The following is a 55,443-nucleotide window of genomic DNA, read 5'->3' as shown; positions in this document are numbered from 1 at the left end:
CCGAGTACCAGCGCCGTGGCCCCGGACCCCGTGTTCGGCGCGCTGCGGCACGACCGCCACGCGGCGGGCCGCTCGGCCCGGGTCTGATCCGACCCGGCCCTGCCCGGAGCCCGCCGCGACGGCGCTCCGCAACAGGCAGGGCCGGGGGCCTCGCAACAGGCAGGGCCTCCCCCTGATACGAATCCACGCGGCGCGGCTGCATGCGCCGCTGCGTGCCGCTGCACGCCAACAGGGAGGAGTCGCCATGTTCGACAAGCCGCGCACCGCCGCCACGGACACCCGCCACGCCACCGATGAGGCCATCGCCCGCGCCCGCCGCCTGGCGCAGCAGCCCATCCGCGAGGCCGCCCGCGAGGCGCAGCACACCCCGCTGCACGCCTTCGCCCGGGTCGCCCGCCACCTGCCGCGCGATGTCTACCGCGATCTGGAGCGCCGCCTCCCCGAGGAGCGTCGCCAGGCCCTGCGCCATCTGCTGACGCTGCCGAGCGCCTGCGTCGGGGCCTGCCAGAGCGACGACTTCGTCCCCGTCAACGACGCCGTGCCTGCCGCGGCCGCCGCGCGCATGCTCGACGCCCACGGTGGCCGCGAGGCGTACGTTGTCCAGGGGGATGGGCGTTACCGTGGGGTGGTGGCCCGCGGCGTCCTGCAGGACGCCGGCGACACCCCAGTGGGCCGCCTGGCCGCATCGCGCCCCTCGCTCGAGGAGCTGGACGACGCCCCGCACGCAGTGCGCACCATGGACCGCGCCGGGACCGACGAACTGCCGGTGGTCGATCGCTACGGGCGGCTGACCGGGGTGCTCCGGCGAGCGGCCGTCCAGGCGAGCGCTCCGGAACGCCGGGGCTGGCTGCCGCGCCTCGGCCTGGGTGGCCGGTTCCGCCGTGGCGGCGCGCGCGGGCAGGGCGGCTGACGCCGCCCCGAGGTAAGCCCAACCAAGAAGACGCACGACAAGGAGCCAAGCATGGCCTACGAAGAGCTGCTCGACGAGATCCGACAGCTCCTCGATGGGAGGCGCTGGAAAGACGTTCGCGCTCGCATCGAGGAGCTGCCGGATCAGGACATCGCCGAACTGATCCTCAGCCTGGAGAAGTCGCAGCGTATCTTCCTGTTCAAGCTGCTGCCGCGGCCGCGGGCCTCGGAGGTCTTCTCGTACCTCTCCGGGGACAATCAGGACGCGCTGCTCCAGGATATGACCGACCACGAGACGCGGGAGATCGTCGCCGCGCTCACACCGGACGATCGCACCGCGCTGTTCCAGGAGCTGCCCGCCGAAGCCACCCAGCGGCTGCTTGAGCTGCTGCCCCCGGGGGCGCAGCGCGAGGCCCGCGAGCTGCTCGGCTATCCGGCGGAGAGTGTGGGCCGGCTGATGACGCCGGACTACATCGCCGTACGTGCCGACTGGACCGTGGAGCGCAGCCTGCAGCATATCCGCGGCCAGCGCGAGAAGGCCGAGACGGTGAACGTGATCTACGTCACCGACCGTGACGGACGCCTGCTCGACGCGCTGACCATCCGCCGTTTCATCGTCGCCTCGCCGGAGACGAAGGTCGAAGAGCTGATGGACTATCACTTCATCAGTGTCTCGGCGTTCGAGGATCGCGAGAAGGCGGTGGAGACGGTGCAGCGCTACGACCTGACGGCGCTGCCCGTGGTCGATACCGAGGGGGTGCTGCTCGGCACCGTGACCCCGGACGACGTCATGGACGTGGCCGAGGCCGAGGCCACCGAGGACTTCCAGAAGGTCGGTGGTGTCGGCGTGCTCAACTTCAGTATGCGCGACGCCAGCATGAAGCTGCTCTACCAGCGGCGGGTCGGCTGGCTGGTGCTGCTGGTGTTCATCAACATGTTCGGCGGCGAGATCATCGCCTCCTTCGAGGAGACCATCGAGGCGGTCATCGTCCTGGTCACCTTCCTGCCGCTGGTCGTCGACACCGGGGGCAACGCCGGCACCCAGTCGGCCACGTTGATGGTGCGCGCGCTCGCCACCGGGGATGTCAAGGCACGGGACTGGTTACGGCTCTGGGGCAAGGAGGCCGGCGTGGCCATCGCCCTGGGTCTGACCGTGGGCCTGGCGGTCTGGGCGCTGGGGCTCTACCGCGGCGGCCTGGACATCGCCTGGGTGGTCGCCTTCGCCATGGTCGCGGTGGTCTTCATGGGCAGCATGATCGGCATGCTGCTGCCCTTCGGCCTGGCCCGGCTGAACCTGGACCCGGCCACGGCCAGCGCGCCGCTGATCACCTCCATCGCCGACATCGCCGGCATCCTGATCTACTTCACCATCGCCACGGCGATGCTCGGGCATATGCTCTAGGCGGTTTGTGAGGGGGGGATTACTGAGCTAGGCTAACGTCGATCAAGGCTTCGAGGAGATGCCTGCATGCGGACAACGCTGGATATTGACCCGGATATCCTGGAGGCCGCGAAGGAGTTGGCGCGGCGCCGGAACTGCTCCACGGATCAGGTGGTCTCGGAGGCTATCCGGCAGGCGCTGGAGCGGGACCGGAACCCGGAGCGTCGGCCAGTGGCAGGTGTTCGCGTCGGGGGGTTTCGCCCCTTCCCGGCGCGTTCTCGGCCTGTGACCAATGCGGATGTCGAAGCCTTACGAGACGAAGAAGGGGAGTAGGTGAGGGCGCTTTTAGACGTCAATGTCCTGATTGCGTTGCTTGATGGGGGACATGAGTTCAACCGGTTAGCGACAGACTGGCTTGAAGCGCACTTGGATCGGGGCTGGGCATCCTGTCCGCTGACTGAAAATGGTTGTATTCGCGTCATGTCGCAGCCCCGATACCCCGGCGCGCTTCCCTCGTCTGAAGTTGCTGAGCGCCTCTCGGAGGCGACCCGCGATCCTTCCCATGAGTTCTGGGCGGCCGATACCAGTCTGCTTGAATCCGGACGGGTGGACTGGGGGCGGCTGTCTGGCCATCGGCAAATTACGGACGCCTATTTGTTGAGTCTCGCGGTGGTTCACAGCGGAGCGCTGGTCACTTTCGACCGGCGTATTGGGCGGGAAGTTGTCCCGGCCGCGGGGCCGGAGCATTTGGTCATCATCCCTCATCACTAGGGGGCTGCTAGGCGGTGTCAGTTGGCGGTCGGCCTGCGGTTTGGATGATTTTCGGGAGCGTGTATGACGATCAAATCGGACCGGTGGATCCGGCACATGGCGCAGGAGTACGGCATGATCGAGCCGTTCGAGCCGGGTCAGGTGCGCGATAAGCCAGAGGGAAAGCGCGTCATCTCCTACGGGACTTCGAGCTACGGCTACGACGTCCGCTGCGGCAAGGACTTCAAGATCTTTACCGACATCAACTCCGCGGTGGTGGACCCGAAGGACTTCGATGCCGCGAGCTTCGTGGACGTCCACGGCGACGTCTGCATCATCCCGCCGAACTCCTTCGCGCTGGCCTACACGCTGGAGTACTTCCGCATCCCGCGGAACGTGCTGACCATCTGCCTGGGCAAGTCGACCTATGCCCGCTGCGGGATCATCGTCAACGTTACGCCCCTGGAGCCGGAGTGGGAGGGGCGGGTGACGCTGGAGTTCTCCAACACCACCCCGCTGCCGGCGAAGATCCACGCCAATGAGGGCGTGGCGCAGATGCTCTTCTTTGAGTCTGACGAGCCGTGCGACATCTCCTACGCCGATCGGGGCGGCAAGTACATGGGCCAGGACGGGGTCACGCTGCCGCGCTCCTGACCGCCGGTGTCAGTTGTCGCGGATTGGTCCGCTGACGTCGGTCAGCTCCATGACGAAGGTGCGTCCGCTGTCGGCGTGCTCAATCTTCACCGGCAGGTTGTGCATGCGCCGGTAGACCCACGCGTTGGACTCACGGGAACTGTCGCCGTCGCGCACGCGCTGGATGCGCTCGGCCCGGTAGGAACCGGCGGCGACCGAGACGCGCTCGCGGCCCTTGCGCTCGAAGCTGTAGTCCGAGATCTCCCCGTCGTCGGCGATCCGGTAGGTCAGCACCCGGTCGAAGGTGGCCGAGAGATCGCGCATGATCAGAAGCTGCGGCAGCAGCCGGTCCACCGCGCCTTCCTCTAGGTCGATGCGCTCGCCGTCTTCGAAGGTCACTTGCCCGGCGTCGTGGTCGAAGGTGATCTCCTCGTGGCGCTCGTCGCGGCCCTCGCGCTTATGGATGAAGCGCTCCGGCCGCAGGGTGCCGTCCTCCAGGACACGCCCTTCGCTGATATCGGTCAGGTCCGTGCCCAGCACCGCCCGGGCGAGCCCGCGGGGACGGACGAACATCTCGTAGCGGTAACGGTCATCGCCCAGATACTCCAGCTCCAGCCGACTGGTGCCCAGGGTCAGACGCCCGTACTTCACCTCATACTCCGCCCGGAACTCGGGGATGCGCTCCGCCTCGGCCAGCGCGGCGGGGGCGGCCAGAGAGGCTGCCGCAACCAAAAGACCGGCGGCGAGCCAGACGGACAGCGAGCGGTGCTTGGGCGCAGGGTGTGTTCGGTGGCTCATCATCTCTCCTTCCGGGCGGGTGCGGTCCTTCTGCCACCTTGGGCAGCCGGGAGGGCGGGAGGTTCGCGGTGCCTGCGCGGCCTCCCCGCTAGTCGATCTCTTTGAGGGCGGCTAGGCACCGTCCGGGTGGGCCCCCTGGGTCGAGCCTTCAGGGCGCGCCGAGCAGCGCAGCCCCGGCGGGGGATCCGCGCGAACCAGTCGTGGTTCGCGCGGATCAGCGAGGTTTTGTCCGAGCGGCGCGTCAGCGCCGCGAGTTAAGCGAGCGGCCCCGCCGGGGTGAGCAGCACAGGGGACCCCGTAGGGGCGCGTCCTGCGCTCGACCCAGGGGGCCCACCCGGACAGTGCTCGCCCCCCTAGAGTGAATCGACCGCATCCTCCGCCCGGACGCGCACCGGCCCCGAAAGCACCCGCCCGTCCAGCTCGACCCCGGCCTCCGTCAGCGCCAGCCGCCCCTGCGCCAACCAGCGCACCGCCAGCGGATAGACCCGGTGCTCCTGCACCTGCACCCGCTGCGCCAGCGCCTCGGGCGAATCCCCGGCATGGACCGGCACCACCCCCTGCACGATGGCCGGGCCGGCGTCGAGCTCCGGCGTGACGAAATGCACCGTGCAGCCGTGCTCCTCGACCCCCGCCTCCAGGGCCCGCTCATGGGTGTGCAGACCGCGGAAATCCGGCAGCAACGACGGATGGATGTTCAGCAGCCGCCCCTCGAAACGCTGGACGAAGACCGGCGTGAGGATGCGCATGAAACCGGCGAGCACCACCAGATCCACGCCCACCGCCTCCAACTGCTCAACCAGGGCGCCGTCGAAGGCCTCCCGGTCGGCGTAGAGGCGATGGTCGACCACCGCCGTGGGCACGCCGGCGGCCTCGGCCCGCTGCAGCCCGTAGGCGTCGGCCCGGTTGCTGAGTACGCAGGCGAAGGTTCCGGGCAGCTGCCCGGCGGCGTGCTGGTCGAGCAGGGCCTGCAGGTTGCTGCCGCTGCCCGAGAGCAGGACGGCGATCCGCGGGCCCTGGCTCACGGTGCGGCTCCATCGATGGTCAGCCGCGGCGCGCCGTCGTCGGCGGCGACCACCTCGCCCAGCCGCCAGGCGGACTCGCCCTGATCCTCGAGCACGGCCAGGGCACGCTCGGCGTCGGCGGCGTCGACGCAGGCCACGAAGCCGACGCCGCAGTTGAAGGTGCGCAGCATCTCACCGCGCTCGACGTTGCCGGCGCGTGCCAGCCAGTCGAAGACCGCCGGCCACGGCCAGCGCTCCAGCGCCGCCGCGCAGTGCTCGGGCAGGACCCGGGGCAAGTTCTCCGGCAGGCCGCCGCCGGTGACGTGGCAGAAGGCCTTGACCGGCACCGACTCGGCCAGCCGCAGCGCCGGGGTGACATAGATGCGCGTCGGCCGCATCAGGTGATCGGCCAGCGGCTCGCCCTCCAGCGACTCGTCCAGCGCCCCGGGGTGGCGCTCAAGGATCTTGCGGATCAGCGAGTAGCCGTTGGAGTGCGGACCGGAGGCGGGCAGGGCGATGAGCACGTCGCCGGGGGTGACGGTGGTGCCCTCGATTAGCCGCTCGCGCTCGACCACGCCGACGCAGAAGCCGGCCAGGTCGTAGTCGCTGTCGGCGTACATGCCGGGCATCTCGGCGGTCTCGCCGCCGAGCAGCGCGGCGCCGGCGTCGCGGCAGCCAGCGGCGATGCCCTGCACCACGGCGGCGGCGGTATCCACGTCGAGGTGGCTGGTGGCGTAGTAGTCGAGGAAGAACAGCGGTTCCGCGCCCTGGACCACCACGTCGTTGACGCACATGGCCACCAGATCCGTGCCCACCCCCTGGTGGCGGCCGGTCTCGATGGCCAGGCGCAGCTTGGTGCCGACCCCGTCGGTGCCGGCGACCAGCACCGGGCGGCGGTAGCCGTCGGGCAGCTCGACGAGGCCGCCGAAGCCGCCGATGCCGCCGAGCACCTCTGGGCGGCGGGTGGACTCGACGGCCGGGCGGATACGGCTGACAAGGTCGTTGCCGGCGTCGATATCGACCCCGGCGTCGCGATAGGTCAGCGGGCGTTGCTCTTCCAAGGCGGTTCTCCTGGGGTGTACCGGTGGGCAGGGCTCGAAAGCCAATGCCGCGTAGTATGACGCCCGGCCCCCGGCGGCGCCAAGCGCCCGGCTGAACGCGGGCGGCCGGGGTTGCAGGGCGCCGCTGATGCCACGGCGTCGGTGCAGCCTGTCGGGCCCCGGCGACGTGGATCGCGGCTCCATGGGGCCCCGTGGCTCGTGGTATGTTGGACAACAGGCGTGCGCTCTGCACCCTCAGTGATCCACCCTGAACCCTGACCCCTACGGATGACCGACAGCCCGCCCATGAGCACGGCCGCACCCTCCGCCCCCGACCGTCTTCACCCCCGTCGCCGCGCCCTGCCGGTCGTGGTCCTGGCCGCCTGCGCCCTGCTCGGGGTGGGTACGGCGGCGGCGAGTGATCTCTACACCGCCGAGGTCCGTGTGGACAGCCGTCAGGACGCCGAGCGCGAGGCGGCCGTCGAGGCCGGCCTGGAACGGGTCATCGGGCGCATGGTGGGGGTCTACCACGGCTTGGAGGACCACCCGGCGGGGGAGCTCCTCGACGACGCGGAGCGCTATCTGGAGAGCTACCGCTACCTGCGCCTGGACGATGAGCTGGCCGTGGAGCTGCGCTACGAGGGCGGGGTTTTGCGCCGCCACCTGGGCGAGCGCGACGTGGCCGTCTGGGGTGAGCACCGGGCGCCGATCCTGCTCTGGGTGGCCACGGAGATCGACGGTCGGCGTGATCTGCTCGGCTTCGCCGCGGCGGGGACCGAGGGCGAGGTGCTCGAAACGCTCCACGACGGGGCCGAGCAGCGCGCCCTGCCGCTGATGTACCCGACACTGGATCTGCGCGATCGGCAGGCCGTGGGCTTCGTGGACATCTGGGGCGGATTCGACGAGTCGCTGCGCGAGGCCTCGCAGCGCTACGGCAGCGCCGCGGTGGTGGCGGTGGGCCTGCGCAAGGCGGGTACCGGCGCCTGGCGGGCGCGCTGGACGGTGCTCACCGGCGAGGACGCCCTGCAGCATCACACCGGCCCGGGTGAGCTGGAGCGCGTGGTGACGGAGGGGCTCGATGAGGTCGGTGGCGCCCTGACCCGCCGCTTCGCCGTGGTCCCCGGTGAGCACGACGGCCAGCAGCTGGAGATCGCCCTGACCGGCATCGACGCCGTGGAGGATTACCTCGGTGCGGTGCGCTATCTGGAGGAGGTCACCGGCGTCGAGCAGGTGGATGTGCAGCGCATTGCCGGCGATCGGGTGACCCTGCGTCTGCTCCTGGCGCGCAGCCCCGAGCGGGTGGCCGAGGATCTGGACGACGCCGAGATGCTCTGGCCGGAGGCCCTGCCCGCCGCCGAGGTCGGCCCCGGCGGCGGGCAGCTGACCCGCAGCTACCGCTGGCAGCCGTAGCCGCTGCGTGCGCGGCTCACCAGTCGTAGGTCAGGTTGACCAGGGTGGTGGCGTCGTAGCGGGAGTCGGCCTCGGTGTTGTTGTCGTAGTCGTAATTGAGCTGCAGGCTGGCGCTGAGGTTCTCCATCAGCGGCATGCGCAGCCCGGTGCGCGAGGTGACGAACCACTCGTCGGAGTCGCTCAGCTCGCTGATCAGCTCGTGGCGGTGGAAAAAGCGCAGGGCCCCCTCCATGAAGTACTGCCGGTAGTCCAGCGCCCAGCGCGCGGCGGCCTCGCGGTTGCGATCGCCGGAGTCCAGCTTCTCCTCGCTGATGTAGGTGGGGCCGGCCTCGGCGGAGAGGCGGATGCGGTCGTCGTCGAAGAACTGGTAGCCGGCACCGATACCGGCGACGTAGCGCTGGCGCAGGTCGGCCTTGCGGTCCTGGCGCCAGGAGAGATTGGAGTTGGCGTACCAGGGGCCGTGGAAGAACCAGTCGTAGCCGGCGCCGATGCGGGAGTTGTTGACGTCCTCATCGCCGTCGCCGTCCTTGCCGCGGTTGAGCTCCAGGTTGGCGGTGAAGCGGTGGGCGTTGGTGCGCTCCAGGTAGTCGGCGTTGAGGTTGTAGCGCTCGGACTCGGTGTTGCCCTGGTTGATGGCGATACCGAGGCTGGCCGAGGCCTCGCGGCCATCGGCGGCTGCGCTGCCGCCGGCGGTGGCCAGTGCCACGGCCGCGGCCAGGTGGATGGAACGTCTGCGCATGGTGAGCGGCTCCTCGATCCGTGTGGGTGTCGGGTCGGCGGCCCGCGGCGACCGCGGGCCGGGTTCCGTGCGCGGGAGATTAACAGGCCTGCGCCGCTGGACAAGGCGGCGCTTGACAGGGCGGCGACGGCGCCCTGGAATGAGCCCACCCGCAATGCCCACCGGGGGGATCGGTGCAACTGCCACTGAACATCCGCTGGAACGCCGCCGCCGAGCTCGACCGCTTCGTGCCCGGCGAGAACGATACGGCCCTGCGCCTGGTCACGGACCTGGCCGACGGCGTGCTCGAGGCGCCGGCGCTCTACCTGCACGGCCCCCACGGGGTCGGTAAGAGCCACCTGCTCCAGGGGGCCTGCCGCCGCGTGACCAGCGCCGGCGGGGTGGCGGTCTACCTGCCGCTGGATCAGCTGCTCGGCCACGGCGCGGCGGTGCTCGACGGCTGGGAGCAGGCGCAGCTGATCGCCCTCGACGATCTCGATGCGCTGCACGGGCGCGACGAGTGGCAGGGTGCGGTCTTCCATCTCTACAACCGGGTGGTGGAGCGCGGCGGGCGGCTGCTCTTCGCCGGGCAACGGCCGCCGGCGGAGCTGCCGCTGGAGCTGCCGGATCTGCGCTCGCGCCTGGGCTGGGGACCGGTGGTCGCGGTGCGCGAGCCGGATGAGGCCACCTGCCTGGCCATCCTCCGCCAGCGCGCGGCACAGCGCGGGCTGGAGCTGCCGGACGCCACCGCGCGCTACCTGATCCGCCGCCTGCCGCGGGAGTTGCCCGGGCTGCTGGCCTTCTTCGAGACCCTGGATCGGGCCTCGCTGGCCGCCGGGCGTCGGCTTACGGTGCCGTTTGTCCGCGAGATCCTTGCCGAGCGCTCCCGGCTTGACGCAGATACATCAGGGCGGCGGTGAAGTAGACCACCGCCAGGGCGATCTCGAGGACGCCGAGCCAGCGCTCCGGGCCGGGCACCGCGGCGTAGGTAACGCCGTGGATGAAGTAGATCAACACGAAGATCGCGCTCCAGGCCACGGTGTAGCGGCGGCCGTAGAGGACCCCGCGGGCGGTGAGCGCCAGCGGGCCGAGCAGCGTGATCAGGGCGATGGGCATCAGCGCATCCGCGGGCGGATGCAGCCACAGCAGCCAGCTGGTCATCAGCACGACCAGGCCGATGAAGGCGGTGATGGCGATCCGGTGCAGGGCCTTGGCCGACATCATGCCTCGGGTCCGTAGAGCTGGACGGCCAACCGCGCCACGCGGCGGCCGAGGGCGTTGCACAGCTTGCGCTCCTCGTCGGTGATCGGCCGGTTACCCGCCGTCCCGGCGGTGTGGCTGGGGCCGTAGGGCGTGCCGCCGCTGGTGGTCTTGGCCAGGGTCGGCTCGGTGTACGGCAGGCCGACCAGGTACATGCCGTGGTGGAGCAGCGGCAGCATCATGCTCAACAGGGTGGACTCCTGCCCGCCGTGGAGGCTGCCGGTGGAGGTGAAAACCGCCCCGGGCTTGCCGGCCAGCGTCCCGGAGAGCCAGGCGCCGCTGGTGGTGTCCAGGAAGTACTTCAGCGGGGCGGCCATGTTGCCGAAGCGCGTGGGACTGCCCAGGATCAGCCCGTGGCAGTGCTCCAGTTCCTCGACGATGGCGTAGGGCGCCCCCTCGTCGGGGACCGCCGGGGCTACGCTCTCCCAGTCCGGCGAGACTGGCGGGACTGTGCGCACCACGGCGCAGGCGCCGTTGACGGCCTCCACGCCCCGGGCCACGTGGCGGGCCATATCGGCGGTGGCGCCGCTTCGGCTATAGTAGAGCACCAGGATCCTGGCCACGGCGGTATCTCCGTTGGTTGCGGTACCCGGCATTCTAACGCCTGCACGGAGAGGCTCCACCATGACGGAACTGCGCGGCCGCCTCCGCGCCGCCGCCGACAGGCTCCGGGCGTTGCCCGCCCACCCGCTGGTCAGCCAGGCGTGGGGGTTCAGCGAGTACCTAGTCCAGCGCATCCAGGCCGATCAGTGCGCCAAGAGCGCCGGCATGCTCGCCTACGTCACCCTGCTGGCCATCGTGCCGTTGATGACCATCGGCTTCTCGGTGCTGGCGGCCTTCCCGGTCTTTGAGGGGGTCACCGACCGCCTGCGCGAAGCCATGGTCGATTACCTGGTGCCGGCGGCGAGCGACGCCATCGACGAGCACCTGGAGAACTTCATGGGACGCGCCGCCGAGCTCACGGCAGTGGGCATCGCCGGTCTGACGGTGACCGCACTGTTGCTGCTCAACACCATCGAGCGGGTGCTCAACGAGATCTGGCGGGTGGAGCGGCCGCGGCCGACCCTTCAGCGGTTCATGGTCTACTGGACGGTGCTGACCATGGGCCCGCTGCTGCTTGGCGTGAGCGTGGCCTCCACCTCGTACATGGGCACGGTGAGCCTCGGCCCGCTGGAGCCGCCGTCGGATCTCATCGCCCAGCTGCTCAACCTGGCGCCGTTCGTGGTGCAGGCCGTTGTCTTTACGCTGCTCTACAGTCTGGTGCCGCACCGCAGCGTGCCGGTGCACCACGCCGTGATCGGGGGCGTGGTGGCCTCGGGGCTGTTCGAGTTGGCCAAGGGCGGCTTCGCGGCGTTCATCGCCCGCGCGCCGACCTACGAGGTCATCTACGGGGCCTTGGCGGCGCTGCCCATCTTCCTGGTCTGGCTGTACATCTCCTGGCTGGTGATCCTCATCGGTGCGGAGGTCACCCAGGCCCTGCGTGGCTACCGCTGGCGCACCGGCGGCCACCTGGCCCGCGACCGGTGGGCACTGGTGCTGGCGGTGCATATCCTGGGGCACCTCTATCAGGCGCAGCGCCGGGGCGAGGGGGTCACCTTCGCCGAGCTGCTCGAGCAGGAGCCGGAGGCCGGCGAGCCCGGCCTGGCCGAGGCCCTCGAGGCCCTGCGCCGGCACCACGTCATCGAGCGCAGCGCCGACGGCGCCTGGCTCCTGGCGCGGGATCCTTCGACCTTCAAGCTGGCCGAACTCCACCGCATGCTCGCCTACCCGCTGCCCCCGGCGGCGGGCTTGGAGTCGGGCGTGGCGTGGGATCGCCGGCTGGCCGAGCGGCTGCGCCGGGTGGAGGAACGTTGGGAGCAGAGCTTTGATCTGCCGCTGAGCGCCCTGCTTGAGCCCACCGCCGAGGAGGCGGCCGACGCAGGGCGCCCGGCGGCGCGTGCGGAGGTAGCATGACGACGACCGACGAGAAGACACGCTGTACCATCAGCGGCCGGGTGCAGGGGGTCTGCTTCCGGGCCGCCACCCAGGAGCAGGCGGTGCGCCTGGGCGTGACCGGCTACGCCCGCAACCTGCGCGACGGACGCGTGGAGGTGCTCGCCTGCGGGCCGCCGGAGGCGGTCGCGCAGCTGCGCGAGTGGCTGCATCAGGGGCCGCCGGCGGCCAGCGTCACCGCGGTCCACTGCGAGCCGGCCGACGACCCGGCCCCGGCGGATTTCACCGTCCGCTGACGGGCCATTGGCGGCTGTGGCTGCCGCACACCGGCCGCGTGCGCCGGCGCGCTACGCCCCGCCGCCGATCAGTGCGGCATACCCCTCCCGGAACGTCGGGTAGCGGAAGCGGTAGCCGCTGGCCTTGAGCTTGCGGTTCGAGCCGCGCTTGCTGCCCACCCCGCGCATGCCGCCGCTGCCCGGTTCGCCGCGCGGGGGTTGCGGTACGCCGAGCAGCTCGGCGATGCCGTCCATCACCTCGCACTGGGTCGAGGGGGCGTCATCCACCCCGAGGTAGACCCCGCCGGGGACATCGTCGCGGCCGAGGTGGGCGAGGCTGCCGACCACGTCCTCGCTGTGGATGCGGTTGGTGTACTGCCCCTCCTGGCACGGCTCGCCGGCCTCGACCTTGCGGATGAGGAAGTCGCGGCCGCTGCCGTAGATGCCGCCGTAGCGGGCGGCCACCCCGGTCCACGGGCCGGCGAGGGCGATGGCCTCGGCCTCGAGCAGGCGCTGCCCGGAGAAGCGCCCGGGCTCGGTGGGGCTGTCCTCGTCGATCCACTCGTCGGCCTGCTGGCCGTAGACGGCGGTGCTGGAGACGAAGACCAGCCGCCGCGGCGCGGCCGGGTGGCGACGCAGCACGCCGGCGAGGTTCTGCAGGCCGTCGACGAAGGCGCGGCGGTAGCCGTCGTCGTCGTAGCTCCCTGGGGTGACGATGTAGTAGACGGTATCGAGCCCGGTGGGCACCGCCTCGGCCAGGGTCGCCGGGTCCTCGAGGTCGGCGGCGATCGGGGTGATCCCCTCGGGCAGGCCCTCGGGCTGGCGGCGCAGGCCGAAGACCTCGGCCCCGCCGGCGGCCAGGCGGCTGCCCAGGGCCTGGCCGATGCGGCCGCAGCCGGCGATGAGGACGCGGCCGCGGGGGCCTAGGTCAGACGGTTCTTCAGCCATGTCACGATCTCCGTGCGGGGGACGCTGGTGGGGTTGTCGTCCTGGCGACCCTTGTATTCCACGCTGCTGTCCTGGATCGCCCGGGGGCTGACCACCACCCGGTGGGGGATGCCGATCAGCTCCATGTCGGCGAACTTCACCCCGGGGCGGGCGTCGCGGTCGTCGAAGAGGACATCGATGCCGCTGGCGGTCAGCTCACCGTAGAGCGCCTCGGCGGCCTCGGCCACCGCCGGATCCTCGGCCTTGATGGCCACCAGGGCGACCTGGAACGGAGCGATGGGCGCCGGCCAGCAGATGCCCTGATCGTCGTGGTTCTGCTCGATGGCCGCGGCCACCACCCGCGAGACACCGATGCCGTAGCAGCCCATGGTCACCGTGCGCTCTTGGCCCTGCTCATCGAGTACGCTGGCGCCCATGGCCGCGCTGTAAGTGGTGCCGAGCTGGAAGATGTGCCCCACCTCGATACCGCGGCGCAGGGTCAGAGTACCCTCGCCGTCGGGGCTCGGGTCGCCCGCTTCGACCTCGCGCAGGTCGGCGGTCTCCGGCTCGGGCAGGTCGCGGCCCCAGTTGACGCCGGTCAGATGATAACCCTCGCGGTTGGCGCCGCAGGCAAAATCGGCCATCGCGGCGGCGGCGTGGTCGGCGATCAAGGGGATCCCCGTCAGCCCCACCGGCCCCAGCGATCCGAACGGGCAGCCCAGCTCGCGCTCGACGCGCTCGGCCTCGGCGAAGGTCAGCGGCGCCTTGACCGCCGGGTGCTTCTCGGCCTTGAGCGCGTTGAGCTCGTGGTCGCCGCGCAGCAGCAGCGCCACCAGTCCGCCCTCGGCGCCCTCGACCACCAGGGTCTTGAGGTTGCGCGACTCGGGCAGGCCGAGGTAGTCGGCTACCTCGGCGATGGTCCGCTGCTCCGGCGTGGCCACCTCCTCCATGTTCGCGCCGGGCGCCGGGCGCGGCTCCTGCGGCGGCAGTGCCGGGGCCAGCTCGACGTTGGCGGCGTAGCCGCTGGGCTCGCACACGGCGATGGCGTCCTCGCCGGAGTCGGCGAGGACCATGAACTCGTGGGAGACACTGCCGCCGATCGCCCCGGTGTCGGCCTCCACCGGCCGGAAGGCCAGTCCGGTGCGCTGGAAGATCCGGCAGTACGCCTCGTGCATGCGCTGGTACTCGGCGCGCAGGTCGTCCTCATCGAGGTGGAAGGAGTAGGCGTCCTTCATCAGGAACTCACGGGCGCGCATGACGCCGAAGCGCGGGCGGATCTCGTCGCGGAACTTGGTCTGGATCTGGTAGTAGTTCACCGGCAGCTGGCGGTAGCTGCGGATCTCCCGGCGGAAGAGGTCGGTGATCACCTCCTCGTGGGTGGGGCCGAAGCAGCAGTCGCGGTCGTGGCGGTCCTTGATGCGTAGCAGCTCCGGGCCGTACTTCTCCCACCGCCCGGACTCCTGCCACAGCTCCGCCGGCTGCACGGCGGGCATGAGCACCTCCAGCGCCCCGGCGCGGTTCATCTCCTCGCGCACGATCCGCTCCACCTTCTGCAGCACGCGCAGCCCCAGGGGCAGCCAGGTGTAAAGCCCCGAGGAGAGGCGGCGGATCATGCCGGCGCGCAGCATCAGCTGGTGGCTGACGATCTCGGCGTCGGCCGGGGTCTCGCGGGTGGTGGATAGCGGAAAACGGGTGACGCGCATCGATTCGCTCCCTGTCTGGATCCGGTCTTCGGCGACGGCTGGGCCGCGGAACCGGACTAGGGTAGCGCAGCAGGAGCGCGGGGGCGAAGGGAGCAGCGGGTCAGGACGCCGCGGTCAGCCGCCCGGCGATCGCCTCCGCGGGCGCGGGGTGGCCGAAGTGGTAGCCCTGCGCCTCGTTGAACCCCATTTGCTGCAGCAGCTCCGCCTCCTGGCCGGTTTCCACCCCCTCGGCGGCCAGCCCCATACCGAAGCGCTGGGCGAGCCCGGCGATGCTGGTCACTAGCGCCTGTTGGTCCGGGTCCGTGGGTAGGTGCCGGATCAGCGTCTGGTCCACCTTGAGCCGCCCGGCGGGGAGATCGCGCAGGGAGACGAGCGACGCGTAGCCGGTGCCGAAGTCGTCGATGGTCACCCCCAGGGCGTGCCGGCGGGCGTGGGCCAGGCCCTCATGGCCGGCGCCGCCGGTCTCCAGCAGCTGGCGCTCGGAGAGCTCGATGTCCACGGTGTGCGCCGGCAGGCCCAGCCGCTCCAGACGCTTGCTGAGCACCGCCGGATCCAGCGCGCCGGTGCCCAGGGTGCGCCCGGCGGTATTGACGCTCACCCGCGGGACGCGGCGCCCCTGGGCGTGCCAGTCGGCGAGGTCGGCCAGCACCTGTTCCACCACCCAGCGGTCCAGATCGCCGAGCAGGCCGGCCTGCTCGGCGGCGTCGATGACCTCCTCGATGCCGGGCTGGGGGGTGGGGTCCTCGGGCCAGCGCAGCAGGGCCTCTAGGGCGGTCAGCTTACCGCTGGCCAGATCGAAGACCGGCTGGTAATGGACGCAGAGGGTGTGCCGATCCAGCGCCCGGCGCAGGTCGCGGATCAGGGACACGCGCCGGGCGACGCGATCGCCCAGGTCTGGCTCGACGATCTGCCCGGGTTGGTGGTCCGCAGCGGTGTGCGTGGTCGCCGAGCGCGCCTGCTCGAGCAGTGTGGCGGCGTGGCGGCTGTGCTCGGGGAACAGGGCGATGCCGATGCGCGGCTGCAGCCGGCAGGTGCAGGTGCCGGTCTCCACCGGCTGTTCGAGGGCCTGGCCGATGCGCTGCGCGACCTGCAGGGCGCCGCTGCGCGAGCCGGTCTCCGGCAGGATGGCGGCGAACTGGCCGCGTCCCAGGTGGCCGAGCAGATCGGCGTGGCGCAACTGCCCGCCCATACGCTCGGCGACGCCGTGCACCACCCGATCGGCGATCTCCGCACCCAGCCCGGCCTCGGTGCGCTCGAAGCCGTCGAGCTGGACTACCAGTACGGCCAGCTCGGTGTCCCGGGCCTCGGCGCGCTGCATGGTCCAGCGCAGCAGCGCCTCGGTGGAGTCCCGGTCCGGGAGACCGGTAAGCGGTTCCCGATCGACGGGGTGTGGCGGCCCCTCGGCTGTGGCCCCGGGGCCCGGTTCCCGGGGGTCGAGCAGCAGCAGGACCAGCGGACGCTCGTGCAGCGGCGCCTCGATCAGCTGCGCCCGGGCCTGCAGCAGGCTGCCGTCCTCGCCGCGACGGGTGCTCAGCCGGACGCCGCCGCGCGGGGTGGCGTGGGGCGGGGCGGGGTCACCGGTCATCAGCGGGCACTGGGTGCGGATCCGCGCCAGCGCCTCGCCGGGCAGGATGCGCTCGGCCGGCTCGCCCAGAACCCGCTGCGGTTGGCGCTGGAGGAGTTCGCTGGCGGCCGGATTGCAGAGCGCCACCCGGCCCTCAGCGTCCAGGCCGACGACGGGCTGTGGGCCGTGCTCGAGCAGCGCGGCGGCCAGACCGGCCCGATCCAGGTTCCAGCGCAGGGTGTGGCAGCGATCCTCGCCGTCGCCGTGGTCAGGGAACTGCAGCTCCAGCAGCCGCAGCGGGTGCACCCCGAGCACCTCGGCCACCTCCGCCACCGTGCCCAGGTTCGGATACCCGTCGCGGGACCAGAAATCGTAGAGCGACTGCCGGCTCATCCCGGCCCGCCGGGCGACCTCGGCCAGGGACAGGCCCTGCTCGTTGGCACAGCGGCGGATGAAGACCTCGAGCTCCGTGCTCATCGGTGCACTCCTTGTCCAAGTGGCCCCGCGCTTGCGCTCCTCCCGGGGCCGCGTTGCGGCCCCTCACCGGTAAACGTCTAGTTAACCGGAGGGGCGACGGGCGATGGAAGGGTGGAGTGTCCAGATCCATGGACAGATCGGCCAGTGCGCGGGTGTCTGATGGTTCGGACGATCGAGGGCGCCCATTCGTCGGAACAGCTGGACGGAGACGGTCAGGGGCCTTTGGTAGCGTCCCAAGTGCCAGCCAATCCCGGGTCGACGACCGGAGAAATGACCCGGGGCTGGACCACCGGAAGTCGCTTCTTGGCTGAAGCAGACCAAAGGATTCGCACAGGGAAACAGAGGAGAAGCAGTCATGCGGAAGTTCGACTGGACCAAGGGTGCGCTGGCGCTGACCGCGGGTTCCGTTCTGGCCATCGGTGCCGGGAACGTCGCGGCCGACAACTGGGAGGATAGTGACAGCTTCGACGTTGAGGTCGAGGTGTGGGAGCCGGTGGACGTCGAGATCCAGTCGGAGCCGGACCTGGATGATCAGTACGTGCCGGGCCAGACCGCCCAGGGTGACTTCTCGGCCAAGGTCGGGGGTCAGGACGACGCTGAGGTGAACGTCGAGTACTCCAGCACGGGCGACCTCTCCGACGAGGAGGAGATCACGGTGTCCCTGCCCGGCGATGAGACCGTCACGCTCGGTGATGACGACGTGGAGGTCGGTGGCCAGTTCTCGGCCGAGCTCGGCGACGAAACGCCTGCGGATACCTATTCCGAGGATGTGACGGTCACCGCGGACTACACGGCTTTCTAAGCGCCTCCTTAATCGAGGATCCGAAGGATGAAGCGCGGGTCCCCGTGGGGGCCCGCTGGATCAAGGCTAGAGGAGGTAAGCCATGAGCCGATGGAAGCGGTATCCACCGTGCCGGGCTCACACGCCTGTTGCGGCATGGACGGTGGCCAGTGTGTTCGCCTTCGTCGCAGGTACGGCATGGGCGGATCAGGACGGGTCCAGTGCCGAGGAGTCGATGGAGCTCTCGCTTGAGGTGACGGAGCTTGCCGAGCTCAATGTCACGGTGGAGCCGGACCTGACCTGGGATGACCCGCTCTTTACCGGCGAGCCGTTGCCCGAGAGCTACAATGAGCCGCAGCTCACGATCCAGGGGGAGCCGAATAAGCGGGTCGATCTCAAGCTCGACGGCGATCTGGATGAGGTCGATGACAAGAGGGCCATCCTGGAGGTGGAGAATGGCTCCGACACGTTCGAGATGATGCTCTCGGCGACCTTCGACTTCTCAAAGGGTCCCGTTGAGCTGAACGGCGATGGTGTTTACGAGTACCCGATCACTGTCTGTGAATGTGAGGCCAACGGCGATCAGGCCACAACCGAGACCCCGATCCCGGAGGACATCCAGGCAGGGACCTATAGCGCGACGATCCACGCCTACGTGGATTACGCGGACTTCTAACTGATCGGGGATCTTTGCGGGGGAAGGCGAGGACGCCGGAGCCCCCGCCCTTTCTTTCAGGTGTGAGGAGGTCGGTCGTATGCGCAGGCTCGCATTCGGCACGTCGTGGCTGGCAGCTGCGGGGCTCAGCTTGGCGGTTGTGGGCGATGCGGTGGCGTCGTTGCAGCTCGCCCCGCAACGCGTCTTCCTGGACGAGCAGCAGCGCGCCACCCAGGTCCAGGTCTTCAATCGCAGCGACGAACGCCAGGAGTATCGCGTCTTGGTCCTGGACGAGCAGGTGACACCCCGCGCCGGCACAGAGCTGAAGGAGCCGGTCGAGCCTCCGAACAGCGATCGTGGTTACTACGGGGCTGACCTGGTGCGGTTCCATCCGCGGCAGATGACGCTGGAGCCGGGCGAGAGCCAGACCGTGCGCATGATGGCCCGCTTCCCGGATAACCTGGAGCCGGGCGAGTACCGGGCGCGGCTCGCGGTCCGGACCATGCCGACCGGGGATGCCCAGGCCTTCGCCGACGATCTCGGCGAGGACGAGGTGGCGGTGGAGATCGAGACCCTGTTCGCCATGAGCGTGCCCATGGCGATCACCTACGGTGAGCCCGAGGCCGAGCCCGCCTTCGGCGAGGTCCGCCGCGTGGCCGAGGAGGATGACGATACCCTCGAGGTGGTGCTCGAGCGCAACGGCGAGCGGGGCGTCTACGGCGACTTGGCCGTCTACCGGGAGGGTGAGGCGGAGCCGGTCCTGGAGCGCTCCCGCGCCGTGGTGCCCGCCTCCATGGCGGATCACCGCATCATCGAGCTCGACAATGCCGAGGCCGGGATCCGGGCGGGTGACCGGCTGCGGCTGGTCTACCGGGCCTTCGACGAGGCGGAGGACGGGAGCCCGGCCCCCGAGGGCGGCCATGTCCTCGCGGAAGAGGTCGTGACGGTCGAGTGACCGGTCGGGGTGGTGTCCGCCCGCGCCGCGCTCCTGGCCGGTGTCGTTGGCCTCTCCCTGGCGCTGCAGCCATCGATCGGCCTCGCATCGAGCCCCCTCTCACTGGATGCCCTCGAGGAGGCGGACGAGGAAGCGCGGAGCGACATGATCGTCCGCCTCAGCCTAGAGGGCTACACGCTCGCCGATACCGAGTACCTGATCCAGGAGGGGGAAGCGGTCTACTACCCCCTCGGGCAGATCGCCAGCCACCTGGAGTTGGCGCTGGACGTGCAACCCCGCGAGGGCGAGGTGACTGGGTGGGTCCTCGATCCCGACCGCACGGTCTCCTTCGACGCCGACAGCGGCATGGGCAAGGTCGGAGGCGACCCCCTGGTCCTCGGGGACGAGGACTGGATCCAGGAGCACGATGACCTCTACCTCCGGGAGGAGGCCATCCAGGCGTTCCTGCCCGTGGACTTCGAGCACCGCCCGCGCGATGCCGAGATCCACATGCGCGCTGAGGAGGAGCTTCCTGTGCTCAGCCGGCTGGAGCGCGAGTCCCGCTGGGCGGAGCTTCGCGACGGGGCTCCCGCCGACGAGGGGGAGGCGTGGCTGCCCCGGGAGCCGCTCCCGCGGCGCGCGCTGACCCGCCCCGCATGGTCCCTGAGCCTCGATCAGCGGCTGAACGACGAGCAGACTGCTACACGGGGCGATCTTGCAGGGGCCGGTGATGTGCTCTGGCACGAGTCGGAGTGGCGGCTCCTGGCCAATGACGAGGATGGCCTCCGCCGGTTCGACGGCGCGCTCGGCCAGCAGGTTGGCCACCCGGCTTTGGAGCGCTACGAGCTAGGTCGGGTCAATCCGCCGCGCTATGACCTGGTCCGCCGCGGTCGCTCCGGGATGGGGGTGACCGCGACCAACCGTCCGGAGGGCGTGGCGCGAACGACCTTCACCGATCAGACAATCGAGATCGAGGTCCCCGAGGGCTGGGATGTCGAACTCTATCGCGACGGTGACCTGATCGACTTCGCCCAGGACGTCGATACGGACCGCCTCGAGTTCGACGATATCGACGCCCGGCCGGGCACCAACCCCTACACCATCGAGTTCTACGGGCCGCACGGTGAGCGGGAGACCATCATGCGCACCATCGAGATCGGCCCCGGGCTGCTGCCCCCGGGCAGGGTGCACTACAGCCTCGACGCCGTCTGGGAGGGCGAGAGCCTCTACGAGCAGGACCCAGCCGATGAGCACGTCCGGAGCGCTGCCGGGCGGGTGGATGTCGGCGTGACCGAGGCCGTGACTGTCGGCGCGGACGTCCACTACCAGGAGCCCGATGAGCAGGCGGCTCCGGCCGAGCGCGAGCTTGTGGGTGCGGACGCCGCTTTCAGCGCCCTGGGCGTCTGGGGCCGTGTGCGCGGTGCCTTCGATCGCGAGGATGGCAGCGCCTGGCGGCTGTCCCTGGATCGGGGGCTGGGGCCGCTGGATCTCGGCTACGAGTACACCCATGTGGATGGCCTCGAGGGTGAGGCCATCCGCAGCCGCGTCAGCGGCGAGCTGCGCCACGGCCATGAGCTCCAGGCCGCCGGCTCCCTCGGGCCATTGCGCACGCGGCTGCGCTATGAGCACCAGGAGTCGGCGGACGGCGAATCCACCTGGCAGCGGCTGCGCACCCGCGAAAACGTGACCATCGGTGGGCAGCGCCTGAGGCATTCGCTCCGCGTCAGCCGGACGGATGACGAGGATCCCGCAGCGCGGGGAAGCCTCCAAACCCGCTGGGGCCGCCATCGCCAGGGGCGGCTGAGCCTCGGGGTCAGCTACGACCTCGCCCCCGAGGCGGAGATGGACAGCGCTAACGCGGAGTACAGCCAGGACCTCAACGCGAACTGGCGCGGCAGCGCTAGCGTGCGCGGGAGCTTCAACGATCGCCCCCACCGCCTACGGCTGGGGCTCTCCCGCACGAGCCGCGAGTACTGGCGGCTGTCGGGGCGGGGCCAGATCGATACCGAGGGGAGCTGGCAGGTCTCGGTCGGCGTGGACGTCGGCGGTCTGCCCCATCCGGATGGCGGCTGGTATCCCGATCCGGAGGCCGGGCGCGGCTACGATCACGGCGCCGTCATGGCCCGCGTGCACCAGGACGGGGAGCCCGTGGAGAATGTCGAGGTCTGTGCCGACCGTCAGTGCGGGGCCAGTAACGAGGACGGTGAGGCCTGGGTGGCCCGACTGGAGCCACACGAGCCGGTCAATGTCGAGGTCGATGTCGGCTCCATCGAGAACCCATTCGTGCGACCGGCCAAGGAGGGGGTGAGCTTCCAGCCGCGCCCCGGCAGGGTGTTGCCGTTGGAGTACGCCTTGCACGAGACCGGGGAGGTGGACGGTACGGTGCAGCGGCGGCGCGGGCTGCACGACCCCGAGGCCGTTTCGGGTTTCGAGATGGAAGCGGTCGACGCCGAGGGCGGCGAGGTCGTGCGCAGCGAGCGCAGTGTCTTTGATGGCCTCTACATCCTCGACCAACTTCCTCCTAGCGCTTACCGGATCCAGGCCTCCGAAGAGCAGGCGGAGCGCCTTGGCGTGCCGCAATCAGCGACCGCGCAGCGGGTCGCCATCGAGGACGACGGGGATTTGGCCCGCGGTTACGACCTGACCATCCACGATGATGGCGAGATCGTCCAGGCTGCTGAGCCAGCTTCACCGGTGGAAGAGATTCGCTTCGAGTTCGACGAGGGGTTCAGCATTCGCGAGCACTTGGAGCATGTGCTGGAGCGGCTGGAGGCCCCAATGTCCGACGAAGACCTAGCGGCGTTGGTCGAGGAGGTGCGGATGCTCAATGGTGATCCAGACGATGGGGACTCGGTGATCGTCCCCGCAGATCAGGCTCCGCTGGACGAGATCGCCCACTGGGAGCGGACCGGGAAGCTCGGTCTGGAGTCGCAGTGAACTGCTAGCCGGGAGGGGCGCTTACCTGGGCGGTGCTTTAGCGGCGTTTAGGGGTGGTGTCACCAGTCGTACGAGGCGGTGACGGTGACCTCCCACTGATAGCTGCCGGAGGGTGCTTCCTCGTCGGTCTTTGCGGTCACCTCTCCGTCATCCACGTGCACCCCCGTGACGAACTCCTGCCGCGTCCCGGGTACCTTTAGGTCTGCATGATCCTCGGCCCCATCGGGACCTTGTCGGAGCGACTCGTCAAAGGTGATCTCCATGGGGCCTAAACCCTTGACGAGATACTTGAACGCTCCGGAGGCGCTCTCCCCGGCGGTGATGGGGGCCCCTCCGTTGAGTTTCATGTGGGGGTTCGGTTCCTCAATCCCGGCCTGGATGGGTTCCTTGACCGAGATTTCTTGGCTAAAAGAGGCCTGATCCTGCCCCGGCGTCTGGGCCGTAGCTGAGGTTGAAACCAAGCCGATCAGGCACGTCAGCGGGCCGGCGATCCAGAGGTTCCCTGTGTGCCGCATGATCTCTCCCTGCACGCAGGCTTTCGACCCAAAAATTAGCTCGCGCGCGCGAGGGGAGTCAAACCGCGGTCATGGGCGCGTATCGGCGAGATGGTAGGCTGTGCTCTCGTCCGAGGCGGTTGCGGTGGCGGCCGATGGAGAGGTTGGCTGGCCCCTGCTTGACCTCCGCCCCACCGGCCAGTATTTTCCCGCATTTACTCCGCACAACGCGGTCCCGGGGGAGAGCTACATGCGGCACATCATCTCGATGCTGGTGGAGAACGAGTCCGGCGCGCTGTCGCGCATCTCGGGCATGTTCACGGCCCGTGGCTACAACATCGAGTGCCTGACGGTCGCCCCCACCGATGACCCGAGCATCTCGCGGCTGACCCTGGTCACCATCGGCGACGATCAGATCATCGAGCAGATCATCAAGCAGCTGAACAAGCTGCTCGATGTGATCAAGGTCGTGGACATGACCGAGGGCAAGCACATCGAGCGCGAGATGATGCTGATCAAGGTCACCGCCGGCGTCGCCGAGCAGCGCGAGGAGTTCAAGCGCCTGACGGACATCTTCCGCGGCCGCATCCTCGACGTCACCGAGAAGATCTATACCATCGAGATGACCGGCACGAGCGACAAGCTCGACGCCTTCATCGAGGCCATCGGCCCGAGCAACATCCTGGAGGTGGTCCGCTCCGGTGTCATCGGCATCAGCCGCGGCGAGCGCCATCTGCGCGTCTAGCGCCGTCCCGTCTCATCCCCGCCCGCCCGGCGGCGGGCGGACTCGCGAATCCGTTCAGGGGGAAACATGAAGGTCTATTACGATCAGGACGCCGATCTTTCGCTGATCACCAGCCGCCGCGTGGCGATCATCGGCTACGGCTCCCAGGGCCATGCGCACGCCAACAACCTCAAGGAGTCCGGCGTCAACGTGGTCGTGGGCCTGCGCCCGGGCTCGGGCTCGGCGGCGAAGGCCCAGGAGGCCGGTCTGGAGGTCGCCTCGGTGGAGGAGGCCACCCAGGGGGCCGACGTGGTGATGATGCTCGTCCCCGACGAGGCGGCGCCGGACATCTACAACCAGCAGGTGGCGCCGAACCTCAAGGACGGCGCGGCGATCGCCTTCGCCCACGGTTTCAACGTCCACTACGGCCAGATCCAGCCGGCGGCCGATCACGATGTGATCATGATCGCCCCCAAGGGCCCCGGCCACACCGTGCGCTCGACCTACGTCGCCGGCGCAGGCGTGCCGTCGCTGATCGCCATCGAGCAGGACGCCAGCGGCCAGGCCAAGGAGATCGCCCTGGCCTACGCCGTGGCCAACGGCGGCGGCCGCTCCGGGATCATCGAGACCTCCTTCCGCGAGGAGACCGAGACCGACCTCTTCGGTGAGCAGACCGTGCTCTGCGGCGGCATCGCCGCGCTGATCGAGGCCGGCTTCGAGACGCTGGTGGAGGCCGGCTACGCCCCCGAGATGGCGTACTTCGAGTGCCTGCACGAGACCAAGCTGATCGTGGATCTGCTCTACGAGGGCGGCCTGGCGAACATGCGCTACTCGGTCTCCAACACCGCCGAGTACGGCGACTTCACCCGCGGCCCGCGGGTCATCAACGAGGAGTCCCGCGAGGCGATGCGCGAGATCCTCGAGGAGATCCAGAACGGCGACTTCGCCAAGGAGTACGTGCTGGAGAACAAGGCCGGCGCGCCGACCCTGCACGCCCGCCGCCGGCTGGCCGCCGAGCACCCCATCGAGGAGGTGGGCGAGCGTCTGCGCGGCATGATGCCGTGGATCGCGGCCAACAAGCTGGTCGACCGCGACTGAGCCAGCGTCCGCGCGTGGGGCGGGCCCGTCGGGCCCGCCCGCCGGTGGCGCCGGGAGCCCCATGACCGAGCTGCTTCACTGGATCGAGCAGGACCCTGTCCGTTTCGTCGCGATCGCCGCCGTGGCGGTGCTCGGCGGGCGGCTGCTCTGGCGTCGCCTGACGCGTCGCTATCGGCCGCTGCCGGTGGCCGAGGCGGTGCGCCGGGTCAACGACGGCGAGACCCTGTTCCTCGATGTGCGGACCGGTCCCGAGGTCCGCGGCGGCGTCCTCCCCGGCGCCGTGCACATCCCCAAGCATCAACTGCGTCGGCGTCTGCAGGAGCTGCGCGGCCACTGCCCGAATGGTGGCCCCGTGGTGGTCTACTGCCATAGCGGCATGCGCTCGGCCGGCGCGGCGCACCTGCTCACCCGGCACGGCTTCGAGCCGGTCTTCAACCTGCAGGGCGGGGTGATGGCCTGGAACGCCGACGGCCTCCCGCTGGATACGGCGCCGGGGGCGCGGCATGAATAAGCGGGTCCGTCGCCGCGGCATCTTCCTGCTGCCGAACCTGTTCACCACGGGGTGCCTGTTCTTCGGCTTCATGGCGGTGATCTCCGCCATCGACGGCGAGTTCGGTCGCGCCGCGGTGGCCGTGCTGGTGGCCATGGTCTTCGACGGCCTCGACGGCCGGGTGGCGCGGCTGACCGGGACGCAGAGCGACTTCGGGGTGCAGTACGACTCCCTGGCCGATATGGTCAGCTTCGGCCTCGCCCCGGCGGCGGTGGCCTTCCTGTGGGCGCTGGGCAACACCGGCGCCGGCACGCCCTGGGATAACGTTGGCTGGCTGGTGGCCTTCCTCTTCGTCGCCGGGGCCGCGCTGCGCCTGGCGCGGTTCAACACCCAGAGCGGGGTGGACGACAAGCGCCACTTCCAGGGGCTGCCCAGTCCGGCAGCTGCCGGGGCGGTGGTCGGTCTGGTTTGGTTCGGCGACCGTATCGGGCTGACCGGGCTTGAGGCCGCCATCCCGGTGGGGGTGGTGGTGGTGCTTGGGGCGGTGCTGATGGTCAGCAACGTCCGTTACGAGAGTTTCAAGGAGCTCGACTTCCGCTACCGGGTGCGGTTCACCTCGGTGGTGGGGCTGGTGCTGGCCATGGCGCTGGTGGCGGTGCACCCGCCGACGGCGATCTGTCTGGGCTTTTTGATCTACATGTTCTCCGGCCCGGTGCTGACCGTGCTGCGGCTGCGCCGCCGGCGTCGCCACCGGCGCGCCTGAACGCTTGCCCGGGCGGCGCTGCGGCGATATATTCGAAGTCATCATGAATACCTGCCCGGCCAATCCCGCGCCCCACGTCCGCTGGCTTCGCTGCAGCGGCGCCGGCGGCGTGCGGCTGCTTAGCAACGCCCGCCTGCGCGGCGGGGATCGACTGCCGGCCTGACGGCCGGCTCGAATCCTTCCCCACGACCGTTTCTGCACGGGCGCCCGCGGCGGCGCCGTGAACGTATTCCATTCGGCGGCGTAGGCCGCCACGACACAGGGCTGAGCAGCCATGGGTGCAAGCGACCATCTCTACATCTTCGATACCACGCTGCGCGACGGGGAGCAGAGCCCCGGCGCCTCCATGACCCGCGAGGAGAAGGTGCGCATCGCCAAGGGGCTTGAGCGCATGCGCGTCGACGTCCTCGAGGCCGGCTTCCCGGCGGCGAGCAGCGGCGACTTCGAGAGCGTCCGGGCCGTGGCCGAGGCCATCAAGGAGAGCCGGGTCTGCGCCCTGGCCCGGGCCCGGGATCCCGATATCCACGCCGCCGGCGAGGCCCTGGCCCAGGCCGAGGCCGGGCGCATCCACACCTTCATCGCCACCTCGCCGATCCACATGCAGAACAAGCTGCACATGACCCCGGATCAGGTGGTGGATGCGGCGGTGCACGCGGTGAGTCTGGCCCGGCAGCTGTGCGACGACGTGGAGTTCTCGCCGGAGGACGCCGGGCGCTCCGAGCACGATTTCCTCTGCCGGATCATCGAGGCGGCCATCGACGCCGGCGCGCGGACGATCAACATCCCGGATACGGTGGGCTACAACCTGCCGGAGCAGTTCGGCGGGCTGATCCGCACCCTGCGCGAGCGCATCCCCAACTCGGACAAGGCGGTCTTCTCGGTGCACTGCCACAACGACCTGGGCGTGGCGGTGGCCAATTCCCTGGCCGCGGTCCAGGCCGGGGCGCGGCAGGTGGAGTGCACCATCAATGGTCTGGGCGAGCGCGCCGGCAACGCCGCGCTCGAGGAGGTGGTCATGGCGGTCAAGACCCGCCAGGACGTCTTCTCCTGCTCGACGCGGATCAACGCGCGCGAGATCGTGCCCACGTCGAAGCTGGTGGCCAACATCACCGGCTTCCACGTGCAGCCGAACAAGGCCATCGTCGGCGTCAACGCCTTCGCCCACGAGTCCGGCATTCACCAGGACGGCGTGCTCAAGCACCGCGAGACCTACGAGATCATGCGCGCCGAGGACGTCGGCTGGCACACCAACCGCATGGTCCTGGGCAAGCACTCCGGCCGCAACGCCTTCCGCTCGCGGCTCGAGGAGCTGGACATCCACCTCGACTCCGAGGAGCAGCTCAACGAGGCCTTCGCGCGCTTCAAGACGCTGGCCGACAAGAAGCACGAGATCTTCGACGAGGACCTGCAGGCGCTGGTCACCGAGGCCGGCGCGGCGCTGGAGAACGAGCGCATCCGGCTGCTCTCGCTGCACGTCTGCTCCGAGACCGGCGAGCAGCCGGAGGCCACCGTCTCGCTGCTGATCGACGGCGAGGAGCGCCAGGCCGTGGCCCCGGGCAGCGGTGCGGTGGATGCGGCGTTCATGGCGGTGGACTCGCTGGTGCAGTCGGGCACCGAGCTGCTGCTCTACTCGGTGAACAACATCACCTCCGGCACCGACTCCCAGGGTGAGGTCACCGTGCGGCTGGAGCGCGGCGGCCGCGTGGCCAACGGCCAGGGCGCCGATGTGGACATCGTCATCGCCTCGGCGAAGGCGTACATCAACGCCCTGAACAAGCTCCTCGCCTCGCCGGATCGGCGCCACCCCCAGGCCGCGGACGTCTAGGGCGTGGATACCCGGCGGCTCAGCTACCTGCGCCGGCTGGGGGTGGACTGCTACATCCCCCGCGACGCCGCCGTGCTGGAGCCGGAGGCGCCGTTGGCGTCGACTGCCGCCGGTGACGGCCCGGCGCGGACGGCGGTCGACGGCCATCCGCCGGAGCGTGGTGCCGCAGAGAGCGCGGTGCCGGCGACGTCCGAGGCTTCCGCCACCGCGACCTCCGAGGACAAGACGGGCGGGCAGGCTGCCGCCGCACCGGAGCCGGTTGCCCCCGCGGCGCCGACCGGCGCGAGTGGCGACTGCGATGGTCTCGACTGGGACGCCCTGGCGGCGCGGGTGGCCGGGTGTCAGGCCTGCAAGCTCTGCGAGGGGCGCACGCAGACGGTCTTCGGGGTCGGCGATCGGCAGGCGGATCTGGTGATCATCGGCGAGGGGCCGGGGGCGGAAGAGGACCGCCAGGGCGAGCCCTTCGTCGGCCGCGCCGGGCAGCTCCTTGATGCCATGCTCGCCGCCATCGATCGCGGCCGCGACCGCGGCGGGGTCTACATCGGCAACATCGTCAAGTGCCGGCCGCCGGGCAATCGCGATCCGCGGCCCGACGAGGTGGCCGCCTGCACCCCCTACCTGCGCCGGCAGCTCGAGCTCCTGGAGCCGAAGGCCATCGTCGCCCTCGGGCGGGTGGCAGCACAGCAGTTGCTGGAAACGAAAGCACCGCTGGCCAAGCTGCGCGGGCAGCTCCATCACTACGGCGAGCAGTCGATCCCGGTCTGGGTGACCTACCACCCGGCCTACCTGCTGCGCTCCCCCGGTGAGAAGGCCAAGGTGTGGCAGGATCTCAAGCGGATCCGCGCGCTGGTGGAGAACGACTCGGTGCCCAAGCAGGTGGGATAGAGCGGCGGCCGATGCCCAGGGCCTACCGCGTTGCCGTCGGATCTCGCTGGTGCTAGCGTCGAAGGCATGACTTCCGTTGTCGAACTCTACGCGCAGCTGGCCTCTGCGCCTGACGATAAAACGCGCGCGCGTCTGATTGCGGAGGCGTTCGAGCGTATGGAGGAGCGCTATCCGGAGGTCAAGGATCCGGAGGTCAAGGACCTGGCGACACAGACGCACCTGCGCGAGACGGAACTGCGGTTGCAAAAGGAGATCGAGCAGCTGCGCGCCAGCGTCCTGCGTTGGCTGGTCGGTCTACTTGCCGGGCAGACGGCCGTGATCCTGGCGGCGATCTTCGCGATCGTACGGATGCAGTAGTGCTTCCGGGGCTGCCCATAACAAGCAAGAAACAGCCATGGCGGATTCAATCGGCAAACCCCGGCCGATGACCTACGAGGATCTTCGTACTGTGCTCGCCATCGAGCAGCGCTCGGTGGCCTATCCCTGGAGCGGACGCATCTTCCGCGACTGCATGGCGGCCGGCTACGGCTGTTTCGTCCAAGCGCACGGGCGCGAGCTCCTCGGCTACCTGGTGGTCAGCTGCGCCGGCGGCGAGGGGAGCATCCTCAATATCTGCGTCGACCCCGACTGGCGGCGCCAGGGCATCGCCGCTCATCTGCTGCGCGTGGCCGTCGAGCGCGCCGAGGTGATGCAGGCCGAGAACCTCTTCCTGGAGGTGCGACCCTCCAACACCGCGGCGATCGCCCTCTACGAGCGCCACGGCTTCCATGAGGTGGGCCGGCGGCCGGACTACTATCCGGCCGCCTCCGGCCGTGAGGATGCGCTGATCATGGCCAGGGCGGTGACGCCCCCGTTCTAGAGCGCCTCCACCCGCCGCTCCTGCTCGGCGACCTTCTCCAGCGCCTGCTGCGCCTCGGTGAGCTTCGCCCGCTCCTTGTCCACCACCTCGGCCGGGGCCTTGGCGACGAAGCTCTCGTTGCCGAGTTTCTTCTCGGCGCGCTCGATCTCCCCCTCGAGCCGGGCGCGCTCCTTGGCCAGGCGGGCGAGTTCGGCGTCCTTGTCCACCAGCCCGGCCATGGGCACCAGGACCTCCATCTCGCCGGCCAGGGCGAGGGCCGACTCCGGCGGCTGCTCGTCGGCCTCGAGGATGCGGATCGACTCGAGCCGGGCCAGGGTGGTGACGAAACCCTCGTGCTCGGCCAGGCGGGCCCGGTCGCGCTCGCCGGCGTGGCGCAGCAGCACCGGCACCGGCCGGCTCGGTGAGATGTCCATCTCGCCGCGGATCCGCCGCACGCCGAGGATCACCCGCTGCACCCAGTCGATCTCCGCCTCGGCGGTCTCATCGCGCCGCTCGGCCAGCGGGGTCGGGTAGGGCTGGCGCATGATGGTCTCACCGGTGACGCCGGCCACCGGGGCGACGCGCTGCCAGATCGCCTCGGTGATGAAGGGCATCAGCGGATGGGTCAGGCGCAGCAGCTCCTCGAGGACCTGGATCAGCGTCTGGCGGGTGCCGCGGGCCTGGGCCTCGGTGCCCTCGCGCAGGGCCGGCTTGGAGAGCTCCAGATACCAGTCGCAGTACTCGTCCCAGGTGAACTCGTAGATCGCCTGCGCGGCCTGGTCCAGGCGGTAGTCGGCAAAGGCCTGACGGACCTCGGCGACGGTGCGATCGAGCCGCGAGCGGATCCAGCGCTCGGCCGCGCCCAGCTCCACCGGCCCGCCGCTGCCGCAGTCGGCACCCTCGGTGTTCATCAGCACGTAGCGGGCGGCGTTCCAGAGCTTGTTGCAGAAGTTGCGGTAGCCCTCCACGCGGCCGAGGTCGAAGACGACGTCGCGCCCGGTGGTCGCCAGCGAGGCGAAGGTAAAGCGCAGGGCGTCGGTGCCGTGGGCCTTGATGCCCTCCGGGTAGTGGCGGCGGGTCATCTGCTCGATGCGCTCGGCCAGCTGTGGCTGCATCATGTCGGCGGTGCGCTTGGCCACCAGCGATTCCAGGTCGATGCCGTCGACGATGTCCAGCGGGTCGAGGACGTTGCCCTTGGACTTGGACATCTTCTGCCCTTCCGGATCGCGGACCAGGCCGTGGATGTAGACCTCGCGGAAGGGGACGTCGCCCATGAAGTGCAGCCCGAACATGATCATCCGGGCCACCCAGAAGAAGATGATGTCGAAGCCGGTGACCAGCACCGAGGTCGGATAGAAGGTGCGCAGTGCCTCGGTCTCCTGCGGCCAGCCCAGGGTCGAGAAGGGCCACAGGGCGGAGGAGAACCAGGTGTCGAGGACGTCCTCGTCGCGGGTGAGCACCGCGTCGCCCAGGCCGTGGCGCTCGCGGACCTCGGCCTCGGAGCGGCCGACGTACACGCGGCCCTGCTCGTCGTACCAGGCCGGGATGCGGTGGCCCCACCAGATCTGCCGCGAGATGCACCAGTCCTCGATGTTGCGCAGCCACTCGTAGTAGGTCTTGTCCCAGTTGCCGGGGATGAAGCGGATGCGCCCGTCTTCGACGGCCTGGATGGCCGGGCGGGCGAGGGGCTCGGCGCGCACGAACCACTGCCAGGTCAGGTACGGCTCGATGACTGCCCCGCTGCGGTCGCCCCGGGGGACCATCAGCTTATGGTCCTCGACCTGCTGGAGCAGGCCTTCGGCGCGCAGGTCCTCGACCACCCGCTCGCGCGCCTCGTAGCGATCCAGGCCCTGATAGCGCTCCGGGGCGTTATCGTTGATGCGCGCATCCTCGGTCAGGACGTTGATCCGCGCCAGGCCGTGGCGCTCGCCGACGGCGAAGTCGTTGAAATCGTGGGCCGGGGTGATCTTCAGGCAGCCGCTGCCGAAGCTCGGGTCGACGTAGTCGTCGCCGATGATCGGGATCTCGCGGCCGACCAGGGGCAGGCGCACGCTCTTGCCGATCAAGTGGGTGTAGCGCTCGTCCTCCGGATTCACCGCCACGGCGGTGTCGCCGAGCATGGTCTCCGGGCGGGTGGTGGCCACCACCACGGAGTCGCTGCCGTCGGCGAGGGGGTAGACCATGTGCCAGATGTGGCCCTGCTCCTCGGCGGAGACCACCTCCAGGTCCGAGACGGCGGTGTGCAGCACCGGGTCCCAGTTGACCAGGCGCTCGCCGCGGTAAAGCAGGTCCTCCTCGTAGAGGCGGACGAAGACCTCGGTGACCGCCTCGGAGAGGCCCTCATCCATGGTGAACCGCTCGCGGCTCCAATCCACGGAGGCGCCCATGCGGCGCAGCTGGTTCTGGATGGTGCCGCCGGACTCCGCCTTCCACTGCCAGACGCGCTCCAGGAATGGTTCGCGGCCCAGGTCGTGGCGGCTCAGCCCCTCGGCCTCGAGCTGGCGCTCGACGACCATCTGCGTGGCGATCCCGGCGTGGTCGGTGCCCGGCTGCCAGAGGGTGTTGTGGCCCTCCATGCGGTGGTAGCGCACCAGGGCGTCCATCACCGTGTCCTGGAAGGCGTGCCCCATGTGCAGGGTGCCGGTGACGTTCGGCGGCGGGATCATGATGCAGTACGGGCTGCCCTCGCCGGAGGGGGCGAAGTGTCCGCCCTGCTCCCAGAGCTCGTAGAGTCGGGACTCGATTGCGCTCGGGTCGTACGTCTTCTCCATCGGGGCCTCGATCCTCAGCGATTCGGTGCGGGTTGGTTCGTGTTCGGATATTCGGAGTCGTCCGCTCCGGGGGTGGTGCCCCCGGAGCCGCCGCTCGGCTCCTCCGGCGGCTGCTGGCGGCGGCTGGCCGCCACGGCGTCGATCAGCGCATCGTCCACCGCCTTGCGGATGGGCGCCTCGGCCTCGCGCAGGGCGTCGGGCAGGCGGCGCTCGAGTTCACTGCGCAGGTGCCGGGCCAGCTCCCGGGTGGCGTGGCGCTCGATATCGGCGCGCTGCGCCGCGGTTAGGGGGGACGCCGCTCCGGCCGGCGGCGCTTGCGCGGCATCATGCGCCGTTGAGGGCTCGGAGGCGGCGGGCGCTGCTGCCGCCTCCGCGAAGGGCGGCTGCGGCTGCTCCCCGGGGGCGTCGCCGTCGGCCTCGGGACGCAGCCACGGGCCGTCGTTGGCGCGCACCTGCTCGCCGGGGACGACGACGTCGTAGAGCAGCGGCGGTTGCGGCTCGTCGTTGGACGGGTTCATCGGCGCCCCTCCTCGATGCGGTGGGTGTGCGGCTCGCAGCCGGCCTCCTTGTAGAGGCGGTAGCGCTGGCGGCTGGCGCGCAGGACCGCCTCGCGCTGGTCGACCACCTCGGCCACGCGCCGGCGCTCCCGCCAGGTGGCCGGGGTGTGCTCGGTGAGGTTGACCAGCACGGCGTCGTCGGCGGCGTGCTCGTCGCGGCCCACCGCCACCGGTTCGCCGTCGCGGGCGGCGAGGGTGGCGTGGGGGACGAAGCTGCCCTGGCGGAAGGTCCACAGCAGGGCGTCGAGCCGCTCGCTCTGTTCGTCGTCCTCGGTGAGCAGCAGCACGCCGTAGCCGTTTTCGTACGCCTTCTCGGCGAGCCGGCAGGCGAAGCGCTCGCGCAGCGCCGCACCGGGACCGCCGAGGATGTAGAAGTCGACCCGGCTCACAGGGTCCAGCCGGCACGGCCGGCGAGGAAGTGAGTGAGCAGCGGGACCGGACGGCCGGTGGCGCCCTTGTGCTCACCGCTTTTCCAGGCCGTGCCGGCAATGTCCAGGTGCGCCCAGCGCAGTCCGCGGGCGAAGCGCTGCAGGAAGCAGCCGGCGGTGATGGTGCCCGCCGGCTGCCCGCCGATGTTGGCCACGTCGGCGAAGGGCGAGCGCAGCTGCTCGTCGTACTCCTCGTCCAGGGGCAGTTCCCAGCCGCGGTCGGCGGCGCGCTCGCCGGCCTGCAGCAGGTCGCGCACCAGCCCCGGGGCGTTGCCCATCAACGCGTGGCGATGGTGGCCGAGTCCGACGATGGCCGCGCCGGTGAGGGTGGCCACGTCGACCACCTCGCTCGGCTCCAGGCGCCGGGCGTAGGCCAGGCCGTCGGCCAGCACCAGGCGGCCCTCGGCATCGGTGTTGAGCACCTCGATGCGCTGGCCGTCCAGGCTGTCGATGATGTCCCCGGGGCGCGTGGCGCGGCCGTCGGGCATGTTCTCGGTGGCCGGGATGATGGCCACCAGATTGAGCGGCAGCTGCGCTTCGGCGGCGGCGTGGACGGCGCCGAAGACGGCGGCGGCGCCGGACATGTCGTACTTCATCTCGTCCATGCTCGCCGACGGCTTGATGGAGATGCCGCCGCTGTCGAAGGTGATGCCCTTGCCGACCAGCGCCACCGGCGCCTGATCGTCGGCGCCGCCGCGGTAATGGATCACGATCAGCCGGGGCGGCGTCTCGGCGCCCCGGGCCACGGCCATCAGGGCCGCCAGGCCCTGCTCTTCGAGCTGTGCCGGGCCAAGGACTTCCGCGTGGACGCTGTCAAAGCGCTCGGCCAGCGCCTCGGCCTGCTCGCCCAGATAGCCGGGGGTGCAGATGTTCGCCGGGGTGTTGCCCAGGTCGCGGGTGAAGTTGGCGCCGCGTCCGGCGGCCTGGCCCAGCGTCAGGGCCGGCTGGGCGCGACGCAGATCGGCGCGGCGCGGCACGGCCAGTGTGGCTTGGCGCAGCGGGCGGCGCGGCGGGCGCGGGTCGCTCTTGTAGGCGTCGAAGCGGTACAGCGTGGTCTCGAGCAGCTCGGCCGCGGTGGCCACGCGCCAGGCCACGTCGCGGCCGCGGACCGGCAGCTCGGGCAGGAACAGGGTCGCCTCGCCGGTGCCGGCCTGTTCCAGGGCGCGGGCGGCGGCGGCGACGGCTTTGCGGTAGGTGCGCTCGCTGAAGTCGCGCTCGCGCCCGCAGCCGACGAGCAGCACGCGGTCGGTGCGCACCCCGGGGCAGTCGGGCAGCAGCAGGGTTTGCCCGGCCTCGCCGTCGAGATCCCCCCGGCGCAGCAGATGGCTGATGTAGCCGTCGCTGGCGGTATCCACCGCCCGCGCCGCCTCGCTCATCCGTCGGCGCTCGTAGACGCCCACTACCACGCACGCCGTGCGTTGCCGTGCCGGATCGCCGCTTTTGGTCCTGAGCTCCATGGAAGTCTCCCGTGCCCTCGTCACCGCGCGCTGGCTCGGTTATGCTCGGCCGCGCTGCGTCGGTTGCCTTGCGCAGACGCACAGTCTACGGAATCGTGTAGCTTTTTTGCAGCGCACGCCGGGATGGGGCCGTCACCCTTGGGTCTGACCATCATCGATCGCTATCTGGTCCGTGAGGCGGCCTGGGCGGCGCTGGCCGTGCTCGCCGTACTCTTCGCGGTCCTGTCGGCGAACCAGCTCATCGACTACCTGGCCGATGCCGCCGGTGGGGATCTGCCCGGCGAGGCGGTGGCCGTGCTCATGGGCCTGCAGATCCTGCGCTATCTGGGTGTGGTGATCCCGGCGGCGCTGTTCCTCGGCATCGTCCTGGCGCTGGGCCGGCTCTACCGCGACAGCGAGCTGCCCGTGCTCGCCGCCTGCGGCGTGGGCCCCGGGCGGCAGATGCGCGGCCTGCTCCTGTTGGCCGTGCCGGTGGCGCTGGCCGTGGGGGGGCTGTCCACCGTGGCGGCACCGTGGGCCTCGCACACCGCTGATGTCTACGCCGAACAGGCGGCACGCACCGCGGACCTCGGTGCGTTGCAGGCCGGCCGGTTCATCGGCGGCGGTGACGCCGGCACGGTCTACGCCAGCCGTACCGAGGGCGACGGCGTGCTGCGCGAGGTCTTCGCCCACGCCCGCGATGGCGAGCTGGAGACCGTCATCCGCGCTGACCGGGGCCGGCAGCTGATCGACCCGGAGACGGGGCAGCGTTTCTTCGTCTTTGAGGACGGGTACCGTTACGACGGTCATCCGGGGCAGCTGGACTGGCGGGTGACGGCTTTCGATCGCCACGGGCTGTTGATCGACACCCGCACGCCGCGGGAGGTGAGCCGCGACCGCGAGGGCACGCCGATGGGTGAGCTGTGGGCCGCCGGCGGGTTGCAGGACCGGGCCGAGATCGAGTGGCGGCTTTCCATGCCGGTGATGGTGGTGGTGCTGAGCCTGCTGGCGGTGCCGCTGGCTAAGGCCGAGCCCCGCGATGGCCGCTACGGCAAGCTGCTCAGCGCGGTGCTGGTCTTCGTCGCCTATTTCCAGCTGCTGAGCAGCGGACGCGAGTGGTTGGAGGCGGGTATCGTGCCGGCCCCCCTGGGGCTGTGGTGGGTCCACGTCCTGGCTGGGGTGGCCGTGGTGCTCTGGACCCGCCGGCGCTTCGGCGCTGGGCCGGGTTGGCTGCGGTCGGCGGCCCGGGGGCGTGGCTGATGCGTATCCTCACCGGTTACCTGGCGCGGACGGTTATCGCGGCGTCCTTGGTTGCCCTGGCCGCCATCCTCGCTCTGGATTTTGTCTTCAGCATGGTCGACGGGGTCGCCGACGACGACCTGGATACCCCCACCATGCTGCTCAAGGCCCTGCTCGAGGCGCCGGCGCTGGCCTACGAGGCCTTCCCCTTCGCAACGCTCATCGGCGCCCTGATGGGTCTGGGTGCCCTGGCCGCCCGGCAGGAGCTGACTGCCATGCGCGCCGCCGGGGTCTCGGTGGTGCAGATCGCCGGTGCGGTGCTGGTTGGTGGGGTGATCCTGGCCCTGTTGGCGACGGCGGTGGGCGAGTTGGTGGTGCCGCCGGCCGAGCGGCAGGCCGCGGCGGTGCGCGGGCTGTCCGAGGCCGACGAGCTGCGCACCGGACCGGACGGGGCGCTGTGGGCCCGGGATGGGCGGGATTTCCTGCGCGCCGAGCGGCCGCGCTCGGCGTCCCACCTGGAGTCGGTGACGCTCTTCCGCTTCGTCGAGGGGCGTCTGACCGAGCGGATCGATGCCGAGGGCGCCCACTACCACGACGGACAGTGGCGGCTCGAGGACGTGGTCAAGACGGTCTACGGCGAGCATCAGCTGGAGCGCCGGGAGCTGGCGCAGTGGTCGTGGGAGGGGGCACTGAGCCCGGAGGTGCTGGCGGTGGTGGTGGCGGATCCCTCGACGCTGCCGGTGCCGGAGCTGTGGACGTACATCCGCTATCTGGAGGCCAATGAACTCGACAGCGGGCCGTATCGGTTGGCGCTTTGGGAGAAGGTGGCGACGCCGCTGGCGACGTTGGCGATGTTGCTGGTGACCATTCCGCTGGTGTTCACGGCGGTACGTTCGTCGGGGGCGGGGCAGCGGATTGTCATTGGTGTGCTGGTGGGGGTGGCGTTCTTCTTGCTCAATCGGGCGCTGGGGCAGGCGGGGGTGGTTTATGGGGTGCCGCCGTCGCTGTCGGCGCTGTTGCCGGTGTTGGCCTTTGCGGCGCTGGGGCTGTGGGGGACGCTGCGGGTTCGTTAGCGGGCGGCCGTTTGGTGCCCGCGCGCTTGGTGCCCCCGCCTTGGAGCGGCCGGGGTCCGGGGCGCCGCTGTGAGCGCCGCTGCGCGGGTCGGCTGACGGCGCCCGCGCTTGGCGCCCGCCCGATCGGTGCCCCCGCCTTGGAGCGGCCGGGGTTCGGGGCGCCGCTGTGCGCGCCGCTTCGCGGTCCCCTGCGCGGCTCGCCCGAGCGGGTCGCTCGCTTAACTCGCTCCGCTGACGCTTCGCTCGGACAAAACCTCGCTAAAAGCGCCGACGCGCGGCGTCGGCGCTTTTCCCCGCTCGGGCTGCGCTGCTCGGCGCGCCCAGAAAGGCGCCCCGAACCCCGGCCGCCCCAAGGCGCTTCGGCTGTCGGCGACGCTTCCCCTATCGCTCCCGGTAGGGGGTGTGGCCATCGAGGATCTCGATCGCCTCGGCGACCTGCTCGCGTTCGCGGGTGAGGAAGTCGGCCACTGCGTCGCGCAGCCCGGGGTGGGCGATCCAGTGGGCGGCGTAGGTCGGTACCGGGGCGTAACCCCGCTGGAGCTTATGCTCGCCCTGGACGCCCGCCTCGACCCGCGGCAGGCCGGCCGCGATGGCCCGCTCGATGGCCTGGTAGTAACAGAGTTCGAAGTGCAGGTACGGGACCCGCTCGCGGACGTCCAGCCGGCAGCCCCAGTTGCGCCCGTAGAGCGCCTCGGTGCCGAAAAGGTGCAGCGCACCGGCGATCCATGCCCCGTCTAGGCGCGCCATGACCCAGAGGGTGCGGTCACCGAGCCGTGCGGCCAGCTCGTCGAAGAAGCGGCGTGTCAGGTACCCCGGGCCAAGCTTTTGCCAGCAAGTTTGCTGATAGAGCCGGTCAAAGGCGTCCAGATGCTCGGCACCGACCTCGTCGCCGCTCAGCGCGTGGATCTCCACCCCGCTCGCCGCCAAGGCGCGGCGCTCGCGGCGGATCTCCTTGCGCCGACGTTGGCTGAGGTGGGCGAGGAAATCCTCGAAGTCCCGGTAGCCCGCGTTGTGCCAGTGGTACTGGTGGGCAGTCCGCTGGAGCCAGCCGAACCCGCCGAGAACCTCCCACTCCTCGCGCCGCGGGAAGGTGATATGCACCGAGGAGAGGCCGAGTTCGGCGCAGATCTGTGTCAGCTCACCGGCCAGGGCACGGCGGATGGCTTCCGGTTCCGCGGCATCGGGGTGAACGGCCAGACGCGGCCCGGTGACCGGGGTGAAGGGAACAGCAACCTGGAGCTTGGGATAGTAACGGCCGCCGGCGCGCTCGAAGGCGTCGGCCCACCCCCAATCGAAGATGAACTCGCCGAAGGAGTGGTCTTTGATGTAAGCCGGACAAACGCCTTGTGCGGTCCCGCCGGGGCCGCGGGCCAACAGATGGCAGGGCTGCCACCCGGTGGCGGTGGTGGCCGAACCGCTGCGCTCCAGGGCGGCCAAGTAGCCGTAGCTCGTGAACGGGTCCTGTTCCCCGGCGCAGGCATCCCACTCAGCCGCCGGGACCTGCTCGATGCTCGCAAGGCGCTCGATGGCGATCACCCGTTGTTCCCTCATCCTCCCGATCGGCCCGGGGTCCGCCCGTCTGTCTGGGTGGTCAACGTAACTCTCGGCCATGATGGGCGTTCGAAGCCGCATGATCGGCGCACCCGCGCTGGGGGATTCCCGGCCTTCCGCATGCGAGGTGGCACGACAGCCGAAGCGCCTTGGGGCGGCCGGGGTTCGGGGCGCCTTTCTGGGCGCGCAGGGGACCGCGAAGCGGCGCGCACAGCGGCGCCCCAAACCCCGGCCGCCCCAAGGCGCGGGCACCGAACGCGCGGGCACCGTCAGCCCTCGGCCCGCCTCACCCCTCGTGGGGCTCGCGAATCAGCCAAGTCCCCGCCAGACGATCGTGCAACGCCCGATGCTCCGCATCGAACAGCGCCCAAACGAAGCCCAGACCCAGCAGCGCCCAGGACAGCCCCGCGGCCACAAAACGCGCGCTCGCCTGACCCAGCGTCGGCGGCACCCCCTCGGCGTTCACCACCCGCAGCCGCCACGCCAGCATTCCCAGCGTCCGGCCGCCACGGGTCCAGAAGAGCACGAAGAAGAGATAGACCAGCGCCAGCAGATAGACCTGATAGGCGACCGACAGCCAAGTGCCCGGCGCCGGCGCCTCACCCCCCGAAACCGGCAGGAAGACCGCACTGCCGAGGAAGATGATCGAGACGACGAGCAGCAGGTCGTAGAGGAGTGCCCCGATTCGCAGGCCGAAGGCGGAGAAGACACGGCCGCCGCGTAGGACTCGGCTGGGGGCGTCAAGGGCGGTCTTGCTCACGTCGGGATTCCCGGCAGCAGGCGCGCGGACCCGGGAGGCCGCTGCGCGGCTCAAGAAGAGAGGAGTAAGGTGGCGCTCCCAAGGGGATTCGAACCCCTGTTTCCGCCTTGAGAGGGCGGCGTCCTAACCGCTAGACGATGGGAGCGCTGTCTCGTCCTGTACGGCTCAACCGTCAGCAACGAGGGTGGTATTATAACGATCTTCGTCACTCACACAAGGGTGGTTAGCCATTACGTCCGACAATGGTCTCCAACTTCAACGGCTGGCCGAAGCCGAGCCAACCATCATCCCCCGGGATGCGCACAGCATCTCGCGCGCGGACATCAGCGATAACGCCCTGAAAGTCCTTTATCGTCTGCGCAACGCCGGCTACCAGGCCTACATGGTCGGTGGCGGGGTGCGCGACCTCTCGCTCGGCCGCGAGCCCAAGGACTTCGATGTGGCCACCAACGCCCGGCCCGAGGAAGTGCGCAGGCTCTTCCGCAACTGCCGGCTCATCGGCCGGCGCTTCCGCCTGGCTCACGTCCACTTCGGCGCCGAGATCATCGAGGTGGCCACTTTCCGCGCCCTGCATCCGCCGGAGGACGGCGATGGCGACGGCGATGGCGATGGTGCCGACGGCGAGCGGGTGATCGAGAACGGCCGCATTGTCCGTGACAACGTCTACGGCACATTGGCCGAGGATGCCCTGCGCCGCGATTTCACCGTCAACGCCCTCTACTACAACATCGACGACTTCTCCGTGGTCGATCACGCCGGCGGCATGGACGATCTGGAGGCCGGGGTCATCCGGTTGATCGGCGATCCGCGCGAGCGCTACCAGGAGGACCCGGTGCGCATGCTGCGTGCCGTGCGTTTCGCCCTGAAGCTCGGCTTCCGCATCCATCCGGAGACGGCGGCGCCGATGCACGAGATGGCCGGCAGCGTGGCCGACATGCCTCCGGCGCGGCTCTTCGACGAGGCGCTGAAGCTGTTCATGTCCGGCGACGCGCTGGATGCCTTCGAGATGCTGCGCCACTATGGGCTGTTCGATTCGCTGCTGCCGCTGACCGCCGAGGCGCTGGAGGATGAGGGCAACGAGCAGTGGGTGCCGTTCATCGCCGCGGCGCTGCGCAATACCGACGAGCGCATCGGCGCCGACAAGCCGGTGACCCCGGCCTTCCTGTTTGCGGCGCTGCTCTGGCCGGCGGTCCGTCGGCGCGAGGCCGATCTGGTCGAGGCCGGCGAGGCGCCGATCCCGGCGCTGCAGCAGGCGGCCGCCGAGGTGCAGGCCATGCAGCAGGCGCGCATCGCGCTGCCCAAGCGTTTCAGCATCCCCATGCGCGAGATCTGGACCCTGCAGCCGCGTTTCGCGCGGCGCGGTGGCAAGCGGGCACAGCGGCTGCTCGGGCATCCGCGCTTCCGCGCCGCTTACGACTTCCTCGAGCTGCGCGCCGGGGCGGGTGACGCCCCCGCCGAGCTGGCGCAGTGGTGGCGCGAGTTCCAGGAGCAGCCCGAGCGCCCGCCCTCGCAGAAGAAGAAGAGCAGCCGCGGTGGGCGGCGCCGGCGCGGCGGCCGGGGCCGTGGCAAGGGCAATGGCGAGGGTGGCGGGAATGGCACCGCGGCGTCGACCCCGGAGGAGTCGGCGGAATGAGCACGGCCATCACGGCCTACGTCGGCCTGGGCAGTAACCTCGAGCAGCCGCGCCGGCAGGTCGAGCGGGCGGTGGTGCGCCTGGATCTGCTCGCCGACTGCCGGGTCCAGGCCGTCTCCAGCCTCTACCGCAACCCGGCGCTGCAGGCGCCGGGCGTGCCGGCACAGCCCGATTTCATCAACGCCGTGGCGGCGCTGGAGACGCGGCTGGGCCCGCTGGCCTTGCTCGACGCCCTGCTCGGCATTGAGGCCGCGCAGCAGCGGCGGCGCGACGGGGTGCGCTGGGGGCCGCGGACCCTGGATCTGGACCTGCTGCTCTACGGTCAGATGCAGGTGGAGGAGCCGCGGCTGCAGGTGCCGCATCCGGAGCTGGCCCGGCGGCCGTTCGTGGTCCATCCGCTGCTTGAGATCGCCCCCGGGGTTCGCTTGCCCGGCGCCGGGGCGCTGGCCGACGCCGCCGCGGCGCTCGGCGTCGATGCCCTGGAGCGGGTTGGCGCCGTGGCCGGCTTCGAGCACCGGTCGCTGCAGGAACCGGCCTGAAGGCTGGACGCGTTACGGCGATGGGTACTTCAATCGGGAGCCAGTGGCGCTGTACTCTGTCCCACCTTTCTCAAGCCGAGGTTGACTCCCATGTCCAGCGGTGATCGCAAGCACGCCTCCGGCGGGGCCGTGACGGTCTCCCGCATGCGCGCGATGAAGCGCGAGGGCCAGCCCCTGGTCTGTCTGACGGCCTACGACTACGGCTTCGCGGCCGCCTGCGAGCGCGCCGGGGTGGATCTGCTGCTCATCGGCGACTCCCTCGGCATGGTGGTCCAGGGTCACGAGACCACCCTGCCGGTAACCGTGGACGACATCGTCTACCACACCTGCTGCGTGGCACGGGCCTGCCAGCGGGCGCTGGTGGTGGCGGATCTGCCCTTCATGAGCCATACCGACGTGGAGCAGGGGCTGCACAACGCTGGGCGTCTGATGAAGGAGGGCGGGGCGCAAATGGTCAAGCTCGAGGGCGGTGCCGAGCAGGCAGCGCTGGTCGAGCGCCTGGCCGTGAACGGGATCCCGGTCTGCGGCCACTTGGGGCTGAAGCCGCAGCAGGTCCATAAGCTCGGCGGCTACCGGGTGCAGGGGCGCGAGCAGGCCGACGCCGAGCGCATGGAGGCCGATGCCCGGGCGCTGGAGGCGGCCGGGGCCGATCTGCTCATCCTCGAGTGCGTGCCCACCCCCCTGGCGCGGCAGCTCAGCGAGCAGCTGAGCATCCCCGTGGTGGGTATCGGCGCCGGCGGCGGCTGCGATGGGCAGATCCTGGTGCTCCACGACGTGCTCGGCGTCACCGAGCAGCCGCCGCGCTTCGCCCGGGCCTTCGGTGCCGAGACGGGGAGTGTGCAGGCGGCGCTGGCCGCCTACGCGGCGGCGGTGCGCGACGGCACCTTTCCAGGGCCAGAGCACGGGTTCGAGGCTTGAAGCGGGTCACCGAACGCAACGCCATGCGCGAGCTCTCGCGCGCCTGGCGCGGGCGCGGCGAGCGCGTCGGGCTGGTGCCGACCATGGGCAACCTCCATCGCGGCCACCTGGAGCTGGTCGACCGCCTGGCCGGGTGCGTGGACCGGCTGGTGGTGTCGATCTTCGTCAATCCGCTGCAGTTCGGCCCCGGGGAGGACTACGACGCCTACCCGCGCACGCTGGACGCCGATCTGGCCGCCCTGCAGGGGCGCGGCGTGGACGCCGTCTTCGCGCCCACCGCGCGGGAGATGTACCCCGGCGTCGAGCCGCCCTGGACCGGGGTCGACGTGCCGGCATTGACGCAGACCCTGTGCGGGGCGGCCCGGCCGGGCCACTTCGCCGGGGTGGCGGTGGTGGTGATCAAGCTGCTCAACATCGTCGAGCCGGATGCGGCGGCCTTCGGGCGCAAGGATTACCAGCAGCTGCAGGTGGTGCGCCGGGTGGTGGCCGATCTGGATCTGCCGGTGGAGATCGTCGAGGTGCCCGTCGTCCGCGAGGACGACGGTCTGGCGCTGAGTTCACGCAACGGCTACTTGGATGCGGAGCAGCGTCGGCGGGCGCCGGCGCTCTACGTCACGCTCCGCGAGTTGGCGGCGGCCCTGGAGGCCGGGCGGCGGGACTGGCAGCAGCTCGAAGCCGAGGCCTGCCGGCGGCTGGAGGCGGCGGGGTTCGACGCCGCCGAGTACGTAGCGGTCCGCCGCTGCGATGATCTGGCCGAGCCGCGCGGGGATGAGCCGCGGCTGGTGTGCCTGGGGGCGGCGCGCCTGGGTACGGCGCGGCTGATCGACAACGTCGAGGCGCGATTGAACCGGTAACCGAGGGCGTGCATAATCGCTGAGCTGCCGATTGTGCAGGTGCACATGACCGGTTCTTCATCAATCGGATCGGCATGTGATTTCGCGGCATAGAGGTTTGAGCCATGCAACTGAACATGCTCAAGGGCAAGCTGCATCAGGCCCGCGTCACGCAGACCGAGCTCGAGTACGAGGGCTCCTGCGCCATTGATCTGGACCTGTTGGAAGCAGTCGGCATCCACGAGTACGAGCAGATCCACGTCTACAACATCGAGAACGGCGAGCGCTTTGTGACCTACGCCATCATCGGTGAGCGGGGCTCGCGGATGATCTCCATGAACGGGGCGGCGGCCCACAAGTGCAGCGAGGGTGATCGGGTGATCATCTGCGCCTACGCCGGTGTCCCGGAGTCGGAGCTGGGCGAATTCCAGCCCCGTCTGGCTTATCTCGATGCGGACAACCGCATTACCCAGCGGCGCGGCAGCATCCCGCTGCAGGTCGCCTAGTCCGTCCCCCGCGGCGTGGCTCCGTGCCGCGCCAGGGCCCACCGCACGTGTTCCCGTACCAGGGCCGAGGGGTGGTTGAGCCGCTGTCCGAGCGCCTCGACCACCTCGGGCGTGGGTGCGGCGTTGCCCAGTGCCACCGCCAGGTTGCGCAGCCATCGCTCGTGGCCGATCCGCCGGATGGCGGAGCCCGCCGTGCGCTCGAGGAAGGTGGCCTCGTCCCAGTTGAACAGCGCCACCAGATCCGCGTCGTCCAGACCGTGGCGGGGCTGGAAATCGTCCTCGGCGGTGGGGTGGGCGTAACGATTCCAGGGGCAGACCAGCTGACAGTCGTCGCAGCCGAAGATGCGGTTGCCCATGGCCGGGCGCAGGGGCTCGGGGATCGAGCCCGGATGCTCGATGGTCAGATAAGAGATGCAGCGGCGCGCGTCGAGCTGGTAGGGGCCGGTGAAGGCGTTCGTCGGGCAGGCGCGCAGGCAGCGTCGGCAGCTGCCGCAATGCGCGCGGACCGGATCGTCCGTGGGCAGCGGCAGGTCCGTGAATAGCTCGCCGAGGAAGAAGTACGACCCGGCGTGGCGATTGAGCAGCATGGTGTTCTTGCCGATCCAGCCCAGCCCGGCCTCGCGAGCCAGCGCGCGCTCGAGGACCGGGGCGCTGTCGACGAAGGCGCGGTAGCCGAAGGGGCCGATGGTGGACTGGATGCGTTCGGCGAGTCGCTGCAGCCGCCGTCGCATCAGCTTGTGGTAGTCGCGGCCCAGGCTGTAGCGGGTGATGAAGGCGCGTTGGCGGGCCTCGAGCACGGCGCGGGGCTCCGCCGCCCGATCCGGGGTGTAGTCCATGCGCACCACGACCACCGAACGGGTCCCGGGGACCAGCTGCCGGGGCCGCGCCCGCTTGCGCCCGTGGCGGCCCATGAAGCCCATTTCGCCCTGGTGACCAGCCTGCAGCCAGCGGATCAGGCGCGCTTCGTCCTGCGCCAGCTCGGTGCCGGCGATGCCGCAGGCCGAGAAGCCCAACTCGGCGGCCCAGGTGCGGATGGAGCCGGCGAGGGCGGCGGACTGGAGTGCGGTCGGTTCAGCGTCGGGCATAGACCGTTCAGAATGGAGCGTTCCGGGGCCGGGGGGAACCCCCCCCGCCGTGCGCGTTCGACCTGGAGGCGAGCAGAACCCCATGCGTGAGCTCTACACCCCCGACCAAGTGGCCCGCCTGGATCAGGCGGCCATCCGTGCCGGTATCGCCGGCGAGGTGCTCATGGACCGTGCCGGCCGGCGGCTCTGGCAGGAGATGCGCCAGCGTTGGCCGGGGGCAGGGCGGTTGGCCGTGGTCTGCGGCGGCGGCAACAACGGTGGTGACGGATACGTGGTGGCCCGTCTGGCCGGCCGGGCCGGGCTGGCGGTGGAGGTCCTCTACCTGGTGCCGCCGGAGCGGCTGAGCGGGGATGCGGCCCGCCACGCGCAGCGTTACCTAGACGGGGGCGGGATCTGTCGACCGTTCGAGCCCGAGGCCCTGGACGGGGTCGACGTGATCGTCGACGCGCTGCTCGGCACCGGGCTGGATCGGCCGGTGAGCGGGGCGTTCGCCGAGGCGGTGACGGCCGTCAATGCCACCCCCGCGCCGGTGGCGTCGGTGGATATCCCCTCCGGCATCCACGGGCGCACCGGGGCCGAGATGGGGGTCGCGGTCCGGGCGCAGCTTACCGCGACCTTCGTCGCCCGCAAGAGTGGGCTGTTCACCGGTCGCGGCCCGGCCTGCGCCGGGGCGGTGGTCTTCGACGATCTCGGTACGGCGACGTGGACCGCCGGCGCGGAGTTGCCCCATGCGTGGCAGGCGACACCGGCGGATGTCGGCGCGTTGCTGCCGCCCCGGCCGCGGGATGCGCACAAGGGGCAGCAGGGGCATGTGCTGGTGGTCGGCGGGGATCGCGGTATGGCCGGTGCGGTGCGCCTGGCCGCCGAGGCGGCGGGGCGCAGCGGCGCCGGGCTGGTGAGCGTGGCGACGCGCCCGGAGCACGTGCCGGCGGTGGTGGGTCCGTGTCCGGCGGTCATGGCCCACGGCATCGATCGTGCCGAGGAGCTGGCGCCGCTGCTCAGCCGCGCCAGCGTGGTCGCCCTGGGTCCGGGGCTGGGCCAGGGGGCCTGGGGGCGTGCGATGTGGGCGGCTTGCCGGGATGTGGCCCGCCCCCGCGTGGTCGATGCGGACGGGCTCAACCTGCTCGCCGCCGACGGGCGGCCGCTGGCCGACGCTGTGCTGACGCCGCACCCCGGTGAAGCGGCGCGGTTGCTCGGCGCCGACTGGGACACCACGGCGATCGCCGCTGACCGCTTCGCCGCCGTGCGCGAGCTGGCCTCGGGGTGGCAGGCGGTGGCCCTGCTCAAGGGGGCGGGGACCCTGGTCGACGACGGTCGAGCGCGCTATCTGGCCAGCGCCGGGACGCCGGGGATGGCCAGCGGCGGCATGGGGGATGTGCTCACCGGGGTGGTGGCCGGGCTGTGGGCCCAGTGTCCGGGGGCCGATCGGGCCCGTATGGCGGCGGTGGCGGCCCACGTCCACGGCCGGGCCGGGGAGCGGGCCGCTGCGGCTCTGGGCGGTGAGCGCGGCCTGCTCGCCAGCGACCTGCTCGGCTGGTTGCCGGCGGTTCTCGCCGAGGGGGAGGCGGCGGCGTGAGCATGTGGCAGTGTGATCTCGCCGACGCCGCGGCCACCGAAGCCCTGGGGGCGGCGCTGGCCGCGGTGCTCTCCGAGGGGGTGGTCTACCTGCACGGCGACCTGGGAGCGGGCAAGACCACCCTGGCCCGCGGGTTGCTGCGCGCCCGCGGGGTGGCCGGCCCGGTGCGCAGCCCCACGTACACGCTGCTTGAGCCCTACGCCACGGCCGCCGGGTCCGTCCTACACCTGGATCTTTACCGCCTGGCCGACCCCGAGGAGCTTTACTTCCTGGGCGTCGAGGAGATCGAGGCGACGGGGACGCTGGCGCTGGTCGAGTGGCCGGGGCGCGGCGCCGGGGTGCTGCCGCCCGCGGATCTGTCGGTGACGTTGGGGTACGTCGGCGCCGCACGGCGTGCGACGGTCCGCGCCGAGACGGCGCGAGGCCGCGGAGCGGTGGCGGCGCTGGATTCAGGTAGCGCTTGAGTTTTGCTCCTTATCTTCTCGTCTATCGGGAAAAAACCCTTGAAGCCGGCCGGCGCCCGGCATAGCCTTGAGAGGCAGCAACGGGCGACCACGAGGTGCGAGGAGGAGCGTTGAGGCGGGGCTATGGCCTGGCATGGATCGGGCTGCTGATCGGGCTGCTGGCGGCCCATGCGGCGCCGGCCGCGACTATCGACAATGTGCGGCTTTCCGATGAGGACGACCGCACCCGGGTGGTCTTCGACCTGGATCAGGTGCCGGAGCATCGGGTTTTCACCCTGCCGGATCCGCACCGGGTGGTGATCGACTTCGAAGGCGTCGAACTCGGTGCTGCCGATCTGCCGCGGGGCGGGGTGCTCGATGGAATCCGCACCGGCCGGCAGGAAGGCGGCGGGCTGCGCGTGGTCCTCGACGTCAGCCGCGAGGTGGAGGCGCGCAGCTTCGTGATCGGCGGCGGCGACGACGGCGGCCAGCGCCTGGTGGTGGATCTGGGCGGCAAGCAGGGCGAGCGCCGGCAGGCGGTGCGCTCCGCCTCGGAGCGCGAGACACGCGAGGTGATCGTCGCCATCGACGCTGGCCACGGCGGGGTCGACCCCGGCGCCATCGGCCCCGACGGGACCTTCGAGAAGGATGTGGTCCTGGAGGTTTCCCGCCAGCTCTACGACCTGATGAAGGAGGCCCAGGGCCTGCGGCCGCTGATGGTTCGCGAGGGCGATTACTACATGAACCTGCGCGACCGCACCCGGGTCGCCCGGGAGGGCAACGCCGACATCTTCCTCTCCATTCACGCTGATGGGGCGGAGAATCCCAACGTTAAGGGCGCCTCGGTCTACGCGCTGTCCCTGGACGGGGCCACCTCGGAGCAGGCGCGGGTGCTGGCGCGGCGGGAGAATGCGGCCGACTTCATCGGTGGGGTCTCGCTGGAGGACAAGGACGACACCGTGGCCTCGGTGCTGGTGGACCTCTCCCGGGGGCACACGATTGAGGCGAGCCTGGAGATGGGTGAGTACCTGCTGCCCCAGCTCGACCGCCACGCGGATCTGCTGCGCAACCGCGTCGACCAGGCCGGTTTTGCCGTGCTCAAGTCCCTGGACATGCCCTCGCTGCTCATCGAGCTGGGCTTTCTGACCAACCCCGAGGAGGAGCGCCGGCTGAACACCCGCAGCTATCAGCGTGACCTGGCCGAGGGGATCGTCGCCGGCGTACGCGAGTACGCCGAGCGCCACATCCTCCCTGAGCTGCGCATGGCCGATGCAGGCCAGAACGGCCAGCGCGAGCACGAGGTTCAGCGCGGTGAGAACCTGTCGGTGATTGCGCAGCGGTACGAGGTCAGCACCGAGCGCCTGCGCGAGGTCAACGACCTCTCCGGGGATCAGATCCGCGCTGGCAGCACACTGGTCATCCCTTAGAATGCGCGCATGAGTACGCGCGGCATTCACCCCCTGCCGGATAATCTGATCGACCAGATCGCCGCGGGCGAGGTGGTCGAGCGCCCCGGGTCGGTGGTCAAGGAGCTGGTCGAGAACAGCCTTGACGCCGGCGCCGGGCGCATCGAGGTGCAGATCGAGCGCGGCGGCAAGCAGCGTATCCGCATCGCCGACGACGGCGGCGGCATCCCGCCCGGGGAGCTGGAGCTGGCCCTGCGTCGGCACGCGACCAGCAAGCTCACCGGCCTCGAGGAGCTGGAGCGGATCGCCAGCCTCGGGTTCCGCGGCGAGGCGCTGCCGAGTATCGCCGCCGTTTCGCGGCTGACCCTGGCCTCGCGCACCGCCGACGACGAGCTCGGTTATCAGCTGCGGTGCGACGGTGGGGCGCTGGGCGCGCCGGAGCCGGTGGCCCAGCCGCCGGGGACCACCGTCACCGTCGATGATCTCTTCTACAACACCCCGGGGCGGCGCAAGTTCCTGCGCACCGAGCGAACCGAGCTTTACCACGTCCAGGAGGCGCTGCGCCGGTTGGCGCTGAGCCGGTTGGATGTCGGTTTCTCGCTCGCCCACCAGGGGCGGCGGCTGTGGTCGGTGGCCCCGGCGGTCAGTGAGACGGAGCGCCACGAGCGCCTTGCCGAGCTGCTGGGGCGTGCCTTCGCCGATCACGCCCTGGCGGTGGAGCTGGAGGGCGCCGGGCTGCAACTCAGCGGCTGGCTGGGGCTGCCCACCGCGGCGCGGCGCCAGGGGGATCTGCAGTATCTGTTCGTCAACGGGCGGCTGGTGCGTGACCGGGGGGCGGCCCACGGGATTCGCCAGGCCTACAGCGACTGCCTCTACCGGGACCACTACCCCGCCTATGTCCTTTTCCTGGAGATGGATCCGGCGCGGGTCGACGTTAACGTCCACCCGATGAAGCACGAGGTGCGTTTCCGTGACGGGCGCACGGTGCACGACTTCCTGGCACGGCGGATTGCCGACGCCCTGGCGACGGTGGAGCCGGCCGGCGCGGCGGCACCCGCGGCGACGGGTTCGCCTGGGAGGGCCCCGTCCGCCGGTGTTGGCACGGCCCCGGGGGTGGCGTCGGCTGTAGCGCCGCGTACCGGGGCCGACGGATCGCAGGGTGGCACCGCGGAGCTGGGGCTGCCCCTGGCTGAGGCCCGGCAGCTCTATGGCGGTGGCGCCGGTGCGGCCGCCGGTACCCCGGGGAGCGCGGGGGCACCGGCTGCCCCCGCAGAGCCAGCCACCCCGGGGGATCCGGCCACCCGGCAGGAGGCCGAGCCGGAGCTCGGCCACGCCGTGGGGCAGATCCGTGACGCCTACATCCTTGCCGAGTCCCAGCGGGGCTTGGTGGTGGTGGACATGCACGCCGCCCACGAGCGAGTGGTCTACGAGCGGATGAAGGCGCAGCTGGCGGCCTCGGGGATCGCCACCCAGTCGCTGCTTGTGCCGGTGAGCGTTCCGGTGCCCCCCGCCGAAGCCGAGCGGGTGGAGCTGCACGCAGCCACCCTGGCGCAGGCCGGTCTGGAGGTGGATCGGGCCGGCCCGGAGTCGGTGCGGGTGCACCGGGTGCCGGCGCTGCTCGCCGAGGCCGACGCGGCGGCGCTGGTCCGCGACGCGGTGGCGGCGCTGGAGGCGGAAGGGGTGGGCGGTGGCGTGGAGGACCGGGTGCACGCGCTACTCGCGCAGATGGCCTGCCACGGCTCGGTGCGCGCCGGGCGCCGCCTGGAGCGGGCCGAGATGGACGCCCTGTTGCGTGATATCGAGCGCACCCCGCGGGCGGCACAGTGCAACCACGGCCGGCCCACCTACACCGTGCTCGATGACGAGGCGCTGGCGCGGCTGTTCATGCGGGGGCGGTGATGGCGGCGCCGGTGGTCTTCATCATGGGGCCTACCGCCGTCGGCAAGAGCGAGCTGGCCCTCTCCCTGGCCGAGCGGCTGGGCGGGGAGATCGTCAGTGTCGATTCGGCGCAGATCTATCGAGGGTTGGATATCGGGACCGCCAAGCCCTCCCGCGCGGTGCGCGCGCGCTGCCCGCACCATCTGATCGACATCCGCGACCCGGTCGAGCGCTACTCGGCGGCGGAGTTCGCCCGCGACGCCCAGGCGGCCATCGCCGCCATCCGCGGCCGCGGGCGGTTGCCGGTGCTCGTCGGTGGGACCGGTCTCTATTTCCAGGCGCTTCAGCACGGGCTCTCACCCATGCCGCCGGCGGATACCCGGATCCGCGCCGAGTTGGCGGCGGAGGAGGCGGCCCACGGCGTGCAGGCGCTGCATCGGCGGCTGTGGGCCCTGGATCCGGAGAGTGCCGCACGGCTGCACCCCAACGACAGCCAGCGCATCCAGCGGGCGCTGGAGGTCTACCGGCTCACCGGCCGACCGCTGAGCGAGGTCCAGCGCGAGCCGGGGCTGCCGGGGCTGGACGAGGCGCCGCTGAAGGTCATCCTCGAGCCGCCGGAGCGTGCCTGGCTGCACCGGCGCATCGAGGCCCGTTTCCGGGCCATGCTCGCTGCCGGGCTGGTGGGCGAGGTGGTGGCGCTGCACCGCCGCGGCGATCTGGGCGAGGAACTCCCGGCGATTCGTGCGGTCGGATACAGGCAAGTCTGGCATTACCTGGAAGGCGCCTGCGACCACCCCACAATGATCCGCCGGGGGCTGCGCGCCACGCGTCAGTACGCCAAGCGGCAGATCACCTGGTTGCGCGGGCAGGACGACGGAGTCCGGTTCACGGCGGGCGACGGGCTGGAGGCGCGGGTTCACAGCTATGTCACCGGGGCCCTCGGGGGCGTGTGATACACTTTTCCCATGAGCAAGTGGCGCCCCTGCGGCGGGGTTCGCGGGTCATAACAACAACAATCATTGGGGGCGAATCGTCATGGCGAAGGGGCAGTCATTGCAGGAACCCTTTCTGAATACCCTGCGCAAGGAAAAGGTTCCGGTCTCGATCTACCTGGTCAATGGGATCAAGCTGCAGGGGCAGATCGAGTCCTTCGATCAGTTCGTGGTGCTGTTGCGCAACAACGTCAACCAGATGGTGTACAAGCACGCCATCTCGACCATCGTCCCGGCACGGCGCGTGCGCCTGCCGCAGCAGGGCGAAGAGGCATCCGCCGAGGCGGTCGTCGGCGAGGAGGCAAGCGATAACTAATCAGCGCAAGGGTAGCGGTCCGGCGGATCTGTTCGCGCGGCCTTCTGGGGGCGAACGGGCCGTGGTGCTGCACGTCCGGCTTCCAGGGGACGCCCTGGACGCCGCGGAGGAGTTCGAGGCGCTGGGTGACTCCGCCGGCGCCGAGGTGGTGGGCCGCTTTCGCCACCGACGCGACACCCCGGATCCGCGGACCTTCATCGGCCGCGGCAAGGTCGCCGAGCTGGCCGAGCGGGTGCGCGAACTGGACGCCGGGCTGGTGCTGGTTGACCAGCCGCTGTCGGCGGCTCAGGAGCGCAACCTGGAGACCGACCTGGGCTGCCGTGTGCTCGATCGCACCGGGCTGATCCTGGATATCTTCGCGCAGCGGGCGCGAACCTTCGAGGGCCGGCTCCAGGTGGAGCTGGCGCAGCTCAAGCACGTCGCCAGTCGCCTGGTCCGCGGCTGGTCCCACCTGGAGCGGCAGAAAGGCGGGATCGGCCTGCGTGGCCCGGGCGAGAAGCAGCTGGAGATGGACCGCCGGCTCATCGGCGGGCGCATCCAGCAGATCGAACGGCGCCTGGCCAAGGTGCGCCGAACCCGTGAGCAGGGCCGCAAGGCCCGGCGCAAGCGCGAGCTGCCCGTGGTCTCGCTGGTCGGCTATACCAACGCCGGCAAGTCCACCCTGTTCAATCACGTTACCGGCTCACAGCGCCTGGCCGAGGATCGGCTGTTCGCGACACTCGATCCCTCGTGGCGCCGCGTGGAGCTGGCCCGTGGCTCGGCGGCGGTGGTTTCGGATACGGTGGGCTTTATCAGCCGGTTGCCCCACGATCTGGTGGCGGCCTTCCGCTCGACCCTCGAGGAGGTCACCGACGCGGATCTGCTTCTTCACGTCATCGACGCCGGGGCCGAGGAGCGCGAGCACCAGATCGAGCAGGTGGAGGCGGTCCTCGCGGAACTCGGTGCCGATGCGGTGCCCACGCTGCGTGTCTACAACAAGGTGGATACCTGCGCCCTGGCGCCGGGCCGGATCGAGGACGACGAAGGCCTGGTGACCGGCGTACGGATCTCGGCGGCCACCGGTGAGGGGGTGGAAGCCCTGCTCGAGGCGGTGGCCGAGCGGCTCGGCCCGGAGCGCACCCGGCGCCGTGTCCATCTGCGGCCGGATCAGGGGCGCCTGCGTGCCCAGCTGTTCCGGCTCGGCTGTGTCATCGAGGAGCACTGCGCCGACGACGGCCAGCTCGCTCTGGAGGTGGAGCTCCCCGTGCATGAGCTGGAAAGGCTCCATGTCCGTGAGGGGCTGCCGCGCGGAGAGGTTGTCCCTACCTGACTTCGGTTGCGGTTGGCGGGGCAGCTCCCTAGAATCTGACCGTTCGACCGACCTGACGGCGGATCGTCTTAGTCACATACGGAGTCCCGAATGGCGTGGAATGAGCCCGGCGGCGGCAGCCGCGACCCCTGGGGCAGCGGCCCCAAAGGCGGCGGCAGTGGGGGGCCGCCCGATCTGGATGAGGTCTTCCGCAAGTTGCGTGAGCAGTTGCAGGGCCTGTTCGGCGGGCGCATGCCCAGCGGGCCCTCCCGCGGGCCCGGCGCAACCGGCATCGGCTTGCTGGCGCTCGGCGCCTTCGTGGTCTGGATGCTATCCGGCATCTATATCGTCGACCAGGGCTGGCGCGGGGTGGAGCTGACCTTCGGTCGCCACTCCGATACGACGGAGCCCGGGCCGCACTGGCACTGGCCGCGCCCCATCGGCCAGATCGAGCGGGTCAATGTCGACCAGCGGCGCATCGCCGAGGTCGGCTACGAGTCGATGCAGAATCGGGCCCGTCCCGTGCCGGCCGAGGCGCTGATGATCACCCGCGACGAGAACATCGTCGATGTGCGGATCGCGGCGCAGTACGAGGTCAATGATCCTTTCCTCTACCTGTTCAACTTCCGCTTGCCGGAGCAGACCCTCAAGCAGGTCACCGAGAGTGCCGTGCGCGAGATCATCGGCAAGCGTGAACTGCAGTATGTGCTCACCGAAGGCCGCACCGAGGTGGCGCAGGAGACCGGGCGGTTGCTCCAGGAGGTGATGGACGAGTACCGCACCGGGCTGCAAGTGGTGCAGGTGGCGGTCCAGGATATCCAGCCCCCCGAGCCGGTGCAGCCGGCCTTCGAGGACGCCATCCGCGCCCGGGAGGACGAGCAGCGCACCATCAACCGGGCCCAGGCCTACGCCAATGAGCTGATCCCGCGGGCCCAGGGCCAGGCGGCGCGCATTCTCGAGGAAGCAGACGGTTACCGCGAGCAGGTTATCGCCCAGGCCGAGGGTGACGCGGCCCGCTTCGAGGCGCTGGTGGCCGAGTACCGCAACGCACCGTCGCTGATGCGTCAGCGGATCTACCTCGAGACCATGGAGGAGATCCTCGGGCGCGTGCCCAAGGTGATGCTCGACTCCGAGTCCAGCCAGTCGCTGATGTACCTGCCGCTGGACAAGCTCATGGATCGCCGGAGTGGCACGACGGCGTTTGCCGGCGAATCCAATATCGATGTACCGCAGGAACGGGACGCCATCTCGCCGACGCAGCGAGCACGAGAGGCGCTCCGTGATAGGGGGACGCGCTGATGCGAATCCTGAAGAACGTCGTGTTGCCCCTGCTGGTGGTGGCCGCGATCCTCGGCTACTTCTCGGTGTTCACCGTCTCCGAGAAGGAGGTCGCGCTCAAGTTCCGGCTTGGTGAGATCATCAAGTCGGACTTTGATCCGGGGCTCCACTTCAAGACCCCGTTCGTGAACAACGTCCGCAAGTTCGACGCCCGGGTGCAGAACCTGGACGAGGAGCCGGAACGGTTCCTGACGGTGGAGCAGAAGAACCTGATCGTCGACTCCTTCGTGAAGTGGCGCGTGGATGATGCCGAGCGTTACTACACCACCGTCCGTGGTGAGCCGGAGCGGGCCAACCAACGCCTGCGCGAGATCATCCGCGATGCCCTGCGTGCCGAGTTCGGTAAGCGCACGGTGCAGGACATCATCTCCGGCGAGCGCGTGCAGATCATGGACATCCTGCGCGTGACCACCGCCGAGGCGGCGCAGAGCCTGGGGCTGGAGGTGCTCGATGTGCGCCTCAAGCGCATCGATCTGCCCGAGGACGTTACCGACTCGATCTTCGACCGCATGGTGGCGGATCGTGAGCGGGTCGCCCGCGAGATCCGCGCCCGCGGTGAGGAGGCCGGCGAGCGCATTCGCGCCGACGCCGACCGTCAGCGGACGGTGCTCCTCGCCGAGGCCTACCGGGACGGTGAGTCCCTGCGTGGTGAGGGTGATGCCACCGCGGCGGAGATCTACGCCAGCGCCTACAGCCAGGAGCCGGATTTCTTCGCCTTCCAGCGCAGCCTCAGGGCCTATCGCGAGTCCTTCCAGGGTGAGGACGATCTGTTCGTCCTGTCGCCGGACTCGCAGTTCTTCCGCTTCTTCGACGGCGGCGAGCAGCTGCCGGGGATGAACGGCGAGCTCGGGTCCCCCGATCAGGACTGACCGAGAGGGGGGATCGCCGTGGAGATGGGTGACCTGCTCACCGCGATCGCCCTCCTGCTGGTGATCGAGGGCATCCTCCCTGCAGCGAACCCCGGCGCCCTGCGCCGGGTGTTCCTGCAGGCCGCCGAGATGGATGATCGAAGCCTGCGGACCGTCGGCCTCCTGTCCATGGGGGTGGGCGTTCTGCTGCTCTACTGGGTGCGAGGTTAATGGATCGCAAGGCACGGTGGATGCTGCCGGACGGCGTCGACGAGCTGTTGCCGCCGGAGGCCGCACAGGCCGAGGCGTTGCGCCGTCGGCTGTTGGATCTCTTCGATTCCTGGGGGTATGAGCTGATCATGCCCCCTTTCATTGAGTACCTGGAGGCACTGCTCACCGGCACCGGCCGGGATCTGGACGTGCAGACCTTCAAGGTCACCGATCAACTCTCCGGGCGGACGCTGGGCGTGCGCCCCGACATCACCCCGCAGGCGGCCCGGATCGACGCCCATCAGCTGCGCCGCGAGGGCATCACCCGGCTGTGCTACATCGGCAGCACCCTGCAGGCGCGGGCCGAAGGGCCCGCCGGCAGCCGCAATGCCGTGCAGCTTGGCGCAGAGCTCTACGGCCACGCCGGGGTGGAGAGCGATCTGGAGGTGATCTCGCTGATGCTCGCCACGCTGCGCGCCGCCGGGGTGGAGCAGCTGCATCTGGATGTGGGGCACGTGGGTATCTTCGAGGCCCTGCTTGAGGACCTCGGCCTCGGCCCGGCCGCCGAGGAGGCCCTGCTTGATGCCCTGCAGCGCAAGGCCGGCGACGAGATCGCC

56 protein-coding genes and 1 tRNA gene (1 of these 57 cut by a window edge) are annotated in these 55,443 nt (G+C 70.4%); 39 read left to right on the top strand and 18 right to left on the bottom strand.

The genetic code is table 11. The features are described from left to right. Positions 1–244 precede the first annotated feature (244 nt). The 5 genes from LRG10_RS08900 to dcd all read left to right on the top strand — a co-directional run bounded on the left by LRG10_RS08900 (position 245) and on the right by dcd (position 3,694). Positions 245–910: a CBS domain-containing protein gene (locus LRG10_RS08900; protein WP_201169023.1), complete on the top strand. Its 666-nt coding sequence runs from the start codon at positions 245–247 to the stop codon at positions 908–910. 51 nt (positions 911–961) lie between these two features. Continuing rightward, positions 962–2,311, top strand: coding sequence for a magnesium transporter (mgtE, locus tag LRG10_RS08895; RefSeq protein WP_201169021.1), 1,350 nt, complete (start codon positions 962–964; stop codon positions 2,309–2,311). A gap of 66 nt (positions 2,312–2,377) precedes the next feature. Next, entirely contained in the window at positions 2,378–2,623 is a 246-nt protein-coding gene (locus tag LRG10_RS08890) for a CopG family transcriptional regulator (protein ID WP_238635182.1), read from the top strand. Then, entirely contained in the window at positions 2,624–3,061 is a 438-nt protein-coding gene (locus LRG10_RS08885) for a TA system VapC family ribonuclease toxin (RefSeq protein WP_238635181.1), read from the top strand. Between the two features lie 63 nt (positions 3,062–3,124). Further along, positions 3,125–3,694: a dCTP deaminase gene (gene dcd, locus LRG10_RS08880; RefSeq protein WP_238635180.1), complete on the top strand. Its 570-nt coding sequence runs from the start codon at positions 3,125–3,127 to the stop codon at positions 3,692–3,694. A 9-nt stretch (positions 3,695–3,703) separates the two neighbouring features. Here the strand turns inward: dcd and LRG10_RS08875 are convergent, their stop codons facing one another. From LRG10_RS08875 to purM, 3 genes are all read right to left on the bottom strand, one after another. Beyond that, complete coding sequence (locus LRG10_RS08875) at positions 3,704–4,471, bottom strand: DUF3108 domain-containing protein (protein ID WP_238635179.1); 768 nt, start codon at positions 4,469–4,471, stop codon at positions 3,704–3,706. 353 nt (positions 4,472–4,824) lie between these two features. Then, the gene (gene purN, locus LRG10_RS08870; RefSeq protein ID WP_238635178.1) at positions 4,825–5,493 is read right to left on the bottom strand and encodes a phosphoribosylglycinamide formyltransferase; all 669 of its coding nucleotides are present in this window, start codon (positions 5,491–5,493) and stop codon (positions 4,825–4,827) included. Then, positions 5,490–6,533: a phosphoribosylformylglycinamidine cyclo-ligase gene (purM, locus tag LRG10_RS08865; protein ID WP_238635177.1), complete on the bottom strand. Its 1,044-nt coding sequence runs from the start codon at positions 6,531–6,533 to the stop codon at positions 5,490–5,492. The genes purN and purM overlap by 4 nt, the downstream gene beginning before the upstream one ends. A 285-nt stretch (positions 6,534–6,818) precedes the next feature. Between purM and LRG10_RS08860 the strand changes: the two genes are divergently transcribed. Continuing rightward, the gene (locus LRG10_RS08860; protein ID WP_238635176.1) at positions 6,819–7,922 is read left to right on the top strand and encodes a DUF2066 domain-containing protein; all 1,104 of its coding nucleotides are present in this window, start codon (positions 6,819–6,821) and stop codon (positions 7,920–7,922) included. A 16-nt stretch (positions 7,923–7,938) separates the two neighbouring features. Here LRG10_RS08860 and LRG10_RS08855 read toward each other — a convergent pair whose 3' ends face one another. Continuing rightward, positions 7,939–8,661, bottom strand: a complete 723-nt coding sequence (locus LRG10_RS08855) for a YdiY family protein (protein ID WP_238635175.1) — start codon at positions 8,659–8,661, stop codon at positions 7,939–7,941. Between the two features lie 173 nt (positions 8,662–8,834). Between LRG10_RS08855 and hda the strand changes: the two genes are divergently transcribed. Beyond that, positions 8,835–9,560, top strand: a complete 726-nt coding sequence (hda, locus tag LRG10_RS08850) for a DnaA regulatory inactivator Hda (protein WP_238635174.1) — start codon at positions 8,835–8,837, stop codon at positions 9,558–9,560. Here the strand turns inward: hda and LRG10_RS08845 are convergent. Next, positions 9,487–9,864, bottom strand: a complete 378-nt coding sequence (locus LRG10_RS08845) for a DUF2069 domain-containing protein (RefSeq protein ID WP_201169008.1) — start codon at positions 9,862–9,864, stop codon at positions 9,487–9,489. The genes hda and LRG10_RS08845 overlap by 74 nt on opposite strands. Continuing rightward, positions 9,861–10,463: an NAD(P)H:quinone oxidoreductase gene (gene wrbA, locus LRG10_RS08840; RefSeq protein WP_238635173.1), complete on the bottom strand. Its 603-nt coding sequence runs from the start codon at positions 10,461–10,463 to the stop codon at positions 9,861–9,863. The genes LRG10_RS08845 and wrbA overlap by 4 nt, the downstream gene beginning before the upstream one ends. A gap of 61 nt (positions 10,464–10,524) precedes the next feature. Between wrbA and LRG10_RS08835 the strand changes: the two genes are divergently transcribed. Next, positions 10,525–11,853 carry a virulence factor BrkB family protein gene (locus LRG10_RS08835; RefSeq protein WP_238635172.1) on the top strand — a complete coding sequence of 443 codons (1,329 nt, stop codon included), beginning with the start codon at positions 10,525–10,527 and terminating at the stop codon, positions 11,851–11,853. Next, a complete protein-coding gene (gene yccX, locus LRG10_RS08830) occupies positions 11,850–12,128 on the top strand; it encodes an acylphosphatase (protein WP_201168999.1) in 279 nt (92 codons plus the stop codon). Before LRG10_RS08835 ends, yccX begins: the two co-directional genes overlap by 4 nt. A gap of 51 nt (positions 12,129–12,179) precedes the next feature. Here the strand turns inward: yccX and LRG10_RS08825 are convergent, their stop codons facing one another. The 3 genes from LRG10_RS08825 to LRG10_RS08815 form a co-directional block, all read right to left on the bottom strand. Further along, positions 12,180–13,055, bottom strand: a complete 876-nt coding sequence (locus LRG10_RS08825) for an SDR family oxidoreductase (protein WP_238635171.1) — start codon at positions 13,053–13,055, stop codon at positions 12,180–12,182. Then, on the bottom strand, positions 13,031–14,737 hold the full coding sequence (locus LRG10_RS08820) for a proline--tRNA ligase (protein ID WP_238635170.1): 1,707 nt from the start codon (positions 14,735–14,737) through the stop codon (positions 13,031–13,033). Before LRG10_RS08820 ends, LRG10_RS08825 begins: the two co-directional genes overlap by 25 nt. A gap of 100 nt (positions 14,738–14,837) precedes the next feature. Next, positions 14,838–16,778 (bottom strand): EAL domain-containing protein, encoded by a 1,941-nt coding sequence (locus LRG10_RS08815; RefSeq protein ID WP_238635169.1) that lies wholly within the window; start codon positions 16,776–16,778, stop codon positions 14,838–14,840. A gap of 355 nt (positions 16,779–17,133) precedes the next feature. Here LRG10_RS08815 and LRG10_RS08810 point away from each other — a divergent pair, with 355 nt between their 5' ends. From LRG10_RS08810 to LRG10_RS08795, 4 genes are all read left to right on the top strand, one after another. Further along, positions 17,134–17,580 carry a hypothetical protein gene (locus LRG10_RS08810; RefSeq protein WP_238635168.1) on the top strand — a complete coding sequence of 149 codons (447 nt, stop codon included), beginning with the start codon at positions 17,134–17,136 and terminating at the stop codon, positions 17,578–17,580. A gap of 82 nt (positions 17,581–17,662) precedes the next feature. Further along, on the top strand, positions 17,663–18,235 hold the full coding sequence (locus LRG10_RS08805) for a hypothetical protein (protein WP_238635167.1): 573 nt from the start codon (positions 17,663–17,665) through the stop codon (positions 18,233–18,235). 79 nt (positions 18,236–18,314) lie between these two features. Beyond that, positions 18,315–19,169, top strand: a complete 855-nt coding sequence (locus tag LRG10_RS08800) for a hypothetical protein (protein WP_238635166.1) — start codon at positions 18,315–18,317, stop codon at positions 19,167–19,169. 12 nt (positions 19,170–19,181) lie between these two features. Further along, positions 19,182–22,085 carry a hypothetical protein gene (locus tag LRG10_RS08795; protein ID WP_238635165.1) on the top strand — a complete coding sequence of 968 codons (2,904 nt, stop codon included), beginning with the start codon at positions 19,182–19,184 and terminating at the stop codon, positions 22,083–22,085. A 59-nt stretch (positions 22,086–22,144) separates the two neighbouring features. Here the strand turns inward: LRG10_RS08795 and LRG10_RS08790 are convergent, their stop codons facing one another. Next, complete coding sequence (locus LRG10_RS08790; RefSeq protein ID WP_238635164.1) at positions 22,145–22,615, bottom strand: hypothetical protein; 471 nt, start codon at positions 22,613–22,615, stop codon at positions 22,145–22,147. Between the two features lie 214 nt (positions 22,616–22,829). On the opposite strand from LRG10_RS08790, the gene ilvN reads away from it, so the two are divergent. The 8 genes from ilvN to rimI all read left to right on the top strand — a co-directional run bounded on the left by ilvN (position 22,830) and on the right by rimI (position 29,223). Continuing rightward, entirely contained in the window at positions 22,830–23,324 is a 495-nt protein-coding gene (gene ilvN / locus LRG10_RS08785) for an acetolactate synthase small subunit (protein WP_011813499.1), read from the top strand. Positions 23,325–23,390: 66 nt separating this feature from the next. Next, positions 23,391–24,401 carry a ketol-acid reductoisomerase gene (gene ilvC / locus LRG10_RS08780; RefSeq protein WP_201168975.1) on the top strand — a complete coding sequence of 337 codons (1,011 nt, stop codon included), beginning with the start codon at positions 23,391–23,393 and terminating at the stop codon, positions 24,399–24,401. 61 nt (positions 24,402–24,462) lie between these two features. After that, entirely contained in the window at positions 24,463–24,912 is a 450-nt protein-coding gene (locus LRG10_RS08775) for a rhodanese-like domain-containing protein (protein WP_238633779.1), read from the top strand. Further along, the gene (gene pssA, locus LRG10_RS08770; RefSeq protein WP_201243064.1) at positions 24,905–25,654 is read left to right on the top strand and encodes a CDP-diacylglycerol--serine O-phosphatidyltransferase; all 750 of its coding nucleotides are present in this window, start codon (positions 24,905–24,907) and stop codon (positions 25,652–25,654) included. Before LRG10_RS08775 ends, pssA begins: the two co-directional genes overlap by 8 nt. A gap of 274 nt (positions 25,655–25,928) precedes the next feature. Continuing rightward, a complete protein-coding gene (locus LRG10_RS08765; protein ID WP_201168970.1) occupies positions 25,929–27,479 on the top strand; it encodes a 2-isopropylmalate synthase in 1,551 nt (516 codons plus the stop codon). Positions 27,480–27,482: 3 nt separating this feature from the next. Continuing rightward, a complete protein-coding gene (locus LRG10_RS08760) occupies positions 27,483–28,364 on the top strand; it encodes a uracil-DNA glycosylase (RefSeq protein ID WP_238635163.1) in 882 nt (293 codons plus the stop codon). Between the two features lie 66 nt (positions 28,365–28,430). Then, positions 28,431–28,721, top strand: coding sequence for a hypothetical protein (locus tag LRG10_RS08755; protein WP_238635162.1), 291 nt, complete (start codon positions 28,431–28,433; stop codon positions 28,719–28,721). Positions 28,722–28,758: 37 nt separating this feature from the next. Beyond that, the gene (gene rimI, locus LRG10_RS08750) at positions 28,759–29,223 is read left to right on the top strand and encodes a ribosomal protein S18-alanine N-acetyltransferase (RefSeq protein WP_238635161.1); all 465 of its coding nucleotides are present in this window, start codon (positions 28,759–28,761) and stop codon (positions 29,221–29,223) included. Here the strand turns inward: rimI and LRG10_RS08745 are convergent. The 4 genes from LRG10_RS08745 to LRG10_RS08730 are packed head-to-tail and all read right to left on the bottom strand — an operon-like array spanning position 29,220 to position 34,415. Next, positions 29,220–31,973, bottom strand: coding sequence for a valine--tRNA ligase (locus LRG10_RS08745; RefSeq protein WP_238635160.1), 2,754 nt, complete (start codon positions 31,971–31,973; stop codon positions 29,220–29,222). The two genes, rimI and LRG10_RS08745, sit on opposite strands and share 4 nt — an antisense overlap. A 14-nt stretch (positions 31,974–31,987) precedes the next feature. Then, on the bottom strand, positions 31,988–32,491 hold the full coding sequence (locus tag LRG10_RS08740; RefSeq protein ID WP_238633789.1) for a hypothetical protein: 504 nt from the start codon (positions 32,489–32,491) through the stop codon (positions 31,988–31,990). Continuing rightward, positions 32,488–32,919 carry a DNA polymerase III subunit chi gene (locus LRG10_RS08735; protein ID WP_201168955.1) on the bottom strand — a complete coding sequence of 144 codons (432 nt, stop codon included), beginning with the start codon at positions 32,917–32,919 and terminating at the stop codon, positions 32,488–32,490. Before LRG10_RS08735 ends, LRG10_RS08740 begins: the two co-directional genes overlap by 4 nt. After that, on the bottom strand, positions 32,916–34,415 hold the full coding sequence (locus tag LRG10_RS08730; RefSeq protein WP_201243092.1) for a leucyl aminopeptidase: 1,500 nt from the start codon (positions 34,413–34,415) through the stop codon (positions 32,916–32,918). The genes LRG10_RS08735 and LRG10_RS08730 overlap by 4 nt, the downstream gene beginning before the upstream one ends. Before the next feature lie 138 nt (positions 34,416–34,553). On the opposite strand from LRG10_RS08730, the gene lptF reads away from it, so the two are divergent. Both lptF and lptG read left to right on the top strand, forming a co-directional pair. Further along, positions 34,554–35,654, top strand: a complete 1,101-nt coding sequence (gene lptF, locus LRG10_RS08725) for an LPS export ABC transporter permease LptF (protein WP_238635159.1) — start codon at positions 34,554–34,556, stop codon at positions 35,652–35,654. After that, positions 35,654–36,706 carry an LPS export ABC transporter permease LptG gene (gene lptG / locus LRG10_RS08720; RefSeq protein ID WP_238635158.1) on the top strand — a complete coding sequence of 351 codons (1,053 nt, stop codon included), beginning with the start codon at positions 35,654–35,656 and terminating at the stop codon, positions 36,704–36,706. The genes lptF and lptG overlap by 1 nt, the downstream gene beginning before the upstream one ends. A 381-nt stretch (positions 36,707–37,087) precedes the next feature. Here the strand turns inward: lptG and LRG10_RS08715 are convergent, their stop codons facing one another. The 3 genes from LRG10_RS08715 to LRG10_RS08705 form a co-directional block, all read right to left on the bottom strand. Then, entirely contained in the window at positions 37,088–38,257 is a 1,170-nt protein-coding gene (locus tag LRG10_RS08715; RefSeq protein ID WP_238635157.1) for a GNAT family N-acetyltransferase, read from the bottom strand. A 286-nt stretch (positions 38,258–38,543) separates the two neighbouring features. After that, on the bottom strand, positions 38,544–39,017 hold the full coding sequence (locus LRG10_RS08710; protein ID WP_201168948.1) for an RDD family protein: 474 nt from the start codon (positions 39,015–39,017) through the stop codon (positions 38,544–38,546). A 70-nt stretch (positions 39,018–39,087) separates the two neighbouring features. Continuing rightward, a tRNA-Glu gene (locus tag LRG10_RS08705) sits at positions 39,088–39,162 on the bottom strand. Between the two features lie 177 nt (positions 39,163–39,339). Here LRG10_RS08705 and pcnB point away from each other — a divergent pair. The 5 genes from pcnB (at position 39,340) to panD (ending at position 43,446) form a co-directional block, all read left to right on the top strand. Further along, positions 39,340–40,650, top strand: a complete 1,311-nt coding sequence (gene pcnB / locus LRG10_RS08700) for a polynucleotide adenylyltransferase PcnB (protein WP_238641405.1) — start codon at positions 39,340–39,342, stop codon at positions 40,648–40,650. Beyond that, a complete protein-coding gene (gene folK, locus LRG10_RS08695; protein WP_201241347.1) occupies positions 40,647–41,189 on the top strand; it encodes a 2-amino-4-hydroxy-6-hydroxymethyldihydropteridine diphosphokinase in 543 nt (180 codons plus the stop codon). The genes pcnB and folK overlap by 4 nt, the downstream gene beginning before the upstream one ends. Before the next feature lie 90 nt (positions 41,190–41,279). Continuing rightward, positions 41,280–42,107 carry a 3-methyl-2-oxobutanoate hydroxymethyltransferase gene (gene panB, locus LRG10_RS08690; protein ID WP_201168943.1) on the top strand — a complete coding sequence of 276 codons (828 nt, stop codon included), beginning with the start codon at positions 41,280–41,282 and terminating at the stop codon, positions 42,105–42,107. Continuing rightward, complete coding sequence (panC, locus tag LRG10_RS08685) at positions 42,104–42,961, top strand: pantoate--beta-alanine ligase (protein ID WP_238635156.1); 858 nt, start codon at positions 42,104–42,106, stop codon at positions 42,959–42,961. The genes panB and panC overlap by 4 nt, the downstream gene beginning before the upstream one ends. A 104-nt stretch (positions 42,962–43,065) precedes the next feature. Next, positions 43,066–43,446 carry an aspartate 1-decarboxylase gene (gene panD / locus LRG10_RS08680; RefSeq protein WP_201168936.1) on the top strand — a complete coding sequence of 127 codons (381 nt, stop codon included), beginning with the start codon at positions 43,066–43,068 and terminating at the stop codon, positions 43,444–43,446. Here the strand turns inward: panD and queG are convergent. Continuing rightward, the gene (queG, locus tag LRG10_RS08675; RefSeq protein ID WP_201168933.1) at positions 43,443–44,531 is read right to left on the bottom strand and encodes a tRNA epoxyqueuosine(34) reductase QueG; all 1,089 of its coding nucleotides are present in this window, start codon (positions 44,529–44,531) and stop codon (positions 43,443–43,445) included. The two genes, panD and queG, sit on opposite strands and share 4 nt — an antisense overlap. Positions 44,532–44,613: 82 nt before the next feature. On the opposite strand from queG, the gene LRG10_RS08670 reads away from it, so the two are divergent. From LRG10_RS08670 to LRG10_RS08620, 11 genes are all read left to right on the top strand, one after another. Then, the gene (locus tag LRG10_RS08670; RefSeq protein ID WP_238635155.1) at positions 44,614–46,107 is read left to right on the top strand and encodes an NAD(P)H-hydrate dehydratase; all 1,494 of its coding nucleotides are present in this window, start codon (positions 44,614–44,616) and stop codon (positions 46,105–46,107) included. Between the two features lie 2 nt (positions 46,108–46,109). Next, positions 46,110–46,571 (top strand): tRNA (adenosine(37)-N6)-threonylcarbamoyltransferase complex ATPase subunit type 1 TsaE, encoded by a 462-nt coding sequence (gene tsaE / locus LRG10_RS08665; RefSeq protein WP_201168927.1) that lies wholly within the window; start codon positions 46,110–46,112, stop codon positions 46,569–46,571. Positions 46,572–46,681: 110 nt separating this feature from the next. Further along, positions 46,682–47,977, top strand: a complete 1,296-nt coding sequence (locus LRG10_RS08660) for an N-acetylmuramoyl-L-alanine amidase (RefSeq protein ID WP_238635154.1) — start codon at positions 46,682–46,684, stop codon at positions 47,975–47,977. 9 nt (positions 47,978–47,986) lie between these two features. Beyond that, positions 47,987–49,855 (top strand): DNA mismatch repair endonuclease MutL, encoded by a 1,869-nt coding sequence (gene mutL, locus LRG10_RS08655; RefSeq protein ID WP_238635153.1) that lies wholly within the window; start codon positions 47,987–47,989, stop codon positions 49,853–49,855. After that, positions 49,855–50,787, top strand: a complete 933-nt coding sequence (miaA, locus tag LRG10_RS08650; protein WP_201168917.1) for a tRNA (adenosine(37)-N6)-dimethylallyltransferase MiaA — start codon at positions 49,855–49,857, stop codon at positions 50,785–50,787. Before mutL ends, miaA begins: the two co-directional genes overlap by 1 nt. An 82-nt stretch (positions 50,788–50,869) precedes the next feature. Next, positions 50,870–51,142: an RNA chaperone Hfq gene (gene hfq / locus LRG10_RS08645; RefSeq protein WP_201168915.1), complete on the top strand. Its 273-nt coding sequence runs from the start codon at positions 50,870–50,872 to the stop codon at positions 51,140–51,142. A 28-nt stretch (positions 51,143–51,170) separates the two neighbouring features. Continuing rightward, entirely contained in the window at positions 51,171–52,451 is a 1,281-nt protein-coding gene (gene hflX, locus LRG10_RS08640; RefSeq protein WP_255772162.1) for a ribosome rescue GTPase HflX, read from the top strand. A gap of 90 nt (positions 52,452–52,541) precedes the next feature. Beyond that, the gene (hflK, locus tag LRG10_RS08635; RefSeq protein WP_201168913.1) at positions 52,542–53,729 is read left to right on the top strand and encodes an FtsH protease activity modulator HflK; all 1,188 of its coding nucleotides are present in this window, start codon (positions 52,542–52,544) and stop codon (positions 53,727–53,729) included. Next, positions 53,729–54,637, top strand: coding sequence for a protease modulator HflC (gene hflC / locus LRG10_RS08630; RefSeq protein ID WP_201168911.1), 909 nt, complete (start codon positions 53,729–53,731; stop codon positions 54,635–54,637). The genes hflK and hflC overlap by 1 nt, the downstream gene beginning before the upstream one ends. A gap of 24 nt (positions 54,638–54,661) precedes the next feature. Further along, positions 54,662–54,847 carry a DUF2065 domain-containing protein gene (locus tag LRG10_RS08625; RefSeq protein ID WP_207189659.1) on the top strand — a complete coding sequence of 62 codons (186 nt, stop codon included), beginning with the start codon at positions 54,662–54,664 and terminating at the stop codon, positions 54,845–54,847. Beyond that, positions 54,847–55,443 carry the 5' portion of an ATP phosphoribosyltransferase regulatory subunit gene (locus tag LRG10_RS08620; RefSeq protein ID WP_201168906.1) on the top strand. Its footprint extends 582 nt past the window's final position, so the window shows 597 of its 1,179 coding nt (coding positions 1–597); it begins with the start codon at positions 54,847–54,849; its stop codon lies beyond the right edge, outside the window. Before LRG10_RS08625 ends, LRG10_RS08620 begins: the two co-directional genes overlap by 1 nt.

It is taken from the genome of Halorhodospira sp. 9628, from assembly GCF_022228075.1.
In the GTDB taxonomy this organism is placed as follows: Bacteria; Pseudomonadota; Gammaproteobacteria; order Nitrococcales; family Halorhodospiraceae; genus Halorhodospira; species Halorhodospira halophila_A.
This window is presented reverse-complemented; position numbering and strand designations above follow the sequence as displayed.

Bases quoted from the DNA above. Each gene is read 5' to 3' on its own strand.
- LRG10_RS08900 (WP_201169023.1), top strand. From the start codon at position 245: ATGTTCGACAAGCCGCGCACCGCCGCCACGGACACCCGCCACGCCACC.
- mgtE (WP_201169021.1), top strand. From the start codon at position 962: ATGGCCTACGAAGAGCTGCTCGACGAGATCCGACAGCTCCTCGATGGG.
- LRG10_RS08890 (WP_238635182.1), top strand. From the start codon at position 2,378: ATGCGGACAACGCTGGATATTGACCCGGATATCCTGGAGGCCGCGAAG.
- dcd (WP_238635180.1), top strand. From the start codon at position 3,125: ATGACGATCAAATCGGACCGGTGGATCCGGCACATGGCGCAGGAGTAC.
- LRG10_RS08875 (WP_238635179.1), bottom strand. From the start codon at position 4,471: ATGAGCCACCGAACACACCCTGCGCCCAAGCACCGCTCGCTGTCCGTC.
- LRG10_RS08860 (WP_238635176.1), top strand. From the start codon at position 6,819: ATGAGCACGGCCGCACCCTCCGCCCCCGACCGTCTTCACCCCCGTCGC.
- LRG10_RS08855 (WP_238635175.1), bottom strand. From the start codon at position 8,661: ATGCGCAGACGTTCCATCCACCTGGCCGCGGCCGTGGCACTGGCCACC.
- LRG10_RS08845 (WP_201169008.1), bottom strand. From the start codon at position 9,864: ATGATGTCGGCCAAGGCCCTGCACCGGATCGCCATCACCGCCTTCATC.
- LRG10_RS08835 (WP_238635172.1), top strand. From the start codon at position 10,525: ATGACGGAACTGCGCGGCCGCCTCCGCGCCGCCGCCGACAGGCTCCGG.
- yccX (WP_201168999.1), top strand. From the start codon at position 11,850: ATGACGACGACCGACGAGAAGACACGCTGTACCATCAGCGGCCGGGTG.
- LRG10_RS08825 (WP_238635171.1), bottom strand. From the start codon at position 13,055: ATGGCTGAAGAACCGTCTGACCTAGGCCCCCGCGGCCGCGTCCTCATC.
- LRG10_RS08820 (WP_238635170.1), bottom strand. From the start codon at position 14,737: ATGCGCGTCACCCGTTTTCCGCTATCCACCACCCGCGAGACCCCGGCC.
- LRG10_RS08815 (WP_238635169.1), bottom strand. From the start codon at position 16,778: ATGAGCACGGAGCTCGAGGTCTTCATCCGCCGCTGTGCCAACGAGCAG.
- LRG10_RS08810 (WP_238635168.1), top strand. From the start codon at position 17,134: ATGCGGAAGTTCGACTGGACCAAGGGTGCGCTGGCGCTGACCGCGGGT.
- LRG10_RS08805 (WP_238635167.1), top strand. From the start codon at position 17,663: ATGAGCCGATGGAAGCGGTATCCACCGTGCCGGGCTCACACGCCTGTT.
- LRG10_RS08800 (WP_238635166.1), top strand. From the start codon at position 18,315: ATGCGCAGGCTCGCATTCGGCACGTCGTGGCTGGCAGCTGCGGGGCTC.
- ilvN (WP_011813499.1), top strand. From the start codon at position 22,830: ATGCGGCACATCATCTCGATGCTGGTGGAGAACGAGTCCGGCGCGCTG.
- ilvC (WP_201168975.1), top strand. From the start codon at position 23,391: ATGAAGGTCTATTACGATCAGGACGCCGATCTTTCGCTGATCACCAGC.
- LRG10_RS08775 (WP_238633779.1), top strand. From the start codon at position 24,463: ATGACCGAGCTGCTTCACTGGATCGAGCAGGACCCTGTCCGTTTCGTC.
- pssA (WP_201243064.1), top strand. From the start codon at position 24,905: ATGAATAAGCGGGTCCGTCGCCGCGGCATCTTCCTGCTGCCGAACCTG.
- LRG10_RS08765 (WP_201168970.1), top strand. From the start codon at position 25,929: ATGGGTGCAAGCGACCATCTCTACATCTTCGATACCACGCTGCGCGAC.
- LRG10_RS08755 (WP_238635162.1), top strand. From the start codon at position 28,431: ATGACTTCCGTTGTCGAACTCTACGCGCAGCTGGCCTCTGCGCCTGAC.
- rimI (WP_238635161.1), top strand. From the start codon at position 28,759: ATGGCGGATTCAATCGGCAAACCCCGGCCGATGACCTACGAGGATCTT.
- LRG10_RS08745 (WP_238635160.1), bottom strand. From the start codon at position 31,973: ATGGAGAAGACGTACGACCCGAGCGCAATCGAGTCCCGACTCTACGAG.
- LRG10_RS08740 (WP_238633789.1), bottom strand. From the start codon at position 32,491: ATGAACCCGTCCAACGACGAGCCGCAACCGCCGCTGCTCTACGACGTC.
- LRG10_RS08730 (WP_201243092.1), bottom strand. From the start codon at position 34,415: ATGGAGCTCAGGACCAAAAGCGGCGATCCGGCACGGCAACGCACGGCG.
- lptG (WP_238635158.1), top strand. From the start codon at position 35,654: ATGCGTATCCTCACCGGTTACCTGGCGCGGACGGTTATCGCGGCGTCC.
- LRG10_RS08715 (WP_238635157.1), bottom strand. From the start codon at position 38,257: ATGAGGGAACAACGGGTGATCGCCATCGAGCGCCTTGCGAGCATCGAG.
- folK (WP_201241347.1), top strand. From the start codon at position 40,647: ATGAGCACGGCCATCACGGCCTACGTCGGCCTGGGCAGTAACCTCGAG.
- panB (WP_201168943.1), top strand. From the start codon at position 41,280: ATGTCCAGCGGTGATCGCAAGCACGCCTCCGGCGGGGCCGTGACGGTC.
- panD (WP_201168936.1), top strand. From the start codon at position 43,066: ATGCAACTGAACATGCTCAAGGGCAAGCTGCATCAGGCCCGCGTCACG.
- queG (WP_201168933.1), bottom strand. From the start codon at position 44,531: ATGCCCGACGCTGAACCGACCGCACTCCAGTCCGCCGCCCTCGCCGGC.
- LRG10_RS08670 (WP_238635155.1), top strand. From the start codon at position 44,614: ATGCGTGAGCTCTACACCCCCGACCAAGTGGCCCGCCTGGATCAGGCG.
- tsaE (WP_201168927.1), top strand. From the start codon at position 46,110: ATGTGGCAGTGTGATCTCGCCGACGCCGCGGCCACCGAAGCCCTGGGG.
- mutL (WP_238635153.1), top strand. From the start codon at position 47,987: ATGAGTACGCGCGGCATTCACCCCCTGCCGGATAATCTGATCGACCAG.
- miaA (WP_201168917.1), top strand. From the start codon at position 49,855: ATGGCGGCGCCGGTGGTCTTCATCATGGGGCCTACCGCCGTCGGCAAG.
- hfq (WP_201168915.1), top strand. From the start codon at position 50,870: ATGGCGAAGGGGCAGTCATTGCAGGAACCCTTTCTGAATACCCTGCGC.
- hflK (WP_201168913.1), top strand. From the start codon at position 52,542: ATGGCGTGGAATGAGCCCGGCGGCGGCAGCCGCGACCCCTGGGGCAGC.
- hflC (WP_201168911.1), top strand. From the start codon at position 53,729: ATGCGAATCCTGAAGAACGTCGTGTTGCCCCTGCTGGTGGTGGCCGCG.
- LRG10_RS08625 (WP_207189659.1), top strand. From the start codon at position 54,662: ATGGGTGACCTGCTCACCGCGATCGCCCTCCTGCTGGTGATCGAGGGC.